A 45,100-nucleotide genomic window follows, 5' to 3' on the forward strand; every position below is an offset into this window, starting at 1 on the left:
CGGCCATTGCGAGCGCGTGCCGACCATCGTCAAGCTGCTGGCCGAGGCGGCCTGCACGACCGACAGCGGTCCCTACGCCGATTTCGGCCTGACCGAGGCCGAGTGGTACGAACTGCACGTGGCGGCCTACCTGCACGACTGCGGCAAGGTCACCACGCCCGAATACGTGATGGACAAGGCCACCAAGCTGGAGATCATCCACAATCGCATTCACGAGATCCGCACCCGCTTCGAAGTCCTGCGCCGCGACGCCGAGGTCGCCTACTGGCGCGCCCGCGCAGAGGGCACCGATCCGGCCGCCGCCGAGGCCGCGTTCGCCGCCACCGTCCGGGAGCTGGACGACGACTACGCCTTCATCGCGCAATGCAACATCGGCGGCGAGTTCATGTCGGCCGAAGACATGGCCCGGGTCCGACGCATCGGCGAGCGCACCTGGGTGCGGCACTTCGACCGCACGATGGGGCTGTCCTGGCAGGAACGGGAGCGCGCCGCCGCCAGCCCGCCGCCGCCGGCCCCGGCGGTCGAACCGCTGCTGTCGGACCGCCCCGACCATCGGGTGGACGGCTACGACTTCGGCGAGGTCTACAATCTGTGCATCAGCCGCGGCACCATCTCCCCCGAGGAACGGGACAAGATCAACGACCATATCGTGGTCACCCAGCGCATGCTGGCGCAGATGCCGTTCCCGCGCCACCTCGCCCGCGTGCCGGAGATCGCCGGCAATCATCACGAGAAGATGGACGGGACCGGCTATCCGAACGGCCTGACCGGCGACCAGATGTCGCCGCTGGCCCGCATGATGGCGATCGCCGACGTGTTCGAGGCCCTGACCGCGGCCGACCGCCCCTACAAGCGGCCCAAGACACTGAGCGAAAGCGTGCGCATCCTGGCGTTCATGGCGCGCGACAACCACGTCGATCGGGCGCTGTTCGAACTGTTCCTGACGTCGAGCGTCTACCTGGCCTACGCCGAGACGTTCCTGCGACCCGACCAGATGGACGCGGTGGACATCCCGGCCATGCTGGCCCTGGCCCGCGGCGACGGGCCGAACCGGCCGGGGTCCGGGTAACGGACCCTGCACCGCGATCCGGCCCCCGTGGCATCCCGGGATGGCATCCCGGGATGCCACGGGATGGCACCTCGGGATCGCACCGCCGGATCAATCCTCGCTGTCGCCCTCGCCGCCGAACATCTGCTGCTGGAGATAGCCGCTGGCACCGACCTGCGCGATCAGGTGCATCTGGCTTTCGAGCCAGTCGATGTGCTCTTCGGTGTCGGACAGGATGTGCCGCAGCAGGTCACGACTGACGAAGTCCTGCACCGCCTCGCAGTGGGCCACCCCCTCGACCAGGGTGGCGCGGGCGTCATATTCGAGCGTGAGATCGCTCTCCAGGCACTCCGGCACGGTCTCGCCGATGCGCAGAGTCTTCAGATCCTGAAGGTTGGGCAGTCCTTCGAGAAGCAGAATGCGCTCGATCACCATGTCGGCGTGCTGCATCTCCTCGATGGACTCGTGATAGACGGTGTCGGCCAGCCGCAGGAATCCCCAGTTCTTCATCATGCGGGCATGAAGGAAGTACTGGTTCACGGCGGTCAGTTCGTTGGTCAGGACGCTGTTGAGCCGATCAATGACGGACTTGTCGCCCTTCATCCCCTTCTCCCCCACATGGTCATGATCCGGATACGGCGGAGCGCCCGCGGCCCTCGTCGGCCCGGGCGCCCCTTGCGTGACCCATGCCATGTGGGGCCGGTCGTCCCGCGTGTTAAGGGGACGACGTGACCTCCGAGGGGCCAGCTTCGAGCCGGTGATCCGGCCCGCCGACCTCGCCGACCCCGCCGGCATGGCCGGGCAGCGGACAGGCAACCGGTGGCCCCGCCCCCTTCTCCGCCCGGATCAGGGCCGCGATGCGCGGCACGCAGCGGGCGCATTGGGGGCTCTCGCCACAGCTCTGGAACACCTTGGCGACATGGCGCGCGCCGCCCTGGATGGCCGTGCGCACGTGTCGTTCGTTCAGGCCCCTGCAATTGCAGATGTACATGGTCGGCGCCGTTCCGTCGGTCCCGTCGTCAGTGTTGCCCCATAGTATGGGGCGTGCGCCCTCTTTCTGCAAATGCAAGTCAGTATTAATTCCATGTTATCGAGTCCACGTCATCACCGGCGGCGCACCAGCATGAGGCCATCGCGGATCGGCAGCAGGCACGAATCCACCCGCGCGTCGTCGCGGATCTTCAGCGTCAGGTCGCGCAAGGCCACCGTGTTGGCGGTCGTGTTCGCGGGGTCGGCCACCGTCCCCTTCCACAGCATGTTGTCGAGCGCGATCAGGCCGCCGGATCGGACGAGCTGGAGGGCCTGCTCGTAATAGCCGTCGTAGCCCTCCTTGTCGGCGTCGATGAAGGCCATGTCGAAGGTGCCGGCCTGACCCTCGGCGATCAGCATCTCGACCCCATCGGCGGCGGGGCCCACGTGCAGGTGGATACGGTCGTTCATCCCCGCCCGGCCCCAATGCCGGCGGGCGATCTCGGCGAAGTCGGGGGAGTCGTCGAAGGCCCGCACCTCGCCGCCGGGCGGCAGCGCGTAGGCCACGGCGAGCGCGCTGTAGCCGGTGAAGGTGCCGATATCGAGCGCCCGTCGCGCCCCCACCAGCCGTGCCAGAAAGCCGAGCAATGCCGCCTGCTCCGGGCTGCTGGCCCAGTGCGCGGTCTCCATCGCCTCGGTCTCGGCCCGCAGCGCGGCGAGGGGCGCCGGCTCGTCGATCCCGACCCGGCGAACATAGTCGGTCACGGCATCGGACAGGTCCATCATCGGGCGTCTCCCTGGTTCGGGGGCGAAGGGGGCCGGACGCGGTAGACCGCGGTCTCGCGGACCAGGCGATCCTCCAGCTCCAGCGTGGTGGCAACGGCATAACGCGCCAGGAGTTCCAGCCCGTCCCGCGGCACATGCGCCCGCCCGGGGTCGGCCAACAGCACCACCGCGCCCGCGGCCGCCTGCGCGCGCAGGAAGCGCGCGGCGCGGTCGGCCATCGGCTGTTCGTAGCACACGTCGCCGGCCAGGATCACGGCCCAGCGACCGGGCGCGGCGCCACCGGCGGGCGCATCGGCGGCCGGAAGCAGGTCGACCACCGACGCCACCACCCGATCCGCCACCCCGTTGAGCGTGGCGTTGAGGGTCAGCGCCTCGGCCGCCATCGGATCGGTATCGGCACCGGTCACGGCGTCCGCCCCGGCCCGCGCCGCGGCGATACCGGCGATGCCGCAGCCGGAGGCCAGGTCCAGGACCGAACGGCCGCGCACCAGTTCCGGGTCGTCGAGCACATGACGCGCCAGCGCCTGCCCCCCCGGCCAGGCGAAGGCCCAGAACGGCGGCGCGACGCCGCGCTCACGCAACAGCGCCTCGCTGGCCTGCCACAGCGGCGTGATCTCGGTCGCCAGGTGCAGGCGCAGGTCCGGCACGTGCGGTGGCGCGGCGACGGTGGTCCAGGTCCGGATGAAACGGCGCCGCGCCGCCGCGTCCAGGGTCACCGCCCGGGCAGCCGGCCGGTCTGCACGTAGGCCAGCACCTGTGCCACCTGGGCCGGCGTCTCGCACACCGCCAGGGCGGCAGCGTCGACCTCCTTGAGGGCATGGGTCAGCTCGGGCGGATGCATGACGATCACCGGCGTCCCGAGCGCCGCCGCGTAGCCGGCATCGAAGGCGGCGTTCCATTGCCGGTACTTGTCGCCGAAGCGGACCACCACGATATCGGCCTGTTCGATCAGCACCGTGGTGCGGATGGCGTTGATCTTGGCGCCCTTGTGGTCGCGCCAGAACGGGAGGTCCTCCTCACCCAGCAACACGACGCCGCAGTCATCCGAAGCGCCGTGGTCGGTGACCGGGCCGGAAAAGTCGATGCGCAGGCCGGCGGTCTCGCACGCCGCCATCACCTGGTCGCGCCAGTCGGTGTGGATCTCGCCCGACAGGTAGACGGACAGGTCGCTGGGTCCGAGCATGGCACCCCCCTCCCTAGCGCCGATAGCTCGAAATCGGAACCACCGGGGTGGGGCCGATTTCGAGCGTGAATCGGCGCGATCTGTTGGTTTCAGAGCGGAACGCCCGAATTCGAAATCACCATGCGATTCCGTATTCGGGCGTTCCGCTCTATGGTTGGCCGGATCACGGTGCCCGCGAGCATGCCGGAACACCGCCCGTCCGGCAACCGCGTCAGGTCAGCCGCCGGTCGGCGGACACCGCGCCGGCGCCGCGCCGCACAGGATCAGATGGCCAGGTCGTCGCCGGCGATCGCGCGGTCCAGCAGGGCCAGGGTCTCGTCGCGGCCGTACAGGGCGATGAACGAGCCCATGCGCGGCCCCTGATCCTGCCCCAGCAGGATCTGGTACAGCGCCTTGAACCAGCTCTTGAGGTCGCCCAGGGTGTCGGCGTGCGCCTTGCCCACCTCGTAGACCAGGGTCTGGAGATCCTCCGCCCCCGCCTCCGGCGGCGCCTCGGCCAGGGCCGCGCGCAGATCCTCCAGCGCGCGCGCCTCGGCCGCCGTGGCGGTCCGGTAACGCTTCGCCGGCCGCACGAAATCCCGGTAGTAGGCGATGGCGTGCCCGACCAGACCGTCCAGGATCGGCGCCGTCTCCGGCGTCGCGCCCGGCGCATAGCGGCTGATGTAGTGCCACAGCACCGCCGGATCCTCGGAATGGCATACGTTGGCCAGGTTCAGCAGAATGCCGAACGAGAGGTGGGCCTCCTCACGCGGCGGCCGGCCGTTGTGAATGTGCCAGACCGGGTTGTTGAGGCGGTCGCGCGACGCCTGACCCTCGAACTTCTCCAGGTGGGCGAGGTAGTCGTCCACGTTGCGCGGAATGACGTCGAAGTACAGCTTCTTGGCCGCCCGCGGCTTCTGGTACATGAACAGGGCGAGGCTTTCGGCGTTGGCGTACTTCAACCAGTCCTCGACCGCGAGGCCGTTCCCCTTCGACTTCGAGATCTTCTGGCCCTTGTCGTCCAGGAACAGCTCGTACGTCAGGTTGACCGGCGGCTCGCTGCCGAGAATGCGGCAGATCCGGCTCGACAGGCGCACGCTGTCGATCAGATCCTTGCCCGACATCTCGTAATCGACGCCCAGCGCGTGCCAGCGCGTGCCCCAGTCGGCCTTCCATTGCAGCTTGCAGCGCCCGCCGGTCACCGGGGTCTCGACGGCGCGCCCATCCTCGTCCCGATAGACGATCGTGCCGGCGTCGGGGTCGGTCTCCAGCACGGGAACCTGGAGGACACGGCCCGTGTTCGGGCACACCGGCAGGAACGGCGCATAGGTGGCGCGGCGCTCCTCGCCCAGGGTGGGCAGAACCACATCCCGGATGGCATCGTAGTGACGCAGCACGGCCCGCAGGGCCGCGTCGAACCGGCCCGAGGTGTAGCACTCGGTCGCCGACTGGAACTCGTACTCGAACCCGAAGGAGTCCAGGAACGCCCGCAGGCGGGCGTTGTTGTGGTGCCCGAAGCTCTCGTGAGTCCCGAAGGGGTCGGGGATGCGCGTCAGCGGCTTGCCCAGGTGGGCGGCCACCAGCTCCTTGTTGGGGATGTTGTCCGGGACCTTGCGCAGCCCGTCCATGTCGTCCGAGAACGCGAACAGCCGGGTCGGGATGTCCGGCGCCAGAAGCTGGAAGGCGCGCCGCACCATGGTGGTGCGCACCACCTCGCCGAAGGTGCCGATGTGCGGCAGCCCCGACGGCCCGTAGCCGGTCTCGAACAGCACGTAGCCCTTGGCGGGCGCCTGCCCTTTCAGGCGTTCGTCCAGGATGCGCCGGGCCTCCTGGAAGGGCCAGGCGTTGCTCTCGCGGGCGGCGGCACGCAGGGCCTCGTCCGCGGCGGGCACGGGATCGGACAGCGACGACTCGGGCATTGCGACGGTTTCCTGAACAAGGGCAGGCGGACGGGGGGCGCTGGGGCGGACGGCAGCCTGCGACCCCCCGACCCCAAAAGACAAGCCGCGCCGTCGGCGGACGGCGCGGCGACGCGCGGCGGACCGGACCCGGGCGGCAGGCCGGGGTCAGGCCGCCGAGAGCAGTTTCTCCACCTTCTGGGTGGCGGCGTCGGCGTCGATGGACTCGATGGCCGCCAACTCGCCCACCAGACGCTCCAGCGCCTGCTCGTAGATCTGACGCTCGGAGTAGGACTGCTCCGGCTGCGTGGCGCCCCGGAACAGATCGCGGACCACCTCGGCGATGGAGACCGGGTCGCCGGAGTTGATCTTCTGTTCGTATTCCTGCGCGCGCCGGCTCCACATCGTGCGCTTCACACGCGCCCGCCCCTTCAGGGTGCTGAGCGCGGTCTGCATCTCCTGCTTGGTGGAGAGCTTGCGCAGGCCGGAGGTGGCCGCCTTGGCGACCGGCACACGGAGGGTCATCCGTTCGCGCTCAAATGAAATCACATACAATTCCAGGTCCATGCCGCCGATCGCCTGGGTCTCGACCGCTTCGATCAAGCCCACGCCATGGGTCGGGTACACAACATGATCTCCAACAGAAAACGGCGCCTTTTTGCTCATGGTCTCACTCTTCAAAAAACGAACGGGTCCGGTGCCCCTCGGCACGCACTCGACCGGGACTCAAAGCCAAGCCTCAAGACCGGGGCCCGCGCCCCCGCGCCCCTGTCCCCGCGCCCCTGTCCCCGCGCCCCTGTCCCCGCACCCCTGTGAACCCCCGGTCGGGGACACGGCCCTGACACGGCACCCCATGGCCTCCGCACACACACCCAGAGACCGTCCGACCCTTGGTTCTGCGGATGAAACGTACGACACTCCCGCCACGCGGCCGAGTCGCCCCCTCGGCCGCCCCTCGGGGGCGGCGCCCCGATCCTGTGCCTCGCACCCGGCCGGCCCGGAAAACCGGGCACACGGCCGGTGCCTGCGCCTTGTCGAGGATGCGCCCGTGGCCACGCGATCATGCGGTTCCGACGATCGTTCTCCATACCACAAATCTTCAACAAATCACAGGTCCGGCTTCACCGGCCACCGCGCCGGCCGCGGCCCCGGGTCCACGCACCGCCAGGGCTGGCATGCAAACGCCGCCCCGGCCGGGCGGCCGGAGCGGCGTGTCGCGGGAGCCGTTGCTGCGTCGCCGGACGGACGCCAAGCCCGATCAGGTGGTCCCGGTGCCCGGCTTATCGCTCATGAAATCCTTCTTGCCCGGCTTGTCCTTCCAGTCGTCGGCATCCGGCAGCGGATCGCCTTTGCGGGTGATGTTGGGCCACTGCTCCGAGAACTCGCGGTTGATCTCGATCCACGCCGCGGCGCGATCGTCGGAGTCCGGCACGATGGCCTCGGCCGGACACTCCGGCTCGCAGACGCCGCAGTCGATGCACTCGTCCGGATTGATGACGAGGAAATTCTCGCCTTCGTAGAAGCAGTCCACGGGACACACTTCGACACAATCCTGGTATTTGCACTTAATGCAGTTCTCAGTGACGACATAGGTCATGGATTATCAACTCCACTCACGCACCGCGGCCCCGCTTCTCCGGCCACCGGACCGCCCGCTACACTGCCGGGCCACACGCGGCGGCCTGGGATTCGCCCCGACGGCACACGACCCGCGCGATCAGGACAGGCCACGACGCTCCATGACACGTTTGCGCGCGGCCCCGCTGTCCTTGTCGTCCACATAAAGTAGGCCGCTCAGGCGTCGCATCAAGTTTGACTCGTAGTCGTGAACCACGCCGTCTGCGTACACGACATCCCAGAGCATTTCGAGCAACTCGACCCGCTGGTCGTAGGTGAAGGCATCCTTGAGGATGCGCGAGGGACCGTAGAGTTCGATCCGGTCCGGCTGCGCCGCCGCCGCATCGCGCATCAGCAGCTCGGCGTCGGACGGCGACAGCGCAAACCGCGTCTCCAGCAGCTCGCGGATGCGGTGGCGTTCGGCCTCGTCGACCGCACCGTCCATCAGGGCAGCCTCGGTCAACAGCAGGGCCGCGGCGAACTGGATCTCGTCGCGGGGATGCGCGCCCTCGGTGATCGCGCCGTCACCGAACAGGATCTTGCGGAGTGAGTCCAACATGTGTCGTGGGATCGCCCGTCTCTGGGGTTGTCATGGGCTGAACGGGGCGACACTTAACCATCCATGGCCGGCCCCCGCAAGCCCGTTCGTGCACCCGCGAAGGCCCGCCAGCGCCCCACGCCCTCAACAACAGGCCCGCGCCGATGGCATCTCCCACCCCCAGGCCGCCTCAGAGCGTGCATCAGACCGACGATCCCGCCGCCGCAGCCCCGGTGGTCGCGCCGGGCGGCCCGGGCGACCGACTGCACGCCCCGGCCACGGCGCGCAACCGCGACGCCATTCGGGCGGTGTTGACCCGCGTCCTGCCAGCGGAGGGCACCCTGCTGGAAGTCGCCTGCGGCTCGGGCGAGCACGCCGCCCACCTGGCGCCCGCCCTGCCCGGCTGGCGCTGGCGCCCGACCGAGGCCGATCCCGTCAGCGCGCGCGGCGCCGCCACCCTGCTGGCCGACACCGGCCCGGACACCGTCGAGCCGGTGCGCCTGTTCGACGTCCGCACCCGACCGTGGCCGGACCCGATCACGCGCGGCGTGACCGCCATCCTGGCCATCAATCTGATCCACATCGCGCCGTGGGCGGTCGCGGAGGCGCTGCTGGCCGGGGCCGGCCACACTCTGCCGCCGGGCGGCCTGCTCTATCTTTATGGGGCCTTCATGGTCGACGGCCGCCACACCGCGCCGAGCAATGACGCGTTCGACCGCAGCCTGCGGGCGCAGGAGTCGTCATGGGGCGTGCGCGACCTGACCGACGTCGTGGCGGCGGCCCGGCGCCACGGCCTCACGCTGAGCGAGACGGTGTCAATGCCGGCGAACAATCTGTCCGTGGTGTTCACCCGCACCGACGGGAGCGCCTAGAGCGGAACGCCCGAATACGGACTCGCATGGTGATTTCGAATTCAGGCGTTCCGCTCTGAAACCAACAGATCGCGCCGAGTCACGCTCGAAATCGGCCCCACCCCGGTGGTTCCGATTTCGAGCGATCGGCGCTAACCCTCGTCACCGCTCCGGCCGCGCAGCCGGTCCATCGCGCGCCGATCGCGCTTGGTCGGCCGGCCGCTGCCCGCGGCGCGCAGCAGGGTCGGGGCCATCACCGGATCGTGCAGCCGCTCCGGCGGCGCCGTCTCCTCGTACAGCGCCTGCGCCTCCGGCGCGGGGCCACGCCGCGTGCCCAGGGCCACCACGCGCACCCGCCGCCGGTACGGCCCCAGGATCAGCTCCAGGTCGTCGCCCGGGCGCACGGCGACGCTGGCCTTGGCGACCGGGGTTCCGTTCAGCCGGACGTGACCGCCGGTACACAGCGCCTGGGCCAGCCCCCGCGTCTTGCGGAAGCGGGCATGCCACAGCCACTTGTCGAGCCGCAGGGTCTCGTCCGCCATCACGCCCGGGCCTTTTCCGCCAGCACCGCGAACGGCGAGTCCGCCGCCCGCGCCTGCCCGGCCGCCACCCGGCGCCGGCGCTCCGCCGCCGTCTCCGGCCGGCCCTTGGGACGGGCCTTGCGCCCGCCGCGGTCGGCGCGCAGGCGCACCGCCCCGGCGTCATCCCGCCAGGTGCGGAAGCCGAGAGCGCGGCACAGGCCCTCCGCCTCCTCCACCGAGACCCCCAGCATCGGCGGCAGCGCCGCGGGCAGCGCGGCCGCCTCCGCACCGCGGCCGGCCTCGCGCACCGCCTGACGCAGGCCGGCAGCGAAGCGTTCCAACATGTCCGCGCGCACCACGCGGCCCGCCAGCAGGCGATAGCCCAGAACCCGATAGTATACCTCGGCCACCGCCGGATCCGCCGGCGCGGCCGCCGCCTCGACCCGAAACGACACCCGCCCAGCGGGCGCCGCCGGCGGCGGCAGCGCCCCCACGCTGGCCGCCCACAGCAGCGCCCGCAGCCGCTGCGACGACGGCTTCAGCAGGGGCGGCATGAACACGCTCTCGACCCCGAGCCGGATGTGTAGGCGCGCCAGCGCCTTGCGGTCGGCCCGGGTCAGCGTCCCGAGTTGGTCCGCCACCGCGGCGCGCGGCACCGTGCCCAGCGCCTCGGTGACCTGGTAGGCGATGCCCCGCGCGGCCCCCGACAGGGCCTCGGCCCGGTGCGTCGCCAGCAGCGGCGCCAGTTCGCGCCTCACCAGCCGCTCCAGCCAGGCCGCCAGGCGGCCCCGCACCCGCTGCGCCCGCTCGCCCGCCAGCAGGTCGTTGGCCGGCAGCTCGACGGCCGGCCGCAACGGTGCCGGCCCGCGTCCGAGCCGGGCGACGGCCACGCCCTGCCAGTGGATGGCGCCGTCGTCGGCCAGCGCGAAGGCGGCGTCGTCGGCGGTCTCCAGAGCGACGATGCGGCGCCCGATCTCGCCGTGCAGGGCCTTCAGCGCCGCGTTCAGCACCGCGCGGTCGCCACGCCCACCGCCCCCTCGCTCGGGCGTGAACGTGAACCCCTCCAGGCGACCGACGAACTGGTCCTCGACCCGCACCCCGCCGGTCCGGTCCACCACCGCGGTCAGCGCCTCGCGATCGTGCAGTTTGCGCATCAGCACGGCGGTGCGGCGGTCGACGAAGCGCTGCGTCAGGCGCTCGTGCATGGCGTCCGACAGGCGGTCCTCGATCGCCCGGGTGCGCGCCCGCCAGTGCTCGGCATCCGACAGCCAGTCGTTCTGATGCGCCACGTAGGTCCAGACACGGATGCTGGCGATGCGGTCGGTGAGGGTGTGGATGTCGCCGTCCACGCTGTCCAGGCGCTTGACGTGCCCGGCGATCCAGTCCGGCGGCAGGCGGCCGGCGCGGCTGGTCAGGTGGCGGTAGATCTGCCCTTGCAGACGGATGTGGGACTGCTCGTGGATCTTGCGGAAATCGGGCACCCGGCAGACGTCCCACAGCAGCGCCACGGCCTCACGCCCGCGCGCCAGGGCGCGGATGTCGTCCTCGCGCGTCAACGCCTCCAGCGCCGTCTGGTCGGGCGCGTCACGGGTGCGGCGCAAGACGTCGAGGCCGGCCGGAGCGTTCAGGCTGTTGTGAAGCGCGGCGACGGAGGAGAAGTCGAGCGCGCCGTTGCGCCACTGGATCGTGCGCACGGTCTGGAACTGGTGGCCTTCGACCCGGTCCACCAACTCGGTCGGCAGCGGCCCGACGTCGGCGGTGGTGCCGAAGGTGCCGTCGGTCATGTAGCGCCCGGCGCGGCCGGCGATCTGCGCCACCTCGCTGCTGCGCAAGGCGCGCTGGCGGGTGCCGTCGAACTTCTCCATCGCGGCGAAGGCCACATGGTCCACGTCCATGTTCAGGCCCATGCCGATGGCGTCGGTGGCGACCAGATAGTCCACCTCGCCGCCCTGATACAGCGCCACCTGGGCGTTGCGGGTGCGCGGGCTCAGCGCCCCCATCACCACCGCCGCGCCGCCCCGCTGGCGGCGCACCAGTTCGGCGATGGCGTACACGTCGCCGGCCGAGAACGCCACGATGGCGCTGCGCCGCGGCAGCCGCGTCAGCTTGCGCGGTCCGGTATAGGTCAGGCGCGAGAAGCGCGGCCGGGTCTCGAACAGGCAGTCCGGCAGCAACCGGCGCAACAGCGGCTCCATGGTCGCCGCGCCCAGGAACAGGGTCTCCTCGCGCCCACGGGCGTGCAGCAGGCGGTCGGTGAAGACATGACCGCGCTCCGGATCGGCGCAGAGCTGAATCTCGTCGATGGCGAGGAAGTCGACCGGCCGGCCGACCGGCATGCTTTCGACCGTGCAGATGAAGTAGCTCGCACCGGGCGGCAGGATCTTTTCCTCGCCCGTGATGAGCGCCACCTTGGCGGCGCCCTTGGCGCGCGCCACCCGCTCGTAGTTCTCCCGCGCCAACAGCCGCAGCGGGAATCCCATCATTCCAGACGGGTAGCCGAGCATGCGCTCGACCGCCAGATAGGTCTTGCCGGTGTTGGTCGGGCCGAGCACGGCCCAGACCCGCGAGCGATCGGTCAGGGCGGTCATAACGCTCCCGAGGATGGGACGGCCGCCCAGGCTTGGCAAGCCTGGGCTTGGCAAGACAGGGCTTGGAGAGGCCGCGCGGTGGGCCGACCCGGCGCCGGTCGACGACCGTCCCCCTCGAGACGCGTGGTCGGCCGTCAGCCGACCTTGCTGCGCTCGGCGTAATCCTTCACGCGTCGCTCCATGCTCGAGAAGCTGTCGCGCAGTGCCACGCCAATGTCTTCATGCGCCTTCGGGTCCTTGGGGCTCCGCCGCACCACCAGCTCGTCGCCGGGCACCTTGCAGGTGATGGTGATGTGATACGGCTCACCCTTTCGGTGGAGCGGCGAATCGTTCTTGTGATGCACCTCGATCACCACCCGGCAGCTGGTGATGCGATCGCAGAACTGCTCCAGCTTGTCGACCTTCTCCCGCACGCGCGTCTCGACGGCGTCGGAGTGGTCCAGGCCGTGGAATGCGATCTGCAGAGGAATTGGCATCGAAATCTCCCACTCACCGTTTCGGCGTGTCTCGCCGGAGGGGACGGTCTGCGTCCGCCCTCCGGAGACGCCGCCCGCGCGCGTTTCCACGCCCGGCGTGTTCGGCGTCCGGATCCGATGATGACCGATTTTGGACAGTCAGCATACCCGTGTTCCGCCCGCGAACCGTGCGCCAGCGACACCGCCCGGGGGATCACCCCCATCGGACCCGACGACGGGGTTGCGTGGCCGGCGCCCCCGGCACATATGAACGCGCCGAAGCGGCGCTGGCCCGGCGGGGACGGGTTGGGCCGCGACCGGGGGGCGCTCGCCTTCGGTCATCGACGGAACACCGAGAGACAGGGGTCACCCCTCCATGACGATCGAGAAGACGGAAGAACGGCTGTCCTTCCAGGCCGAAGTGACCAAGCTGCTGGATATCGTCGTCCACTCGCTCTATTCGGATCGCCAGATCTTCCTGCGCGAGTTGATCTCCAACGCCTCCGACGCCTGCGACAAGCTGCGCTACGAAGCCCTGACCAACCCCGGCCTGCGTGAGGACGCCGGGGCGTTCCGCATCACGCTTCGTGTCGATGCCGAGGCCCGCACCATCGAGGTTGCGGACAACGGCATCGGCATGAACCGCGACGAGTTGATCGACAACCTCGGCACCATCGCGCGCTCGGGCACCGAGGCGTTCATGCAGCAGCTCGCCGCCAGCGACCGCAAGGGCGACGCCAGCCTGATCGGGCAGTTCGGCGTCGGCTTTTACTCGTCGTTCATGGTGGCCGAGCGGGTGGAGGTGTTCAGCCGCCGCGCCGGCGAGCCCCAGGGCTGGCACTGGGCCAGCGACGGCGGCGGCGCCTTCACGATTGGCGAGGCCGAGGTCGCCCAGCCGGGCACGCGCATCGTCCTGCACCTGCGTGAGGACGCCAAGGAGTTCCTGGAGACCTGGCGCCTGACGTCCACCGTCAAGACCTATTCCGACCACATCGCCATTCCGGTCGTCCTGCTCGGCACCGACGACGAGGGTCAGCCCACGGAGGAGACCCTGAATGCGGCCTCGGCGCTGTGGACGCGGCCGCGGTCGGAGATCACCGACGAGCAGTACAAGGAGTTCTACCACCACGTCGCGCACGCCTTCGACGACCCCTGGCATACCCTGCACTTCAAGGCCGAAGGCGCGATCGAGTACACCGGCCTGCTGTTCATCCCGTCGCAGAAGCCGTTCGATCTGTTCCAGCCGGAGCGCAAGACCCACGTCAAGCTGTACGTCAACCGGGTCTTCATCACGGACGACGCCCCCGACGTCCTGCCCTCCTACCTGCGCTTCGTACGCGGCATCGTGGATTCCAGCGATCTGCCGCTGAACGTCAGCCGCGAGATGCTTCAGCACAACCCGGTGCTGCGCAAGATCCAGGGCGGCCTGGTCAAGCGGCTGCTGGGCGACCTGAAAAAGCGTGCCGAGGCCGCCGACGATTACGCCACCTTCTGGGAGGCCTTCGGCCCGGTGCTCAAGGAGGGCATCTACGAGGACTTCGAGCGGCGCAGCGATCTGCTGGAACTGGCCCGCTTCCGCTCCTCGACCACCGAGGGCTGGGTCTCGCTGGCCGACTACGCGGCCCGCATGAAGACGGGGCAGGAGGCCATCTACTATATCACCGGCGACGACCCCGAGGTGCTGAAGCGCTCGCCGCAGCTCGAAGGCTTCCGCGCCAAGGGGGTGGAGGTGCTGCTGCTGACCGATCCGGTGGACGAATTCTGGATCAACGCGGTGCCCAGCTACCAGGACACGCCGCTGAAGTCCGCCGCCGCCGGCGCCACCGGCCTGGAGGCGGTCACCGATGCCGAGGCCGAGACGGAGGCGGCCCCCAAGGACGAGACCGCGCCGGCCGATCAGATCGAGGCCCTGACCACGGCCCTCAAGGCCGCCCTGGGCGATGCGGTCAAGGAGGTGCGCCCCTCCTCGCGTCTCAAGGAAAGCGCCGTCTGCCTGGTCTCCGAGGAAGGCGACATGAGCCTGCATCTGGAACGCATGCTCAAGCAGGCCGGCCAGGACATGGGCCGCAAGAGCACCCGGATCATGGAGGTCAACCCGTCGCATCCGCTCATCAAGGGCATGGCCGCGCGCGCGGCGGCCGGCGGCGGCGACACGGCCGAGCACATGGCCGACCTGGCGCAACTCCTGCTGGATCAGGCGCTGATCGTCGAGGGCGAGGCGCCGAGCGACCCGGTCGCGTTCGCGCGCCGTCTCAGCGCCGTGATGGCCGGGACGGTGTAACCGCCCACCCCACCCGTCCAGCGACCGACGCCAAGAGCCGGGCGCGCGGCCTCCACGGGGCGCGCGTCCGGTCCGGACCCCACGGGTCCAAGTCCTCCGGACCCGACGGGTCCAAGTCCAAGGCCCGCCCTGGCTCCCCCTCACACGGTGGGCGGATCCAGGGCGCTCGTTTCAGGGGACGTTGCCGGTCACCGGGTCACCGGGTCACCGGGTCGCCAGGTCGTCAGGTCGAGGGGTCGTCGCCCGCTCGGTCGGCCGCACCGGCCCTGCCATCGGACTCAGGGCCGGCCTCTTGGCCGAGCAATCGCTCGGCATCATGCAGCAGCGATTGCAGCGAGGCCATGGCGACCCCGTCGCGCCGCATCATGGTGTGGACGATCGGCTCGTTCAGCACGTCCACCAGCGCCGGCTCGGCATTGCCGGCGAAGGTCTCCACGTCATGACGGGCCGTCCCGCGGGCCGGCACGGCCGCATTGGCCGCCGTCGGCCCGTCGCCCGCGGAGCGGGTGACGCCCACGGCCTTGGGCGCGACCGTCGCACCCTGGACCGCCGGGTTCTGGTGGCTCGGGCGGTGCGCAACCGTCCGCTGCATGGCACCCGTCTTCATGGCTCCCGCCTTTGTCATGAACGTGTCTTCCCTGTCGTCCGTCAGGTTCGGTTCTTCATCCCTTGGAAGGACTCCCTTGGAAGGAGTGAACCATCTTTCGAACGAACGTGTTTTCTGCTCGTCTTCGCCAGGTTCGGCGTACGCAGTGTGGGTAGTATGCCTGACTGTCGAAAAAGTGCAAGAATAAGCGGACGAAAGTCCCGGTTAGGATGAGGCCCACGGAGCCTTGCCTCCATGGCGCGCCGCCGCCGCACCAGCATGGGTGACGCATTCCCGGCGGGACCCGCGCCATGAATCCGACCGTTCCGGTTCGTCTTCGACCGCCGGCGCGCTGGTCAAGACCCCGGTCGCACCGATCCGCGTCAGCATCACGGACCGCCCGGATGGTGCCGAAGATGCACAGGATCGCGTCACCTGGTTCGAGGCCATGGACCACACCGCGTGCGCATCGCGCGCATTCGAGTCCCTGCACATCCACCCTGAGCGTTTTGCGGTTGCCCCAGCGCGCTGGCGGGGCTTATGGGAGGAGCCAGCCGGTGCGCCGGCCCCGATCGCCCTCCCCTCCTGTCGCAAGGCCCCCCGCTCATGTCCGCCCGCGCCCCGTCCCCTGCGACCACCGGTCTGCCCGCCACGCACGGTGGCGACAACCCGCTCTCCGGCATCGTCATGATGCTGCTGGCCGTGGCGCTGTTCTCGGTCATGGACACGCTGGCCAAGCTGCTGACAACCGACTTCCCGGCCGCCCAGATCCTGCTGTTCCGGGGCGGCGTGGCGCTGCTCATCCTGGCGCCGCTGGCCTGGCGGCTGGGCGGCGGGCTCGATCTGGTGCATCAGGCCCGACGGGCGCCCGGCAAGCTGCTGCTGGCCGGCCTGCTGGGGTTCGGGGCGCTGGCCAGCTTCCTGATGGCGTGGCGCGAGCTGCCGCTGGTGGAGCTGGGCGCGATCCTGTTCGCCGCGCCCTTGATCGTGACCGCGCTGTCGGTGCCGCTGCTGAAGGAGGCGGTCGGCATTCACCGCTGGAGCGCGGTGGTGGTCGGATTCGCCGGCGTACTGATCGTGCTCCAGCCGGGCGGCGCCGTGTTCGTGCCGGCGGCGCTTTGGGCCATCGTGGGCACGCTGTTCTATGCGCTGTGGCTGATCAGCCTGCGCACGGCCGGCAAGGCGGTCTCGTCCGTGCTGGTGGCGGTCACCAACGCCCTCATCATGACGGTGCTGGCGCTTCCGTTCGCGCTCTGGCAGTGGACGCCGCCCAGCCCGGAGCAGGCCGCCGGACTGGTGGGCATTGGCCTCGTCGGCGGTCTGGCCCAGCTCTGCCTGGTGCGCGCCTTCAGCCTGGCGCCGGCCGCCCTGGTGGCCCCGTTCGACTACAGCTACACGGTCTATGCCGCGGCGCTGGGGTACGCGGTGTTCGGCGACATTCCGGCGTCGTCGACCTGGCTTGGGCTGGTGCTGCTGACGGCCGCCGGGTTGTACATCATCCATCGCGAGCGCCTGAACGCCCGCCGCAGCCGGTCACGGGCGCCCGTGACCGGCGGAGAATAGGCGCGGGCGGCGGCCCAACCGCCGCCCCCTTTCGCCGCGCCGTTACGCTGCCTGGGCCAGCGACCGCAGCACATACTGGAGGATGCCGCCATTGCGGTAGTACTCCAGTTCGTCGACGGTATCGATCCGGCAGGTGGTCACCACGTCCAGGGTCGCGCCGTCGGCCCGGGTGATCGTCACCGTGACGTCCTGGCGCGGCTGGATGTCCGCCACCCCGGTGATGGTGACGGTCTCGGACCCGTCGAGCCCGAGGCTCTGGCGGGTCACCCCCTCCTTGACCTGCAACGGCAGCACGCCCATGCCGACGAGGTTGGAGCGGTGGATGCGCTCGAAGCTCTCGGCGATCACGGCCTTCACGCCCAGCAGCACGGTGCCCTTGGCCGCCCAGTCGCGCGACGAGCCGGTGCCGTACTCCTGCCCGGCGAAGACCACCAGCGGCACACCCTCGCCCTTGTACTGCATGGCGGCGTCGTAGATCGGCATGACCGCGCCGTCCGGCATGTGTTTCGTCACACCGCCTTCGCTGCCCGGCACCATCTCGTTGCGGATGCGGATGTTGGCGAACGTGCCGCGCATCATGACCTCGTGGTTGCCGCGGCGCGAGCCGTAGCTGTTGAAGTCCTTGACCGCGACCTGGTGGTCCTGGAGGTAGTGCCCGGCCGGACTGTCGCCCTTGATGGCACCCGCCGGCGAGATGTGGTCGGTGGTCACGCTGTCGCCGAGGATGGCCAGCGGCCGCGCCGACACGATGTCGGCCGGAGGCTGTGGCGACATGTCCATGCCTTCGAAGTAGGGCGGGTTCTGGACGTAGGTCGACGCCGGCGACCAGGCGTAGGTCTCGCCCTCGGCCACGTCGATGGCGGTCCACTGCGCCGGCCCCTCGAACACGTTGTCGTAGCGGGTCCGGAACATCTCCGGGCGCACGTTGGCCGTCACCGTGTCCGCCACTTCGTGGGCGCTGGGCCACAGGTCCTTGAGGTAGACGGGCTGGCCGTCGCGGTCCTCGCCCAGCGGCTCGGTGAGCAGGTCCTTGGCCATCGTGCCGGCGATGGCATAGGCCACGACCAGCGGCGGCGAGGCCAGGTAGTTGGCCCGCACCTGCGGGCTGATGCGACCCTCGAAGTTGCGGTTGCCGGACAGCACCGCCGAGACCACCAAGCCGTTGTCGTCCACCGCGGCGGCGATCGGCGGGTCCAGCGGCCCGCTGTTGCCGATGCAGGTGGTGCAGCCGTAGCCCGCCACGGTGAACCCGAGCTGCCCCAGCGGCTCCAGCAGGCCGGCCCGCTCCAGGTAGTCGGTCACCACCTGCGAGCCCGGGGCCAGCGAGGTCTTGACCCACGGCTTGCGCACCAAGCCCTTCTCCACCGCCTTCCGCGCCAGCAGACCGGCGGCCATCAGCACGGACGGATTCGACGTGTTGGTGCACGACGTGATCGCGGCGATCACCGTATCGCCGTCCGACAGGCTGTGCTCCGCGCCCTCCACCGGGACGGTGCGCGGGCTGTCCTGACCGGCCATCTCCTTGAGGGCATCGGCGAAGGCGCCGGCGGCGCCGGACAGGGCCACGCGATCCTGCGGCCGGCGCGGCCCGGCCAGCGACGGCTCGACGTCGCCCAGGTCCAGCTCCAGCACATCGGTGTACAGCGGCTCCGGCGTGCTGTCGTCGCGCCACATCCCCTGGGCCTTGGCGTAGGCCTCCACCAGCGCCACCTGGTCCTCGTCACGGCCGGTGTCGCGCAGGTAGCGCAGGGTCTCGGCGTCGATGGGAAAGATGCCGCAGGTGGCGCCGTACTCGGGCGCCATGTTGGCGATGGTGGCGCGGTCGGCCAGCGGCATGTGGCCCAGGCCGGGGCCGAAGTACTCCACGAACTTGCCGACCACCCCGCGCGCGCGCAGCATCTGGGTGACCGTCAGCACCAGGTCGGTGGCCGTCGTGCCCTCCTTCAGCGCGCCGGTGAACTTGAAGCCGATCACCTCGGGAATCAGCATCGAGATGGGCTGGCCGAGCATGGCCGCCTCGGCCTCGATGCCGCCCACGCCCCAGCCCAGCACGCCCAGGCCGTTGACCATGGTGGTGTGGCTGTCGGTGCCGACCAGGGTATCCGGATAGGCTACGGTGCGCCCGCTCTGGTCGGGCGCGGTCCAGACCGTGCGGGCCAGGTATTCCAGATTGACCTGGTGGCAGATGCCGACACCCGGGGGCACGACCCGGAAGTTGTCGAACGCCTGCTGACCCCAGCGCAGGAAGGCGTACCGTTCTCCGTTGCGCTCGAACTCCTTGTCGATATTGCGCGTCAGGGCGTCGGGTGTCGCGTAGTAGTCCACCATGACCGAATGGTCGATCACCAGATCGACGGGCGACAGGGGGTTGATCTTCTTCGGATCCCCGCCCAAGGCCGTCATCGCCTCGCGCATCGCGGCCAGGTCGACCACCGCCGGCACGCCGGTGAAGTCCTGCATCAACACGCGCGCCGGCCGATAGGCGATCTCCCGAGTCGAGCCCCGCGTCTCCAGCCACGCGGCCACGGCCTTGACGTCGTCCACCGTCACGGTGCGGCCGTCCTCGTGCCGCAACAGGTTCTCCAGCAGCACCTTGAGGGAGAACGGCAGCCGCGTCAGATCGCCGAGGCCGGCCTCGGCGATCGCGAAGTAGTCGACCTGACGATCCCCGACCGACAGGGTGCGGCGGGCCTTCAGGGTATCCTGACCGGTGGCTCCCACGGGCGTCCTCCATCCATGACTGTGGTGGTTGCGGGTCCGGGCGCGGCGGCCGAAAGGGCGCGCTTCGGACACGGCGGCCGGGCTGCGGGACCGGACTCGGGGCCTCGGCGCCGTGCGACGACCGGGTCTTCGATGACGGATGGTCGCTTACCGCATTCCCCCGCCCCTGTCCAGTCGAGGGGGGCTCCGGCGCGCCCTCATATGGTGCCCCTCTGTCCGAACACCGCTTTTGCGCTAGTTTCCGTAGCGCCTTCAAATACTTTACGCTGTGCCAGACATGGGCCCGTGTCTCTGGAAATGCAAAGGATTGAGGCGCTTGACCGCAGCGTCGGAAGCGGGGTAACAACGGCCAAAAGCCGGGGGAAGAACAATACCCCGACAAAGCGGTCTCGACCTCAACAAGCGGCCCGGGCAACGGGCACGAGACCCAGGGCCAGGGAGGAAACAGCAGGCATGTCCGAAGAGACGGCCATTCTTGAGGTGCGCGGTGTGTCCCTCCAGTTCGGAGGCGTGCGCGCCTTGTCCGACGTCACCTTCTCGGTGGCGCGCGGTGACCTGTTCGCCATCATCGGCCCCAACGGCGCCGGCAAGACGTCCATGATGAACTGCATCTCGGGTCGCTACACGCCGACCTCGGGACGCGTCGTGTTCAAGGGGCGCGACGTCACGGGCCTGAAGCCGAACCAGCGCGCTGAGCTGGGCATCGGGCGGACCTTCCAGAACTTGGCGCTGTTCGGGCACATGAGCGTGCTCGACAACATCATGGTCGGGCGCCATCACCTGGTGAAGAACAACTTCCTTAATGGCGCGCTGTACTGGCTGGGCGGTGCCCAGAAGGAAGAACTCGACCACCGCCGCGCGGTCGAGGACATCATCGACTTTCTGGAGATCACGCACATCCGCAAGGCGATGGCGGGCACGCTCTCCTACGGTCTGCGCAAGCGTGTCGAGCTGGCGCGCGCCATTGCGCTCAGGCCCGACCTGATCCTCCTGGATGAGCCCATGGCGGGCATGAACCTGGAGGAAAAGGAGGATATGGCCCGCTTCATCATCGACCTCAACGAGGAGTGGGGCATCACCGTCATCATGATCGAGCACGACATGGGGGTCGTCATGGACATCTCCCACCGCGTCGCCGTGCTCGATTTCGGGCAGAAGATCGCCGAGGGCCTGCCCGCCGAGATCATGAGCAACCCGCGCGTCAAGACCGCCTACCTGGGCGAGGACGATGACACGCCGGCGGGCACCGACGAGGAGGTGGCCTGATGGCGCGCAAACGCAACCAGAAGACGACACCGGACTACGCCGACATCGGTCGCTTCGATACGTTTCCGAAGCTGCTGGCCTACAACGCGCGCACCTACCCGACGGAGGTGGTGATGCGCGAGAAGGACTTCGGCATCTGGAACGCGTTCACCTTCGCCGACTATCAGCGCAAGGTCCGACAATACGCTCTCGGCCTGCGCGCGCTCGGGATCCAGCGCGGCGACTGCGTCGGCCTGCTGGGCGCCAACCGGCCGGAATGGGTCTGGGGCGAGGTGGCGGCGCATGCCATCGGGGCCACGTCGCTGGGCATCTACAAGGATGTTCTGGGCGAGGAGGCCGCCTACCTGATCCAGTATGCCGAGATCACGGCCATCATCTGCGAGGATGAAGAGCAGGTCGACAAGCTGCTGGAACTGGGCGACGACATCGCCTCGGTGCGGGTCATTGTCTACTGCGACCCGCGCGGCATGCGGAAGTATGACGATCCGCGCCTGATCTCCGAGGAGGACCTGTGCGCTCGGGGCGACGCGCTCGACCAGGCCGAGCCTGGCCTGTACGAGGCGGAGGTGGAGAAGGGACAGGGTGACGACGTGACCATTCTGTGCACCACGTCGGGCACCACCAGCAAGCCCAAGCTGGCCATGCTCCAGTCGGCGCCCTTCCTGCGCCACTGCCTGGACTACCTGCACGCCGACCCCAAGTGTCCGGGCGACGACTACGTCTCGGTGCTGCCCCTGCCCTGGATCATGGAGCAGGTCTACGTGGTCGGGCAGCAGCTCATCGCCCGCAACGTCGTCAACTTCGTCGAGGACGAGGAGACCACGATGGCCGATCTGCGCGAGATCGGCCCCACCTTCGTCCTGCTGGCGCCGCGCGTGTGGGAGAGCATCGCCGCCGAAATCCGGGCGCGCATGATGGACAGCACTCCGTTCAAGCGCTTCATGTACGACCTGGGCACGAAGATCGGCCTCAAGGCGCTGGAGCAGAAGCGGCGTTCCTGGTTCGCCGACGCCATCCTGTTCCGCGCCCTGCGCGACCGCTACGGCTTCTCGTTCCTGACCTCGGCCGCCACCGGCGGGGCGGCCATGGGACCGGAGACCTTCAAGTTCTTCCATGCCATGGGTGTCCCGCTGAAGCAGATCTACGGCCAGACCGAGCTGTCCGGCGCCTACACCATCCACCGCAGCGACGATATCGACCCGGAGACGGTGGGGATCGCCTTCGATCAGGCCGAAGTGCGCATCGACAGGCCCGACGAGCAGGGCGTGGGCGAGATCGTGGGCCGCAGCCAGGGCATGTTCCTCGGCTACTACCGCAACGAAGACGCCACCAACGCCGACAAGCGCGACGGCTGGATGTACACCGGCGATGCCGGCTACATCGACAAGCGGACCGGCCACCTGGTGGTGATCGACCGGGTCAAGGACCTGGCGAACACATCCACGGGGGTCCGGTTCTCACCGCAGTACATCGAGAACAAGCTGAAGTTCTCGCCCTTTATCGCGGAGGCGGTGATCCTGGGGCGCGACCTCCCCTATCTGGCGGCCATGATCTGCATCCGCTGGTCCATCGTCTCCAAGTGGGCCGAGCAGAAGAACATCGCGTTCACCAACTACACCAACCTGTCGGCCCGCCCGGAGGTCTACGCGCTGCTGCGCGACGAGGTGGAGCGCGTGAACGAGACGCTGCCGGAAGCCCAGCGCATCCGCAAGTTCCTGCTGCTGTACAAGGAACTGGATCCGGACGACGGCGAGCTGACGCGGACCCGCAAGGTGCGCCGCGGCGTCATCGCGGAGCGGTATGCGCGCGAGATCGAGGCCATCTACGCGGACCGCGACGCCATCGACGTCGATACGACCATCACCTTCCAGGACGGCAGCACCGCGCGCATCCAGACCCAGTTGCGGGTGGAGACGCTGTTGCCGCCGGACGATCCGACGACCCGGCAGGCGGCGGAATAGCGGTCGTGCGTCCGCGTCCCGGTCGGTGACCAGCCGAAGCCCGGATCGCGGCGCCGGACCCGCACCAACCAAGCACAACAGGACGGCATCCGCCGCCGACGCGGCGACGCGGGCGCCCTGGGGAGGACCGGGATGGACCTGTTCTTTCAACTCTTGATCAATGGGATCATCGTTGGCACGCTTTACGGCGTCGTCGCGATGTGCTTCGTGTTGATCTACAAGTCGACCCAGGTGGTCAACTTCGCGCAGGGTGAGTTCCTGCTGATCGGTGCGTGGATCTGCTGGTACATTTTGGTGCAGTTCCAAATTCCGTTCGTGTTCGGCTTCCTCTTGACCCTGGCGTTCATGGCAGGGCTCGGCATCTTCATTCAGATGGTGGTGCTGCGGCCGATGATCGGCGAGCCGATCATTTCCGTGATCATGGTGACCATCGGTCTGTCCATCTTCACACGTGCCCTGGCCAACTGGTTGTTCGGGCAGAACGCGGTGGGCTTTCCGGAAGTCTTCTCTATGAAAGCGGTCAATATCGGCGGGCTGTATGTGCAGCCGGCTTACCTGATGAGCTTCGTGATCTCGCTCATCATCATGGCCGGTTTCTTCTATTTCTTCAAATACAGTCGCTACGGCCTCGCCATGCGCGCCACCGCCTTCAATCAACAGGTCGCGCAGTCGCTGGGCATCTCGGTCAAGCATGTGTTCGCCATGGCCTGGGCCATCTCGGCCATGGTCTCGGCCCTGGCCGGGGTGGTCGTGGGCATGGTCAACGGGGTGTCCTCGGCGCTGTCCTTCATTGGCATCAAGGTGTTCCCGGCCGTCATCCTGGGCGGGCTGGACTCCATCGTCGGCGCGGTCGTGGGCGGTCTGATCGTGGGTGTGCTGGAGAACATGGCCGAGTACGTGGACGGCCAGTTCCTGCACTGGGGCAACATGCTGACCATCGCGCCGTTCTGGGTGCTCATTATCATCCTGGTGGTGAAGCCCTACGGCCTGTTCGGCACCAAGGACATCGAACGCGTCTAGGGCGGCGCGTGACCCGGGCGGATCGCGATCCGGGTCCGGGTCACGCACGGGGCACGCGGACGGGGAGAGAGAGAAACCATGGCCACAATGAGCCTGCGCCCCTGTGGCGATTTCCGCACCACCTATCGCCAGGACACGGCGATCTTCGACACCCGCAACAGCCGCTGGGCGATGATCCTGTTCCTCGCGGCGGTGTATGTGCTGGTCCTGATCCCGATCCTGGCGCCCGGCATCGAGGAAACGCCGGTGCTGGGCAGCCTGTTCTGGCCGTTCTACAACGCCCAGTATCTCAGCCTGGCGATCCAGGTCTGCTACTGGGGCATTGCCGCCCTCGGCCTGAACATCCTGGTCGGCTTCACCGGCCAGATCTCGCTCGGCCATGCCGCCTTCTTCGGCATCGGCGCGTTCGCGTCGGCCTACCTGAACAACACCTACGGCATCCCGGTCGTGGTCTCGATCCTGCTGGCGGGCATCGTCACCGCCATCGTGGGCCTGTTCTTCGGCAGCCCGGCGGCGCGCATCAAGGGCCTGTACCTGGCCATCGCCACCCTGGCCGCGCAGTTCATCATCGAGGACCTGTTCATCCGCCTGGAGTGGTTCACCGGCGGCTCGTCGGGGTCCCTGGCGAACCCCATCGCGCTGTTCGGCGTGACCTTCGACACCGATCAGAAGTTCTTCCTGTTCGCCCTCACCCTGACCATCATTCTGTATGTCCTGGCCGCCAACCTGATGCGCACCCGCGACGGCCGCGCCTTCGTGGCGGTGCGCGACCACTACCTCTCGGCCGAGGTGATGGGCATCAACCTGACCAAGTACCGCATCCTGTCGTTCGGCATTTCGGCGTTCTACGCCGGCATCGGCGGGGCGCTGTACGGGCACTATCTCGGCTTCGTGTCCGCCGAGGGCTTCACCATCCTGCTGTCGATCCAGTTCCTCGGCATCATCATCATCGGCGGCCTGGGATCCGTGATGGGCGCCATGCTGGGCACCATCTTCATGGTGCTGCTGCCGGTGGTCATGGCCGGCGGCGTGGACGTCATCGCGGCGACCGAATGGGGCAACACCCCGATGATCACCAACGGTCTGGCCTTCTTCAAGGAGATGGCGATCGGGGCTGCGATCATCCTGTTCCTGATCTTCGAACCGGACGGACTGGCGCATCGGTGGCGCCTGATCAAGGCTTACTGGAAGCTGTATCCGTTCTCATATTAGGGACGACCGGGCGCGGCGTCAGCGCGCCGTCCCGACCCAAAGAAACAAGAACACACAAACCGCATCATGCGACCTGGAACTCGGAGGAAACCCATCATGCGCAAGACGATTTCCCTGGCCTGCGCCACCAGCCTCGCCGCGCTCGCCGCCGCGGGCCCCGCCCAGGCCCAGGAGTCCGTGTTTGTCGGCCACCTCATGGACATCACGGGGGCGACCGGCTTCGTCGGCAAGTTCTACGGCCCGGCCGTGCGCGACGCCGTCACCTACATCAACGCCAACGGCGGCGTCGACGGCACCATGATCGACATGGACAGCGTGGACTACGCCTATGAGATCCCGCGTGCGATCCAGTTCTACAAGAAGTGGACGCAGCAGGACATGGTCGCCATGCAAGGGTGGGGCACCGGCGACACCGAAGCCCTCATCAGCTTCGTCGCCAAGGACGAAATCCCGGTCTGGTCGGCGTCCTACTCCGGCCACCTGACCGACCCGACCGGCAAGAACCCGGACACCAAGAAGCCGGCACCCTACAACTTCTTCTACGGGCCGTCCTACTCCGACGGCTGCCGCGCCCTCGCGCAGTGGGCGATGGAGGACTGGGAGGCCAAGGGCGGCGAGGGCACACCCAAGTTCGTGCACACCGGCGACAACCACCCCTACCCCAATGCGCCCAAGGAGGCCTGCGCGGCCTACGCCGAGGAACTCGGCTTCGAGGTGCTGAACCCGGTGGTGGTCTCGCTCAAGCCGGGCGACTTCAAGGCGCAGTGCCTGACCATCAAGGAGAACGGGGCGAACTACGCCTACATCGGCAACCTCGGTCCGTCGGTGGTTTCGCTGTTCAAGTCCTGCGACACCGTCGGCACCGACGTGCAGTTCATGGCCAATATCTGGGGCGGCGACCACAAGACCATGGAAGCCATCGGCGACACCGACCGCAACCTGATCTTCGTCGCCGCCAATGCCTTCTGGGGCTCCGACGCGCCGGGCATGGAAACCGTGCGCGCCATCTCCGAGATGGCCGACCCCGACGTCGACTTCCGCACGCATCACTACATCCGCGGCATCTGCACCGCCTACTACATGAAGGAGGCGATGGCGTGGGCCAAGGCCAACGGCGGCATCACCGGCCCCAACATCAAGCAGGGCATGTACGCCCGTGAGGACTGGGTGCCCGAAGGCCTGGAGGGCGTGTGCATCCCGTCGACCTGGACGGCGGAAGACCACCGCGGCACGATGACCGTGAACGTCTATCGCGGCACCAACGTCGAGGGCGACATCGGCATCGAGCGCGTCGCCCAGACCACCCTGCCCCGCCGTGACGACTGGCTGGGCTGGTAAGGACCCCTGCCTGCGGGCGTCGCCCCCCGGTCCGGCCGCGCGCCGGCCCGGGGTGTGCGGCGCCCGCCGTCTTCCCCGCTCCCCCCTTCTTTCCTGTCACGTGCCAGAGGACCGGACCCATGGCCCCTGCCGCCGCCGCGACCGCCGAAAGCCCGTCCGCCGCGCCCGCGCGCGAACCCATCCTGTCGGTGAACAACATCGAGGTCGTCTATGATGACGTCATCCTGGTGCTGCGCGGCGTCAGCCTGGATGTGCCCGAAGGCGAGGTCGTCACCCTGCTGGGGCCGAACGGCGCCGGCAAGACCACGACGCTCAAGGCCATCTCCGGCCTGCTGCGCACCGAAAACGGCGAGGTCACGCGCGGCGAGGTGCGGTTCATGGGCGAGAACATCGCCAACATGGCGCCGGAGCAGATCGTGCGGAAGGGCATCTTCCAGGTGATGGAGGGCCGCCGCATCGTCGAGGACATGACGGTCGTCGAAAACCTGCGCCTGGGGGCCTATACCCGCAAGGATGGTGCATCTGCGGTCAAGCGTGACCTGGAGATGGTGCTGGACTACTTCCCGCGCCTGCGCGAGCGCACCGGGCTGGCCGGCTACCTCTCGGGCGGGGAACAACAGATGCTGGCCATCGGCCGCGCTATGATGGCCCGGCCCAAGCTGATCCTGCTGGACGAGCCGTCGATGGGCCTGGCCCCGCTGCTGGTCAAGGAGGTGTTCAACATCATCCGCCAGCTCAACCGAGAGCTGAACATGACCACGCTCCTGGTGGAGCAGAACGCCAAGATGGCGCTTGGCGCCGCGTCCTATGGCTACATCATGGAGTCGGGCAAGATCGTCATGGACGGCGCCCAGCAGGACCTCCTGGACAACGAGGACGTCAAGGAATTCTACCTCGGCGGCGGCGGCGAGCACCGCAAGTCGTTCAAGAACCTGAAGTCCTACAAGCGCCGCAAGCGCTGGCTGTAACCCGCGACGTGTCGTAGGGTGAGCGCGCGCGCCCCGCGCCCGCCGCCACGGCCGGCCTGCCGCCGCCAGAGACCCGCCGCTCCCCCCTTTCGGACTCAGGGACCGCGTTCCATGGAGTATTACGACGATCTGGAGACCCGCCCCCAGGCCCAGCGCCTGGAGGAGCAGTATGCCGCCCTGCCCGGCCTGATCGCCCTCGCCAAGGGCACGGCGGCGCACTTCGGCCGCCTGCTGGCCGACGTCGACCCGGACGCGATCACCGATCCGGCGGCGCTGGCCCGGCTGCCGGTCACCCGCAAGAGCGACCTGATCCAGCTTCAGAAGGATCACCCGCCGCTGGGCGATCTGGTCTCGGACTGGGGCGACATCGGCCGCATCCTGCAGTCCCCCGGTCCGATCAACGATCCGGAGGGGACGCGCACCGGCTACTGGCGCCTGGGCCGCGCCCTGTTCGCCGCCGGCTTCCGCCGCGGCGACATGGTGCAGAACTGCTTCTCCTACCACTTCACACCCGGCGGCTGGATCTTCGACGACGCCTGCCGTTCCCTGGGCTGCCCGGTGTTCCCGGCCGGGGTCGGCAACACCGAGCAACAGGTCCACGCCCTGGCCGGCCTGGACGTGGCCGGCTACGTGGGCACCCCGTCGTTCCTGCGCATCATCCTTGAAAAAGCCGCCGAGATGGGGGTTGCCCTGCCCCGCCTGCGCAAGGGGCTGGTCTCCGGCGAGGCGTTCCTGCCGCCGCAGCGTGCGGCCTTCCGCGACGCCGGCATCCATGTCTCGCAGTGCTACGCCACCGCCGACCTGGGCCTGATCGCCTACGAAAGCCCGGGACCCGACGGCACGGTCGAGGGCATGGTGGCAGACGAGGGCGTGATCGTCGAAATCGTGCGCCCCGGCACCGGCGATCCCGTCCCGCAGGGCGAGGTCGGCGAGGTGGTGGTCACCACCTTCACGCCCGAGTACCCGCTGATCCGCTTCGCCACCGGCGACCTGTCGGCCGTTCTGCCGGGCGAGAGCCCGTGCGGGCGCACCAACATGCGCGTCAAGGGGTGGATGGGCCGCGCCGACCAGACCACCAAGGTCAAGGGCATGTTCGTCCACCCCGAACAGGTGGCCGAGGTCCTGAAGCGGTTCCCCGCGGTCAGCAAGGGCCGCCTGATCGTGCGCCACGACGACCACAGCACCGACGTCATGACCCTGCGCTGCGTCTGCGCCGACGCGCCGGACCAGGCCCTGGCCGAGAAGATCGGCGAGGCCGTGCAGGCGGTCACCAAGCTGCGCGGGGTGATCGAGTTCGTCGACGAGAACACCCTGCCCAACGACGGCAAGGTGATCGAGGACGCGCGCACGTTCGAGTAGGCGCGTTCGAGGAGGCCAGACGCCAAGAGCCGGCGCGGTCCAAACCGCCCGGGCCGGAGTCAGTGCACGGGCGCGGCCGGCTTTGTCCCCGCTGGTGGTGGCGTTGCGGCCTCGGGGTCCCCGGTCGGCATGTCGTAACCGAAGCGCTGCATGATATCGCGCGCCTCCTGATGACGCAGAAACGCGATAAACGAGCGTGCGGCATCCGAGCGGGCACCGGCCGTCAGCAGCACGGCCTGGTGCGGCAACGGCGCATGGAGATCCGCGGGCACGGTCCAGCGCGACCCGCCGGTCTCCAGCGCCAGCGCCGACACGGGCAGGAGGCCGGCCTCGGCATCGCCCGCGCTCACCACGTCGTGGACCGTGCCGGCATCCTCCAGGGTGATGAGGGCGGGCCGCAGCCTCTCGTAGACTCCCCGCGCCTGCAACACCTGCACGGCGGCGGCGCCGTGCGGCGACGTGACCGGATTGCCGATGGCCAGCGATTCGAACCCCTCGCGCCGCGTCAGCACCGTTCCGTCTGCATCCACCAGCTCCGGATCCGCCGACCACAGGGCCAGCCGCCCGAACGCGTAGGTGAACCGGCTGTCGGGCACCGTCAGGCCGGCCGCCTCGGCCTTTTCCGGTCGCAGGGCGTCGGCCGACAGGAACACCTGGAACCCCGACCCGCTGACGATCTGCGCATAAAGCCGGCCCGAGGCGCCGAAGGAGAGACTGGCCTTGTGCCCGGTGCGGGCCGCAAACCGGCGCGCGATCTCCTGCGCCGCCGGGGCGAAGCCGGCCGCGACGGCCACCCGCACCTCGCCCGCCTGAGCGGATCCCGGGCCGGCCGCAACCAGCCCCGCCCATAGCCCCACGAGCAGGATGGCGGCGGCCAAGGCCCGCCCCTGGCGGGTTCGCCCCTCAGCCCGGAAGCTGCACCGCAATCGGGCGCGCCCCCGCCGGCCGGCATCCCATCTCATGGTCCATGTCGTCATCAATGACCTCCGGTTTCAGGCGGTCGCGCAGGTAGGCGACGACGCCGTCGCGCTTGTCGGGCTTGATGAAGGCCCAGGTCATGAACAGGCCGCCACGACCCTCCAGGGCCGCGATCTCCGGGTGGTCCTGCAACCGCGTCACCGCCGCCCCCAGATCGGCCGTCGCCCCGACGTAGACCCAGCCCGGGCGCACCCCCTTGTGGAACAGCACGAACACGCCGCCGAGCCCGGTCAGCTTGGGCCGGCCCGGACGCAGGGCCAGCAGCCGATAGAAGCGCATCGACGGATCGCGCTGCCAATACGGGTCCGGGGGCGGCTTGTCCTGGTCACCGAACAGGAACGACAGGAAGGACATGGGGTCTCGCGCTCCATGCAGCCGCCGGGTCGCCGACCGGCGCCGGTCCGCCTGTCTTACGGCACTTGCGGCACCCCGGTAAATGGCCGAGAACGGAGCGCGCGCCGCATCCCGTCCACAGCCCCGCGCCCCCCCGGGAGGGTCCCATGATCACCGAGACTCGCGCCGATCCTGCGCCCGACGCCCCGACCGCCGAGGCCGTCATCCGTCACCTGGGCCTGCAGCCGCACCCGGCCGAGGGCGGCTACTTTCGCGAGACCTACCGCGCGCCCGAGGCCGTTGCGGGGGCGGCATTGCCGACTCGATACGCCGGCATGGACCGTTGCGTTTCGACCGCGATCTACTATCTCCTGACCCCGGAGACGCTGTCGGCGATGCACCGCCTGGCCAGCGACGAGGTGTTCCACTTCTACGCCGGCGACCCGGTGCAGCAACTCCATCTGCACCCGGGCGGACGCGCAGAGACCGTGACCCTGGGCGCCGACGTGTTCGCCGGCCAGCGCCCCCTGGTGGTGGTCCCGCAAGGGGTCTGGCAGGGCGCCCGTCTGTGCCCCGGCGGACGCTGGGCGCTGTTGGGCTGCACCGTCGCCCCGGGGTTCGAGTTCGCCGACTATGAGCACGGGGACCGTGCCGGGCTGGTGGCCGGATGGCCCGATGCGGCGGACCTGATCGCGGCGCTGACGACGACACCCTGAGCCCGGCTGGACGGCCGGACCGCCGGACCGCCGGACCGCCGGACGCCTGGAGAATGCCGATGACGATCGCCTACGACATGCCGCTGTACCGGCCCCCCTCCGAGGGCCGCAATCTCATCATCCAGGCGACGCTCGGGTGCAGCTTCAACCGGTGCGCCTTCTGCTCGATGTACCGCAGCAAGACGTTCCAGGTGCGCCCGCTGGCGGCGGTGTTCCGCGACATCGACGCCGCCGCCCGCGCCTGGCCCGCGGCCGACCGCGTGTTTCTGGCCGACGGCGATGCCCTGGTGCTGCCCAGCGACCACCTTCACGCCATCCTCGACCACCTGCGCGCCCGCCTGCCCGCCCTGACCCGGGTCTCGGCGTATGCCACGCCCGCCAACCTGCTGAAGAAGACGCCGGAGGAGCTGGCCGGCCTGAAGGCGGCCCGGTTGTCCCTGGTCTACCTCGGCGTCGAGTCCGGCTCGGCCGACGTGCTGCGCCGCATCACCAAGGGTGCCTCCCCGGCCGGGCATGCCAAGGCGATCGAGAAGGCGCGCGCCGCCGGCCTCAAGGTCTCCGCCACGGTGATCCTCGGCCTCGCCGGCGCCGAGGGCTGGGAGGACCACATCACCGCGACCGCCGCCCTCATCAATCAGGCGCCGCCGACCTATCTGTCGACCCTCCAGCTCTATCTCGACGACGAGCGGTTCGGGCCGTTCGTCACCCAGATGACGCGGGACGGCCGCGGCTTCACGTTCCAGGACGACGCCGCCATCCTGGCCGAGCAGCACCTGTTCCTGGAGCGCCTGGATCCGCCGGCGCCGGTCATCTTCCGCTCCAATCACGCCTCCAACGCCCTGGCGCTGGCCGGCACGCTGCCGAAGGACCGGGACCGCCTGCTGCGCGAGGTGGCCACGGCCCAGGCCGTCCTCAGCGGTCCCGGCTGGCGCCCCGCTGCCCTGCGGGCGCTGTAGCCCGACGCCACAGGGTCACAGGATCACAGGATCACAGGATCTCCAGCACGGCCTCGGGCGGCCGGCCCAGGCGCGCCCGGTCGCCGGCCACCACGATGGGTCGTTCGATCACGATCGGATGCGCGACCATGCCGGCGATCAGCGCGTCGTCGTCGAGCGCCGGGTCGTCGAGCCCGACCGCCCGCGACTCCTTCGTCCGCATCAGGTCGCGGGGCGTCATGCCGAGTCTGTGCAGGAGCACGCGCAGGGTCGCCGCGTCCGGCGGTGTCTTGAGGTATTCGATCACGGTCGGCGCCACGCCGTGCTCCCGCAGCAGGGACAAGGTTGCACGCGACTTGCCGCATCTGGGATTGTGATAAATTGCAACGGTCATCCATCCCTCCCTCGCCACGCCCCGCCCCCCGCGGGAAACGGGCGCCGGCCTGTTCCGAACCCCGGCGATCACCACCAGGAGAGTTCCCTTGACCATGCCGCGTCGCCGGCTTCGGCGCCACCACCCCGGGGCCGCGCTGGCCCTGGTCCTTCTCCTCCTCGCCGGCGTCGCGACCAGCCTCGCGGCGGGGACGGCCAGCGCGCAACTGACACAGGAACAGCAGCGCGCCCTCGGCACGGTCATCGAAACCCGAACGGCGGAGATCGAGCGTGCCGCCGCGGCACGGCTGCGCGCCGCGACGGCGCCCGAGACCGCGACCGAGACGGCCGAAACCGCCGCCGGCACGCCCGCGCCGACCGGCGACACCGCCGCCGCGCCGACCGGGACCGACGCCCCCGCCCGTGTGGATCCGGGGGGGGAGCCGGGGGGGGATCCGGTGATCGCCGACCTGACCCAGGTTCTGCGCAACCCGGAGGCGCGCCGCGCGTTGATCGCCGCGCTGGAAGCCACCGGCGGGACCACTCCGCAGGCCCCGGAACAAGGCTCGGCACGCGCCGACGCGGGCGGGGCCGGCACCGCCCGCGACGCCACGCCGCCGCCGGGACCCGGGGTGGGACCGGGGACCGGCCTAACCCGGCTTGCCGCCGGGGCCGTGTCCGCGCTGTCGCGGTCATCCCCCGCCGCATCGGGATCGGGAGAAACCGCGCCGTCGGCGTCGAGCGAGACCGCACCGGACGGTGGCACCACGCCGGCCGCAGCGCCCGACGCGGCGGCCGGGGCCGAGGCGGCATCCGCTCCGGCCGAGGCGGCGTCGGACGCGCCCGCGGCCGAGCCCGTGCTCCCCATCCCCGCGCCCGACATCTCGGTTCTGACCGGATTGGTCCAGGAGTTCTACCAGGACGCCGTCTGGGCCAGCGGCATCACGACACAGGTCCCGCAGCTTCTCGACTGGCTCGCGATCCAGTTCGACGACGACATGCGCGGCGTGTGGCTGAACCTGGCCGTGCAGATCGGCCTGGTGGTGCTGGCCGGCCTGGCCGCGGCCGCGCTGGCCCGGCTCGCGGTCGGCGGGCCGGCGCGCCGCCTCCAGGAGAAGGCCGAGGACACGGCGGCCAGCCGCCGCCTGGTCCTTCTGCTCACCCGGCTGGTGCTGCGGCTGCTGCCGATCGCGCTGTTCGCCGCGGCGGCCCAGGCGACGATGCCGCTGATCGACGCCGAGTTGCGCACCGAACTGGTCGCCGCCGTCATCGTCACCAGTCTGGTCAGCCTGCGGGCCGCGACCGTGGTCCTGCACGCCCTGCTGGCCCCACGGCGCCCGGCCCTACGGCTGGTGCCGGTCTCGGACGAGACCGCGCGGCTGCTTTACCGGGGGTTCTGGCGCGCCGCGCTGGTGCTCATGCTGGGCTACATGACGGTCGAGGTGGCGCGCCTGCTCGGCATGCCCCCGGGCGGACGCGACCTGTTGACGCACGTGATCGGCCTGATCGTGCTGATCGTGACCGTTCATACCCTGATCGCGCTGCGCGGGGTGGGCAAGCGCGCCATCCGCCGCATCACCCTGGGCAGCAGTGCCTCGGCGGCCTGGGTCAACGGTCTGCTGCGCGGGCTGGCCGACATCTGGCACCTGCTGGCGGCGGCCTACGCCATCGGCATCTTCTTCGCCTGGGTGATCGACGCCGAGCGCTGGTTCGCCCTGGCCGGCTGGGCCACGGTGAAGACCCTGGTGGTCTTCTTCCTCAGCCTGCTGGTGTTCGGCTGGATCCAGCGCGTGCGCGATGCCGGCATGATGCGCCTGCACGCCGCCACCAGCCTGGACCGCGCCGCCCGCCAGCGGGTGCGGCACTACCTGGGCCTGGCGACCACCGCCGCCCGTGTGCTGCTGCTGGCCGGGGCGCTGGCGCTGATCCTGACCGCCTGGCACCTGGACGTGGTGGCCTGGCTGAGCAGCGGCGTGGCGCAGCGCATCCTGAGCATCGGCTTCAACGTGGCCCTCGTCCTGGCCGTCTCGGTCGCCCTGTGGGAAGGGGTGAACCATCTGATCCAGCGCTATCTCAGTTCCACCGACCGGGACGGCGCCCCGGTCGAGCGCGGCCAGCGCGAACGCACCCTGCTGCCGCTGCTGCGCAACGTGCTGTCGGTGTTCCTGGTGGTGGTGGTGTCCCTGATCCTGCTGTCCGAGTTGGGGCTGGACATCGCCCCGCTGCTGGCCGGTGCCGGTGTCGTCGGCCTGGCCATCGGCTTCGGCTCCCAGAAGCTGGTGCAGGACGTCATCAGCGGCGTCTTCAACCTGCTGGAGGACACGATCGCGGTTGGCGACGTGGTCCAGGTCGGCGGCCACGCCGGGGTCGTCGAGGCCATGTCGATCCGCTCCCTGCGGCTGCGCGACCTCTCGGGCAACCTGCACACCATCCCGTTCAGCGGGGTGGACACGGTCACCAACATGACCAAGGACTTCTCGTATTACCTGTTCGAGGTCGGCGTGGCCTACCGTGAGAACACCGACCATGTGACGGCGGTGCTCCAGGAGATCGGCGACGAGTTGCGCCAGGATGCCGAGTACGGCCCGTCCATTCTGGAGCCGCTGGAAGTGCTGGGGGTCGACGGGTTCCGCGACTCGGCGGTCATCATCAAGGCCCGCATCATGACCAAGCCGATCATGCAGTGGTGGGTCGGGCGCGAGTTCAACCGCCGCATGAAGCACCGCTTCGATGCCCTGGGCATCGAAATCCCGTTCCCGCACATGACGCTCTACTTCGGCGTCGACAAGGAGGGCAACGCCCCGCCCGGCCACCTGCATGTCGACCGGCTCGCCGCCATGGGCCAGCGCGCCGCGGCCGGCGGGGCCCCCGCCTCCGCCCCAGGATCGGGCGGTTCGTCCCAGGCGGCGCCATTGCCGAGCGGCGACACGCCCGCGCCGGCCTGGCTTCCCGATCCGTCCTCCGATGGCGGCACCGATGGCGGCACCGACGGGGGGCGATAGCACGGCGGCGCGCGCTGGCCCCCATCATCGGACATGATGCCAGCTTGCGCCCGCCGGACGTCCATGATAGTGAATAAGGGAGGTAGGAGAGGGCTGTCACGCGATCGATGACAGACGACCCTGCCCCGTCCAGAAGAGGGCGTGTGACGACCCTAGAATAGGAGTTCCATCATGGCAGACATTACCCTCTCGTCGGCGACCCGCTCGAACCTGCTGTCGCTGCAGCGCACCACCGACCTCATCGACCGCACCCAGGGCCGGTTGTCGACCGGTAAGAAGGTCAATAGCGCCATCGACGACGCGCTGTCGTTCTTCAAGGCGCGTAACCTGAGCGACCGCGCCAGCGACCTGTCGACGATCAAGAACAACATCACCGAGGGCATCAACGTCGTCCAGACGGCCGTGAAGTCGCTGGAATCGATGGAAGATGTCATCAAGCAGATGAAGGCGCTGGCCTCGACGGCGAAGTCCGAGGACAGCTCGACGGTGCGTAAGACCCTCGCCAGCCAGTTCAACGACCTGGCCAGCCAGCTCAACCACATCGTGAATGACGCCGAGTACAATGGCGTGAACCTGCTCAACACCTCCGGCGAGACCTTCGAGCTGGTGTTCAGCGAGCAGACCACGACCCGGCGCCTGGATGTGGACAGCACCAAGCTGTTGGCCGCGCAGTTGGGTGGCGGCATCGACACCGCCGCCAACGACTGGGCGTCGGCGGCCAACCCCGACACCTCGCTGACCAACATCGACAGCGCTCTGACCAAGGTTCGCGAAGAGGCGCAGCGCTTCGGTACCAACGCGGCCTTGATGGAAATCCGCAAGGACTTCACCGAGGAGATGATCAACACCCTGGAGGGTGGCGCGTCGCAGCTCGTCAACGCCGACGTCAACGCCGAGTCGGCCAACATGCTGGCGCTGCAGACCCGCCAGCAGCTGGGGACCATCTCCCTGTCGATCGCGCAGCAGTCCGAGCAGTCGGTCCTGCGTCTGTTCTAAGGCGTGTCGGCCGCTTCCACCCGACGTTTGGGTGGGGGGCGGTTCAGGACCCATCCGGATCGGGGCCGCAGACCGTGTCTGCGGCCCCTTTTCTTGGCGCTGCTTTTGAGGGGGACTGCGTGAGGCTGTGTCCCGCGGCGAGGCCCGGGCGAGACAGACCGCCCGGACAGACGCCGCCGCCGGCCGCCCCGCCGCCCGGGAGTCGGACTCCGGCTCCGGCCCGTCATCCCCGCCCACACGGCGGCTCGGCCTTCATTCTGTCTTAAAGCAATCGGCTTTAGGGTGCGAAAAGCGCCGGGTGGCGCGTGCGGACCTTAGCGCCGGTCGCTCGAAATCGGAACCACCGGGGTAGAGCCGATTTCAAGCGTGACTCGGTGCGATCTCTTGGTTTCAGAGCGGAACGCCCGAATTCGAAATCACTATGCGATTCCCTATTCGGGCGTTCCGTTCTAGGCGGAGGCGAGTGTATGCCGGAGCGTGACTTCGAAGACCAGAAGAGCGCGACATCCCTCGACAGCGTGGTGAGCCTGCCCGAGGGCGGCGGCTTCCTGCAGAAGCTCGCGAGCAGTGCCCCGGTCGGGTCGGCCCTGTTCCTGGCCGAGCAACTGGACGCCCTGCACCAGATCGGCGCCCACCTGGCGGTCGTTCCCAAAGCGGAGACGTTCACCCGCCGCTTCCCGCACTACGAGTTCGGCTGGATCGCGCTGTGCGTCGCGCTGCGGCAGCTGAAGCGACTCGATGCCGCGCTGGAGACCACCGGCCTGTTCATCGCCTGGCACCCGACCGCCCCGGCGGCCTACCAGGCGCGCGCCCGGGTGCTGGTGGACCTGGGACGCGCCGACGAGGTGGCCCGGCAGTACCAGCGACGCGCCTCTCTTCAGCCCGACGACGTCACCACGCTCGCGGTCTATGGCGACCTGCTGCGAGCCTCCAACCGGCTGGACGAGGCCGCGGCGGTGTACGCGCGCGCCCTCGCGCTCGACCCGCTGCACAACGACTGCCTGTTGGGTCGCGCCGATGTCCTGGGGAAGACCGGCGACCTGAGCGGCATGCTCGCGCTGTACCGGCGCGCCCTCGCCGCCAACCCGGCCAACGCGCATGTGTTCCGCTGGCTGGCCCGCAGCGTCAACGACCTGGGCAAGACGGCTCAGGCGGAATTCCTGTGTCAACGCTCGATCCATCTGCGCCCCGACTGGGCCGAGCCGCTGGTGGATCTCGGCGACTACCGACGCAAGGGCCGGCCCGACCGGGGGGCCGAGCTGTACCGCAAGGCCCTGGTGCTGGACCCGGCATCCCACCGGGCGCTCCTCAACCTGTCCAGCACACACATGGAGCTGGGAGAGACGGAGACGGCCCTGCGGGTCCTCAGCCGCGTCGAACGGCTGAAGCCGCACTCCTCGGTGCCGCAGAGCAACAAGCTGTTCTACATGCACTACCTGGCGGAGGCGACGCAGGCCGAGATCCGGGCCGTGATCGACGCCTGGGCGCGGACCTTCGCCGACCGAACGGAGGCGCCGCCGCCCACGGTGCGCGACCCCAGGCCCGACCGGCCGCTGCGGATCGGCATGATCTCGTCCGGCTTCGGGCGCCATCCGGCCCTGAAGCTGTCGCTGCCCGCGTTCGAGGCCATGGACAGGGACACCTATCGCCTGATCGCTTACAGCGGCCGGCGGCGCGAGGACGACCTGACCAAGCGCCTCGCCGCCTGCGCCGAGATCAAGGTTGTCGAGCACCTGTACGACGCGGCGCTATCGGCCCTGATCCGCGACGACGAGATCGACATCCTGATCGACATGGCCGGGCATGCCAGCGGCTGCCGGCTGGCCATCTTCCCGCAGCGCCTGGCGCCGGTGCAGGTCAAGTGGGTGGGTGGCCAGTTCAACACCACCGGCGTGCCGGGCATGGACTGGTTCATCGCCGACGCGGTCGAGGTCCCGCCGGGTCACGAGGTCTGGTACACGGAGCGCGTCTACCGCATGCCCGACGGCTACGTGGTGTTCGAGCCGCCCGCGACGGCGCCCCCGATCTGGCCGTTGCCGGCCCGGATCAAGGATCACGTCACCTTCGGGTCGTTCAACAACCCGATCAAGGTCAACGCGCGGACCATCGACCTGTGGACCCGGGTGCTGAACGGCGTGCCGGACAGCCGCCTGATCCTGAAGGGCGACAAGTTCGCGGTCCCGGCGGCGCAACGCCACCTGCTGGCCCTGTTCGCGCGCGGCGGCATCGGCGCGGAGCGCATCATTTTCCGCGGCCACACACCGCACACCGAGCACCTGCAGACCTATAACGAGGTCGACATCAGCCTGGACCCCTGGCCGTACTCCGGCGGCCTGACCACGTGCGAGAGCCTGTGGATGGGGGTCCCGGTGGTCTCCTGGCCCGGCCCCACGTTCGCCGGGCGGCACGCCGCGTCGCATCTCAACAACGTGGGCCTGACCGAGTGGATCGCGGCCGACGCCGACGCCTACGTGGACATCGCCGTGTCCTGGGCGCACCGGCTGGACGATCTCGCGGCCCTGCGCGCCTCGCTGCGGGAGACGGTGTCTGCCTCCACCCTGTGCGACGGCCCCCGTTTCGCCCGCCACCTGGAGACCGCGCTGCGGCATATGTGGCACGACGCGCTGACGCGCAGCCGGGTCGCGCAGCCCTGTGAAATCGGGTCCTGAGGGCGACACCCGCGCCCTCGGGACACAACCCCAGACTGGAGGACGGGGCCATGGTAACAGAACCAGCCCCCGTGGCGGTCCCCGAGACGGCCCCAGAGACGGCCCCAGAGACGGCTCTGAAAACGGCTCTGGAGACGGCTCTGGAGACGGCCCCAGAGACGGGCGCGCGGAGCGACGCGGCCGAGGACGCGCGCATTCGCCGCACCGTGGCGACCCTGCGCGTCGAGGACGTCTTGCTGCTCGCGCGCAAGATCGACCGCCGCCACGCCCTGTGGCCGAAATCGCTGAACCTGTGGCGCGAGGAGCCCTGGTCGGACGACCTGCGCCGCATCGTGGACGTGAGCGGCTACACCTTCAGCGTCTTCTCCATGACGCCCGCCACGATCGCCGCGGTGACCCGCATCGCAGGGATCATTGGGGCGCGGTCGGTGCTGGAGCTGGGCGCCGGAGTCTCGACCCTGGCCCTGGCGCAGGACCTGACGGACCGGTGCGGGTCGGACTGGTCCCTGGTGTCCATCGACGAGGATGCGGACTACGCCGATCTCATCGCCGGCATGTGCGCGACCCTCTCGGTTCCGTCCCGGTACTCGGTCCTGGGGGCGCGCACGGCCCCGGCCGAGGCGTTCGACATCAGCACCCGATGCTACGACCGCCGGGACGTGCTGCCCTTCGCCGGCGCCTATGCGCCCTACGACATGCTGGTCATCGACGGCCCCAAGGCCGGCGCCGAGCCCGGCCACCCGTTCGCGCGCCTGCCGACGGTGCCGGTGTTCCGCCCGTTCCTGCGCGACGATGCCGTGATCGTGCTCGATGACGTGTTCCGGGATACCGAGTTGACGGCCATCGTGCACTGGATCCGTAACGGCCATGTCCGGCCGCTGGGGATCAGCCCGGTCGGCAAGGGCCTGTTCGTCGGGCGCCTGCGCACCCCACCCGCCACCGTGCCCGACGACTCCTGAGGGCTGCGGCCCGCCCGGCTTGCATCGGCGCACGCCCGGTGCGACAGTGTCGTCGGATCCCGTCACCTCAAGGGTTGCGACCATGACCCCCGTGCAGGCCCGCACGGCGCTGGGCTTTTCCTGCGTCGGCCATTCGATCAGTCACGTCTTTGAGCCCATCTTCTACGTCGTGGCCCTGGTGCTGCCGGCGCAGTTCGGCATCTCCTACGAGGCGTCGCTGGCGCTGATCCTGGGCGGCAAGCTTCTGTTCGGGATCGCGGCGCCCCTCGCCGGCTGGCTCGGCGACCGCTGGAGTGCGACCGGCATGATGGCGCTGTACTTCCTGGGCATCGGGACCAGCGCAATCTGGGCCGGGCTCGCGGGCAGTCCGCTGGAAATGGCGGTGGCGCTGGGCTTTCTGGGCCTGTTCGGCTCCATCTACCACCCGGTGGGCATCGCCTGGCTGGTGCGCACCGCGGTCAACCGGGGCAAGGCGCTGGGCATCAACGGCGCCTTCGGCGGGTTTGGCCCGGCCGTGGGCGGCGTCATGGCCGGGGTGCTGATCGACGCCTTCGGCTGGCGGTCGGCCTTCCTGATCCCCGGTGCCCTCACCATCGTCATCGGCCTGGGGTTCGTGTGGATGGTGGCGCGCGGCGTCATCATCGAGACCAAGGTGGATGCCCGCACCGACCCGCCGGCGGACAAGCGAGACACGGCGCGGGTCTACGTCATCATCGCGCTAACCATGCTGGTGGGCGGCATCATCTACCAGGCCACCCAGGCCAGCATGCCGAAGGTGTTCGAGGAACGCCTGGGCGGCCTGCTGGGCGATGGCGCCAGCGGGGTCGGGCTGGCGGTCATGATCGTCTACGGCATCGCCGGACTGTTCCAGATCCTGACCGGACACCTGGCCGACCGCCTTCCGCTCAAGACCGTCTATATCGCCATGTACGTCGCCCAGGTGCCCGTCCTGGCGCTGGCGGCGTCGGCCACCGGGCTGCCGCTGCTGCTGGTCATGCTGATGATGGTGTCGTTCAACATCGGCGCCCTACCGGCGGAGAACAGCCTGCTGGCGCGCTACACACCGCCAAGCTGGCGCTCCACCGCCTACGGCCTCAAGTTCGTGCTGGCGTTTGGCATCAGCGGCCTCGCGGTGCCCCTGGTGGCCTGGGTGCGGGCCGCCACCGGCGACTTCACGGTGCTGTTCCTCCTGCTCGCCGCACTGGCGGCGCTGGTGATCGTAGCCGGCATCCGGCTGCCGCGCGAGCGCCCCGAAACCGCCGCACCCCCCGCCCCGTCGCCTGCCCCGTCGCCTACCGCGTCGCCCGCGCCGGCGGAATAGCCGGCGCCACCAGTGCACCCGCCTTGTTCGCGGCGTCGCGCCGGCCCATATGCGCGGGACAGGGATCACATGCGCAGAGACGGGAGCACGCTGTCCATGGCCACCCGCTTCGCCACCTTCGGCGCCGGCTGCTTCTGGGGGGTCGAGTTGGCCTTCCGCAACGTCGATGGGGTTGTCGCCACCACGGTTGGCTACGCCGGCGGCCATGTCGCCCAGCCGACCTACCACATGGTCTGCTCGGACACGACCGGTCACGCCGAGGTTGTGCGGGTGGAGTATGACCCGGCCGCGGTGAGCTATGCGCGCTTGCTCGACGTGTTCTGGCAGGCCCACGATCCCACCCAGGTCAACCGACAGGGTCCCGATGTGGGCAGCCAGTACCGCAGTGTGATCTTCGTCCACGACGCCGAGCAGCGCGCCGCCGCCGAGGCCAGCAAGGCCGACCAGGACGCCTCCGGCCGCCACCGTCGGCGCATCGCCACCCAGATCGAACCGGCCGGCGACTTCTGGCCCGCCGAGGACTATCACCAGCAGTACCTGGAAAAGCGCGGCTATCAGGCCTGCGGGGCCTCGCTGCGGGCCTGACCGGCGGCGCCTATCGCCTGACCAGAGCCGCCAGCAGACTGGCGAAATCGCGGCGCACCGACTCGGGCGCGGCGTAGTACGCCGACAGCAGCGCCCGGCTTTCCGGATGGCACAGGGGATCGGCCTCGGCGCATCGCCGCCCGGCCGGCGCGGGCGCCGCAAGGGGATCGCGTCCGCCGTAGAAGTCGCCCACCGTGACGCCGAGCACGCGCGCCGCCACGGCCAGATGCGCCACCGGAATGATGGTGATCGCCTCCTCCAGCTTGCGAAGCTGGGCCGGCGTCAGCCCCATGCGGGCGGCCATCACCTCACGCGAGACCCCCGCCGCCTCCCGCAAGGCCCGCAACCGCTGTCCGACGCTGCGTTCAAGCGCGGCGTCGCGCCGACCCCGCACCCCTCGACCCATTCCCTCCGTGTCCACCGGCGCCTCCCCAACTCTTGCGCCGCCGCGTGACGGCGTCACCACACGGTGCGCGCGCACCCTGCCGTATCATCACGCCTCGCCTGTGTTGAGAACAAGCGAAAAGCGCTCCGGATGCACTATGTTCTATTAGGTTGCAGAACGCGACCGGGCGCGCGCCGGCGCGCTCCCCCGCGCCCGACGCCCCGTACATTCCGCGCGGAGTCACGCGATCAATCCGAACCACGGCGTGGGTCCGATTGATCGCGATCCGCGCCAAGCCTGACCGGCCACGAAAAAACCCCACCCGGCCCGGGTGCCGGGCGCGGGTGGGGCGTCACGCGAACGGGCCCAAGACGGAAGCCGTTTTCAGGCGCGGCGGCGCTGCTCCAGGTGCGAGACCAGTTCGAACGCCCAGATGAGACGACCGCTGTAGGTCTCTTCCTCGGGCGCGCCCGCACGCTCGCCGACCCAGATGTTGCGCCTGATCGCGGCCGCCTCGACCAGGAAATGCGTCTCGGGGACGGCCGGCGCCGGGTCGATCCGCCGGTACCACATCGCGTCCCGCGTGGCCTCGCCGAGCAGCGCCAGCTTGCGCGCCTTCGGGACGTAGGCCCGGCGCGACATCGAGTCGAAGTCGGCCTGGGCGATTTCCCCGCCGATGGCGGCGTAGATCAGCCGGGCGGCGTGGATCGCCGGCCGGCACCCGGACGGCAGGCCGGCAATGCCCGACGCGGCACGGTCGTACAGCCGCTGGGCTTCGTCCAGCACCCGCGCCACCACATCGGCCAGGGCCGGCGAATAGCGCGGCCGTGCCAGCCAGGCGTCGGGGTCGAGTCCGGCATCCCACATCCATTGCCGCGGCAGGTACAGCCGGCCGCGGCGGGCATCCTCGCCGACGTCGCGACAGATGTTGGTGAGCTGCATCGCCACGCCGAGATCGCAGGCCCGCGCCAGCACGTGGGGATGGCGAGCCCCCATCAACACGCTCATCATGGCGCCGACGGCCGCGGCGACTCGGGCGCTGTAGGCGCGCACGTCGGAGATGGTCTCGTAGACCCGGGCCTCCGCATCCCAGACGAAGCCCTCCAGCAGGGCCTCGGGCAGCGCGCGCGGCATGCGATAGCGCCGCACCGTGTCGGCGAACGCACGGTCGACGGGGCTGTCCATCGGATCACCGGCGTACACCCGGTCGAGCCGGTAGCGCAGGTGGGCCACCGCCTCCAGGCAGGCGTCGCACTCGTCCACCGCGTCGTCGGACAGGCGGCAGAACGCGTACAGGGCATAGGCCGGGTCGCGGTAGGCCCGCGGCAGCAGCAGGGATGCGGTGTAGAAGCTGTGGGAGCCCGTGCGGATCATGGACCGGCATTCGGTCCGGTCCTGGGGCGAGGCGAGATCGCGGGTTCTAGACCAGGGCCTTGGCATCGGGAACCACCTCTTCCAGCACCCGGGCTGAGGACAGCACCCCGGGCATGCCGGCGCCGGGATGGGTGCCCGCGCCCACGAGATAGAGCCTTTTCACGTCCTCGCTCTTGTTGTGCGGTCTGAACCAGGCGCTCTGGAAGAGCGTCGGTTCCAGCCCGAAGGCTGCCCCCTTGACCGACAGAAGATGATCGCGGAAGTGCGTGGGTGTGACGAGACGAGAGCTGACCACGTGCTGCTCCAGCCCCGGCAGCACGGTCTTCTCCAGGACCGCGGCCACCTTCTTCCGATAGGATTCGGCGATGGTCTCCCAGTCGTCGCCGCTGTCCAGGTGTGGCACCGGCGACAGGACGTAGAAGGCATCGCAGCCGTCGGGCGCCAGCGACGGATCGGTCGCCGTCGGGCGGTGCAGGTACAGGCTGAAGTCGTCGGCCAGCTTGTGCCGATCGAAGATGTCCTTCAGCAGGCCCTGATAGCGCGGGCCCAGCAGGATGGTATGGTGCGGCACATCCTCGTAGCGCCGGTTGGTCCCGAAGTACCAGACGAACAGGCTCATCGAATAGCGGGCCTTGTCCAGCTTCCGGTCGGTCCAGCGCTTGCGGTGTTCCGGGGCGATCAGTCTCTTGTAGGTGAAGGCCGAGTCGGCATTCGACACCACGATGTCGGCGTCGATGACCTCGCCGCCGCGCAGCCGCACCCCCACGGCCGCCCCGTCCTTGACCAGGATCTGCTCGACCTCGGCCTTGTAGCGGACGGTGTTGCCCTGGCCCTCGATCAGGCCGGCCATCCCCTCGGCCAGCTTGCCGGTCCCGCCCATGGCGAAGTGCACGCCCCACTTGCGCTCCAGGTAGGCCACCAAGCTGTAGATCGAGGTCGCGCGCAGCGGATTGCCACCCAGGAACAGCGGATGGAAGCCCATGCCAATGCGCAGGCGCTCGTCCCGGAAGTGCTTGGACACATGCGCGTGCACCGACCGGTCGGCCCGCAGCCGGATCAGGTTCGGCAGCAGCTTCGCCATGTCCCACAGGGTGTTGAACGGCACATGCGCCAGCTTCATGAAGCCGGTGTGGAAGATGTCCCTGCTCTCTTCCAGGTACCGCTCGTAGCCGCCGACGTCGCCCGGCGACAGGCGCCGGATCTGGGCCTGCATGTCCTCGGCGTCGTCGCTGCACGTCAGCCATTCGCCGTCCGGGAAGCGGATCTTGTAGAACGGCGACAACGCCCGCAGTTCCACGTCATCGGCCATCCGCTTGCCGCACAGCTCCCACAACTCCTCGAAGAGATAGGGCGCGGTGACGATGGTCGGACCGGCATCGAAGGTGAAGCCGTCCTGGCGGAACACGTAGGCGCGCCCGCCGGGCGCATCCAGCCGGTCGACCACGGTGACGCGGTAGCCCCGCGCCCCGAGCCGGATCGCCGCCGCGAGACCCCCGAATCCGGCCCCGATAACGACGGCATGCGGCGCGTGAGCGCCCGGGTCTCCGCCGCCGGCGCCATCGGCGCGCCGGAGCGGACTGGGAGAAGGTGACATTGTGGAACGCCTCGGAACTGTCAGCCGGGGTTGACTATAGCAGTGTCAATCGCGCTTGATCAACCGTCTGCCCGCACCTGTATGGGTTCAGGCTGCCTGAGACTCTGGAGAAGGCTCCTTGAGAGCGTTTTGAAGGTACGCGAGCGGGGTCAGGCCGTTCAAGGCGCGATGGG

At 69.4% G+C, this 45,100-nt stretch carries 39 protein-coding genes (1 of these 39 running past the window's edge); 19 read left to right on the forward strand and 20 right to left on the reverse strand.

The genetic code is table 11. The features are described from left to right. Positions 1–1,069, forward strand: partial view of an HD domain-containing phosphohydrolase gene (locus GGD88_RS02835; protein ID WP_184431491.1) — the 3' portion only. The gene continues 755 nt to the left of window position 1, outside the view; the window shows 1,069 of its 1,824 coding nt (coding positions 756–1,824); its start codon lies off the left edge, out of view; the stop codon is at positions 1,067–1,069. Between the two features lie 90 nt (positions 1,070–1,159). On the opposite strand, the gene bfr is transcribed toward GGD88_RS02835, so the two are convergent. From bfr to GGD88_RS02880, 9 genes are all read right to left on the reverse strand, one after another. After that, complete coding sequence (gene bfr, locus GGD88_RS02840) at positions 1,160–1,651, reverse strand: bacterioferritin (RefSeq protein WP_184431494.1); 492 nt, start codon at positions 1,649–1,651, stop codon at positions 1,160–1,162. Positions 1,652–1,763: 112 nt separating this feature from the next. Then, positions 1,764–2,039 carry a (2Fe-2S)-binding protein gene (locus GGD88_RS02845; protein ID WP_184431495.1) on the reverse strand — a complete coding sequence of 92 codons (276 nt, stop codon included), beginning with the start codon at positions 2,037–2,039 and terminating at the stop codon, positions 1,764–1,766. 113 nt (positions 2,040–2,152) lie between these two features. Further along, the gene (locus GGD88_RS02850) at positions 2,153–2,803 is read right to left on the reverse strand and encodes an O-methyltransferase (protein WP_184431497.1); all 651 of its coding nucleotides are present in this window, start codon (positions 2,801–2,803) and stop codon (positions 2,153–2,155) included. Then, positions 2,800–3,519, reverse strand: a complete 720-nt coding sequence (locus GGD88_RS02855; protein WP_184431499.1) for a class I SAM-dependent methyltransferase — start codon at positions 3,517–3,519, stop codon at positions 2,800–2,802. The genes GGD88_RS02850 and GGD88_RS02855 overlap by 4 nt, the downstream gene beginning before the upstream one ends. After that, on the reverse strand, positions 3,516–3,986 hold the full coding sequence (locus GGD88_RS02860) for a YtoQ family protein (protein WP_184431501.1): 471 nt from the start codon (positions 3,984–3,986) through the stop codon (positions 3,516–3,518). Before GGD88_RS02860 ends, GGD88_RS02855 begins: the two co-directional genes overlap by 4 nt. 263 nt (positions 3,987–4,249) lie before the next feature. Continuing rightward, positions 4,250–5,884 (reverse strand): lysine--tRNA ligase, encoded by a 1,635-nt coding sequence (locus GGD88_RS02865; RefSeq protein WP_184431503.1) that lies wholly within the window; start codon positions 5,882–5,884, stop codon positions 4,250–4,252. Between the two features lie 147 nt (positions 5,885–6,031). Continuing rightward, complete coding sequence (locus GGD88_RS02870) at positions 6,032–6,529, reverse strand: CarD family transcriptional regulator (RefSeq protein WP_184431505.1); 498 nt, start codon at positions 6,527–6,529, stop codon at positions 6,032–6,034. Positions 6,530–7,121: 592 nt separating this feature from the next. Then, a complete protein-coding gene (gene fdxA / locus GGD88_RS02875; RefSeq protein ID WP_184431507.1) occupies positions 7,122–7,460 on the reverse strand; it encodes a ferredoxin FdxA in 339 nt (112 codons plus the stop codon). Between the two features lie 120 nt (positions 7,461–7,580). Then, positions 7,581–8,039, reverse strand: coding sequence for a tellurite resistance TerB family protein (locus GGD88_RS02880; protein ID WP_184431509.1), 459 nt, complete (start codon positions 8,037–8,039; stop codon positions 7,581–7,583). Between the two features lie 176 nt (positions 8,040–8,215). Between GGD88_RS02880 and GGD88_RS02885 the strand changes: the two genes are divergently transcribed. Continuing rightward, positions 8,216–8,890: a DUF938 domain-containing protein gene (locus GGD88_RS02885; protein WP_343056224.1), complete on the forward strand. Its 675-nt coding sequence runs from the start codon at positions 8,216–8,218 to the stop codon at positions 8,888–8,890. 131 nt (positions 8,891–9,021) lie between these two features. On the opposite strand, the gene GGD88_RS02890 is transcribed toward GGD88_RS02885, so the two are convergent. The 3 genes from GGD88_RS02890 to GGD88_RS02900 form a co-directional block, all read right to left on the reverse strand. Next, on the reverse strand, positions 9,022–9,411 hold the full coding sequence (locus GGD88_RS02890; RefSeq protein WP_184431512.1) for an RNA-binding S4 domain-containing protein: 390 nt from the start codon (positions 9,409–9,411) through the stop codon (positions 9,022–9,024). Next, on the reverse strand, positions 9,411–11,978 hold the full coding sequence (locus GGD88_RS02895; protein ID WP_184431514.1) for a helicase-related protein: 2,568 nt from the start codon (positions 11,976–11,978) through the stop codon (positions 9,411–9,413). The genes GGD88_RS02890 and GGD88_RS02895 overlap by 1 nt, the downstream gene beginning before the upstream one ends. A gap of 134 nt (positions 11,979–12,112) precedes the next feature. Continuing rightward, positions 12,113–12,454 carry an HPF/RaiA family ribosome-associated protein gene (locus GGD88_RS02900; RefSeq protein ID WP_184431516.1) on the reverse strand — a complete coding sequence of 114 codons (342 nt, stop codon included), beginning with the start codon at positions 12,452–12,454 and terminating at the stop codon, positions 12,113–12,115. 355 nt (positions 12,455–12,809) lie between these two features. Here GGD88_RS02900 and htpG point away from each other — a divergent pair, with 355 nt between their 5' ends. Beyond that, on the forward strand, positions 12,810–14,714 hold the full coding sequence (htpG, locus tag GGD88_RS02905) for a molecular chaperone HtpG (RefSeq protein ID WP_184431518.1): 1,905 nt from the start codon (positions 12,810–12,812) through the stop codon (positions 14,712–14,714). Positions 14,715–14,937: 223 nt separating this feature from the next. On the opposite strand, the gene GGD88_RS02910 is transcribed toward htpG, so the two are convergent. After that, positions 14,938–15,339, reverse strand: coding sequence for a hypothetical protein (locus GGD88_RS02910; RefSeq protein WP_184431520.1), 402 nt, complete (start codon positions 15,337–15,339; stop codon positions 14,938–14,940). A gap of 567 nt (positions 15,340–15,906) precedes the next feature. Between GGD88_RS02910 and GGD88_RS02915 the strand changes: the two genes are divergently transcribed. After that, positions 15,907–16,863: a DMT family transporter gene (locus tag GGD88_RS02915; protein ID WP_184431522.1), complete on the forward strand. Its 957-nt coding sequence runs from the start codon at positions 15,907–15,909 to the stop codon at positions 16,861–16,863. A gap of 42 nt (positions 16,864–16,905) precedes the next feature. Here the strand turns inward: GGD88_RS02915 and acnA are convergent, their stop codons facing one another. Further along, entirely contained in the window at positions 16,906–19,584 is a 2,679-nt protein-coding gene (acnA, locus tag GGD88_RS02920) for an aconitate hydratase AcnA (protein WP_184431524.1), read from the reverse strand. 453 nt (positions 19,585–20,037) lie between these two features. Between acnA and GGD88_RS02925 the strand changes: the two genes are divergently transcribed. The 7 genes from GGD88_RS02925 (at position 20,038) to GGD88_RS02955 (ending at position 28,708) form a co-directional block, all read left to right on the forward strand. Beyond that, the gene (locus GGD88_RS02925; protein ID WP_184431526.1) at positions 20,038–20,850 is read left to right on the forward strand and encodes an ABC transporter ATP-binding protein; all 813 of its coding nucleotides are present in this window, start codon (positions 20,038–20,040) and stop codon (positions 20,848–20,850) included. Then, a complete protein-coding gene (locus tag GGD88_RS02930) occupies positions 20,850–22,811 on the forward strand; it encodes a long-chain fatty acid--CoA ligase (protein WP_184431528.1) in 1,962 nt (653 codons plus the stop codon). Before GGD88_RS02925 ends, GGD88_RS02930 begins: the two co-directional genes overlap by 1 nt. 132 nt (positions 22,812–22,943) lie before the next feature. Continuing rightward, a complete protein-coding gene (locus GGD88_RS02935) occupies positions 22,944–23,831 on the forward strand; it encodes a branched-chain amino acid ABC transporter permease (RefSeq protein ID WP_184431530.1) in 888 nt (295 codons plus the stop codon). A 78-nt stretch (positions 23,832–23,909) separates the two neighbouring features. Then, a complete protein-coding gene (locus GGD88_RS02940; protein ID WP_184431532.1) occupies positions 23,910–25,043 on the forward strand; it encodes a branched-chain amino acid ABC transporter permease in 1,134 nt (377 codons plus the stop codon). A 96-nt stretch (positions 25,044–25,139) separates the two neighbouring features. Then, positions 25,140–26,381 carry an ABC transporter substrate-binding protein gene (locus GGD88_RS02945; protein ID WP_184431534.1) on the forward strand — a complete coding sequence of 414 codons (1,242 nt, stop codon included), beginning with the start codon at positions 25,140–25,142 and terminating at the stop codon, positions 26,379–26,381. Positions 26,382–26,500: 119 nt separating this feature from the next. Next, a complete protein-coding gene (locus tag GGD88_RS02950) occupies positions 26,501–27,349 on the forward strand; it encodes an ABC transporter ATP-binding protein (RefSeq protein ID WP_184431536.1) in 849 nt (282 codons plus the stop codon). 111 nt (positions 27,350–27,460) lie between these two features. Next, positions 27,461–28,708 carry a phenylacetate--CoA ligase family protein gene (locus tag GGD88_RS02955; RefSeq protein WP_184431538.1) on the forward strand — a complete coding sequence of 416 codons (1,248 nt, stop codon included), beginning with the start codon at positions 27,461–27,463 and terminating at the stop codon, positions 28,706–28,708. 59 nt (positions 28,709–28,767) lie between these two features. Here GGD88_RS02955 and modA read toward each other — a convergent pair whose 3' ends face one another. Both modA and GGD88_RS02965 read right to left on the reverse strand, forming a co-directional pair. Beyond that, on the reverse strand, positions 28,768–29,586 hold the full coding sequence (modA, locus tag GGD88_RS02960; RefSeq protein WP_221236970.1) for a molybdate ABC transporter substrate-binding protein: 819 nt from the start codon (positions 29,584–29,586) through the stop codon (positions 28,768–28,770). A 25-nt stretch (positions 29,587–29,611) separates the two neighbouring features. After that, complete coding sequence (locus GGD88_RS02965) at positions 29,612–30,040, reverse strand: hypothetical protein (protein ID WP_184431541.1); 429 nt, start codon at positions 30,038–30,040, stop codon at positions 29,612–29,614. Positions 30,041–30,186: 146 nt separating this feature from the next. Here GGD88_RS02965 and GGD88_RS02970 point away from each other — a divergent pair, with 146 nt between their 5' ends. Further along, positions 30,187–30,735, forward strand: a complete 549-nt coding sequence (locus GGD88_RS02970) for a cupin domain-containing protein (protein WP_184431542.1) — start codon at positions 30,187–30,189, stop codon at positions 30,733–30,735. Positions 30,736–30,794: 59 nt separating this feature from the next. Further along, positions 30,795–31,691: a radical SAM protein gene (locus GGD88_RS02975; protein ID WP_184431545.1), complete on the forward strand. Its 897-nt coding sequence runs from the start codon at positions 30,795–30,797 to the stop codon at positions 31,689–31,691. 31 nt (positions 31,692–31,722) lie between these two features. On the opposite strand, the gene arsC is transcribed toward GGD88_RS02975, so the two are convergent. Continuing rightward, positions 31,723–32,064, reverse strand: a complete 342-nt coding sequence (arsC, locus tag GGD88_RS02980) for an arsenate reductase (glutaredoxin) (protein ID WP_184431547.1) — start codon at positions 32,062–32,064, stop codon at positions 31,723–31,725. Positions 32,065–32,158: 94 nt separating this feature from the next. Between arsC and GGD88_RS02985 the strand changes: the two genes are divergently transcribed. The 6 genes from GGD88_RS02985 to msrA all read left to right on the forward strand — a co-directional run bounded on the left by GGD88_RS02985 (position 32,159) and on the right by msrA (position 41,574). Further along, positions 32,159–35,044 (forward strand): mechanosensitive ion channel family protein, encoded by a 2,886-nt coding sequence (locus tag GGD88_RS02985; protein ID WP_246423534.1) that lies wholly within the window; start codon positions 32,159–32,161, stop codon positions 35,042–35,044. A 171-nt stretch (positions 35,045–35,215) separates the two neighbouring features. Continuing rightward, entirely contained in the window at positions 35,216–36,040 is an 825-nt protein-coding gene (locus GGD88_RS02990) for a flagellin (RefSeq protein WP_184431552.1), read from the forward strand. A 467-nt stretch (positions 36,041–36,507) separates the two neighbouring features. Further along, the gene (locus GGD88_RS02995; RefSeq protein ID WP_184431554.1) at positions 36,508–38,709 is read left to right on the forward strand and encodes an O-linked N-acetylglucosamine transferase, SPINDLY family protein; all 2,202 of its coding nucleotides are present in this window, start codon (positions 36,508–36,510) and stop codon (positions 38,707–38,709) included. 50 nt (positions 38,710–38,759) lie between these two features. After that, complete coding sequence (locus GGD88_RS03000; RefSeq protein WP_184431556.1) at positions 38,760–39,668, forward strand: class I SAM-dependent methyltransferase; 909 nt, start codon at positions 38,760–38,762, stop codon at positions 39,666–39,668. An 82-nt stretch (positions 39,669–39,750) separates the two neighbouring features. Continuing rightward, on the forward strand, positions 39,751–40,989 hold the full coding sequence (locus GGD88_RS03005; RefSeq protein WP_184431558.1) for an MFS transporter: 1,239 nt from the start codon (positions 39,751–39,753) through the stop codon (positions 40,987–40,989). A 96-nt stretch (positions 40,990–41,085) separates the two neighbouring features. Further along, positions 41,086–41,574, forward strand: a complete 489-nt coding sequence (msrA, locus tag GGD88_RS03010; protein ID WP_184431604.1) for a peptide-methionine (S)-S-oxide reductase MsrA — start codon at positions 41,086–41,088, stop codon at positions 41,572–41,574. 10 nt (positions 41,575–41,584) lie between these two features. Here msrA and GGD88_RS03015 read toward each other — a convergent pair whose 3' ends face one another. The 3 genes from GGD88_RS03015 to GGD88_RS03025 form a co-directional block, all read right to left on the reverse strand. After that, a complete protein-coding gene (locus GGD88_RS03015; RefSeq protein WP_184431560.1) occupies positions 41,585–41,995 on the reverse strand; it encodes a helix-turn-helix domain-containing protein in 411 nt (136 codons plus the stop codon). Between the two features lie 348 nt (positions 41,996–42,343). Beyond that, the gene (locus GGD88_RS03020) at positions 42,344–43,333 is read right to left on the reverse strand and encodes a phytoene/squalene synthase family protein (protein WP_246423517.1); all 990 of its coding nucleotides are present in this window, start codon (positions 43,331–43,333) and stop codon (positions 42,344–42,346) included. A gap of 46 nt (positions 43,334–43,379) precedes the next feature. Beyond that, positions 43,380–44,927 (reverse strand): phytoene desaturase, encoded by a 1,548-nt coding sequence (locus GGD88_RS03025; RefSeq protein WP_184431565.1) that lies wholly within the window; start codon positions 44,925–44,927, stop codon positions 43,380–43,382. Between the last annotated feature and the right edge of the window lie 173 nt (positions 44,928–45,100).

It is taken from the genome of Roseospira goensis, assembly GCF_014197795.1.
Taxonomy (GTDB): Bacteria; Pseudomonadota; Alphaproteobacteria; order Rhodospirillales; family Rhodospirillaceae; genus Rhodospira; species Rhodospira goensis.

Bases quoted from the DNA above. Each gene is read 5' to 3' on its own strand.
- bfr (WP_184431494.1), bottom strand. From the start codon at position 1,651: ATGAAGGGCGACAAGTCCGTCATTGATCGGCTCAACAGCGTCCTGACC.
- GGD88_RS02845 (WP_184431495.1), bottom strand. From the start codon at position 2,039: ATGTACATCTGCAATTGCAGGGGCCTGAACGAACGACACGTGCGCACG.
- GGD88_RS02850 (WP_184431497.1), bottom strand. From the start codon at position 2,803: ATGATGGACCTGTCCGATGCCGTGACCGACTATGTTCGCCGGGTCGGG.
- GGD88_RS02860 (WP_184431501.1), bottom strand. From the start codon at position 3,986: ATGCTCGGACCCAGCGACCTGTCCGTCTACCTGTCGGGCGAGATCCAC.
- GGD88_RS02865 (WP_184431503.1), bottom strand. From the start codon at position 5,884: ATGCCCGAGTCGTCGCTGTCCGATCCCGTGCCCGCCGCGGACGAGGCC.
- GGD88_RS02870 (WP_184431505.1), bottom strand. From the start codon at position 6,529: ATGAGCAAAAAGGCGCCGTTTTCTGTTGGAGATCATGTTGTGTACCCG.
- fdxA (WP_184431507.1), bottom strand. From the start codon at position 7,460: ATGACCTATGTCGTCACTGAGAACTGCATTAAGTGCAAATACCAGGAT.
- GGD88_RS02880 (WP_184431509.1), bottom strand. From the start codon at position 8,039: ATGTTGGACTCACTCCGCAAGATCCTGTTCGGTGACGGCGCGATCACC.
- GGD88_RS02890 (WP_184431512.1), bottom strand. From the start codon at position 9,411: ATGGCGGACGAGACCCTGCGGCTCGACAAGTGGCTGTGGCATGCCCGC.
- GGD88_RS02895 (WP_184431514.1), bottom strand. From the start codon at position 11,978: ATGACCGCCCTGACCGATCGCTCGCGGGTCTGGGCCGTGCTCGGCCCG.
- GGD88_RS02900 (WP_184431516.1), bottom strand. From the start codon at position 12,454: ATGCCAATTCCTCTGCAGATCGCATTCCACGGCCTGGACCACTCCGAC.
- htpG (WP_184431518.1), top strand. From the start codon at position 12,810: ATGACGATCGAGAAGACGGAAGAACGGCTGTCCTTCCAGGCCGAAGTG.
- GGD88_RS02910 (WP_184431520.1), bottom strand. From the start codon at position 15,339: ATGACAAAGGCGGGAGCCATGAAGACGGGTGCCATGCAGCGGACGGTT.
- GGD88_RS02915 (WP_184431522.1), top strand. From the start codon at position 15,907: ATGTCCGCCCGCGCCCCGTCCCCTGCGACCACCGGTCTGCCCGCCACG.
- GGD88_RS02925 (WP_184431526.1), top strand. From the start codon at position 20,038: ATGTCCGAAGAGACGGCCATTCTTGAGGTGCGCGGTGTGTCCCTCCAG.
- GGD88_RS02930 (WP_184431528.1), top strand. From the start codon at position 20,850: ATGGCGCGCAAACGCAACCAGAAGACGACACCGGACTACGCCGACATC.
- GGD88_RS02935 (WP_184431530.1), top strand. From the start codon at position 22,944: ATGGACCTGTTCTTTCAACTCTTGATCAATGGGATCATCGTTGGCACG.
- GGD88_RS02940 (WP_184431532.1), top strand. From the start codon at position 23,910: ATGGCCACAATGAGCCTGCGCCCCTGTGGCGATTTCCGCACCACCTAT.
- GGD88_RS02945 (WP_184431534.1), top strand. From the start codon at position 25,140: ATGCGCAAGACGATTTCCCTGGCCTGCGCCACCAGCCTCGCCGCGCTC.
- GGD88_RS02950 (WP_184431536.1), top strand. From the start codon at position 26,501: ATGGCCCCTGCCGCCGCCGCGACCGCCGAAAGCCCGTCCGCCGCGCCC.
- GGD88_RS02955 (WP_184431538.1), top strand. From the start codon at position 27,461: ATGGAGTATTACGACGATCTGGAGACCCGCCCCCAGGCCCAGCGCCTG.
- GGD88_RS02965 (WP_184431541.1), bottom strand. From the start codon at position 30,040: ATGTCCTTCCTGTCGTTCCTGTTCGGTGACCAGGACAAGCCGCCCCCG.
- GGD88_RS02970 (WP_184431542.1), top strand. From the start codon at position 30,187: ATGATCACCGAGACTCGCGCCGATCCTGCGCCCGACGCCCCGACCGCC.
- GGD88_RS02975 (WP_184431545.1), top strand. From the start codon at position 30,795: ATGACGATCGCCTACGACATGCCGCTGTACCGGCCCCCCTCCGAGGGC.
- arsC (WP_184431547.1), bottom strand. From the start codon at position 32,064: ATGACCGTTGCAATTTATCACAATCCCAGATGCGGCAAGTCGCGTGCA.
- GGD88_RS02985 (WP_246423534.1), top strand. From the start codon at position 32,159: ATGCCGCGTCGCCGGCTTCGGCGCCACCACCCCGGGGCCGCGCTGGCC.
- GGD88_RS02990 (WP_184431552.1), top strand. From the start codon at position 35,216: ATGGCAGACATTACCCTCTCGTCGGCGACCCGCTCGAACCTGCTGTCG.
- GGD88_RS02995 (WP_184431554.1), top strand. From the start codon at position 36,508: ATGCCGGAGCGTGACTTCGAAGACCAGAAGAGCGCGACATCCCTCGAC.
- GGD88_RS03000 (WP_184431556.1), top strand. From the start codon at position 38,760: ATGGTAACAGAACCAGCCCCCGTGGCGGTCCCCGAGACGGCCCCAGAG.
- GGD88_RS03005 (WP_184431558.1), top strand. From the start codon at position 39,751: ATGACCCCCGTGCAGGCCCGCACGGCGCTGGGCTTTTCCTGCGTCGGC.
- msrA (WP_184431604.1), top strand. From the start codon at position 41,086: ATGGCCACCCGCTTCGCCACCTTCGGCGCCGGCTGCTTCTGGGGGGTC.
- GGD88_RS03020 (WP_246423517.1), bottom strand. From the start codon at position 43,333: ATGATCCGCACGGGCTCCCACAGCTTCTACACCGCATCCCTGCTGCTG.
- GGD88_RS03025 (WP_184431565.1), bottom strand. From the start codon at position 44,927: ATGTCACCTTCTCCCAGTCCGCTCCGGCGCGCCGATGGCGCCGGCGGC.